62 protein-coding genes (1 of these 62 only partly in view) are annotated in these 54,575 nt (G+C 59.5%); 27 read left to right on the top strand and 35 right to left on the bottom strand.

The window, feature by feature from the left end:
• The first annotated feature begins 91 nt into the window (after window positions 1-91).
• The gene (locus RUM8411_RS11950) at window positions 92-1,039 is read left to right on the top strand and encodes a transcriptional regulator GcvA (protein WP_085822942.1); all 948 of its coding nucleotides are present in this window, start codon (window positions 92-94) and stop codon (window positions 1,037-1,039) included.
• Window positions 1,036-1,902: an aromatic amino acid exporter YddG gene (gene yddG / locus RUM8411_RS11955; protein WP_085822943.1), complete on the top strand. Its 867-nt coding sequence runs from the start codon at window positions 1,036-1,038 to the stop codon at window positions 1,900-1,902. The genes RUM8411_RS11950 and yddG overlap by 4 nt, the downstream gene beginning before the upstream one ends.
• Here the strand turns inward: yddG and RUM8411_RS11960 are convergent.
• From RUM8411_RS11960 to RUM8411_RS11970, 3 genes are all read right to left on the bottom strand, one after another.
• Window positions 1,899-2,063, bottom strand: coding sequence for a YdcH family protein (locus RUM8411_RS11960; protein ID WP_085823041.1), 165 nt, complete (start codon window positions 2,061-2,063; stop codon window positions 1,899-1,901). The two genes, yddG and RUM8411_RS11960, sit on opposite strands and share 4 nt — an antisense overlap.
• Before the next feature lie 121 nt (window positions 2,064-2,184).
• A complete protein-coding gene (locus RUM8411_RS11965; RefSeq protein WP_085822944.1) occupies window positions 2,185-2,958 on the bottom strand; it encodes a tRNA1(Val) (adenine(37)-N6)-methyltransferase in 774 nt (257 codons plus the stop codon).
• Window positions 2,955-3,170, bottom strand: coding sequence for a putative signal transducing protein (locus RUM8411_RS11970; RefSeq protein ID WP_085822945.1), 216 nt, complete (start codon window positions 3,168-3,170; stop codon window positions 2,955-2,957). The genes RUM8411_RS11965 and RUM8411_RS11970 overlap by 4 nt, the downstream gene beginning before the upstream one ends.
• A 56-nt stretch (window positions 3,171-3,226) precedes the next feature.
• On the opposite strand from RUM8411_RS11970, the gene RUM8411_RS11975 reads away from it, so the two are divergent.
• Window positions 3,227-4,225, top strand: a complete 999-nt coding sequence (locus RUM8411_RS11975; protein ID WP_085822946.1) for a polyprenyl synthetase family protein — start codon at window positions 3,227-3,229, stop codon at window positions 4,223-4,225.
• Here the strand turns inward: RUM8411_RS11975 and RUM8411_RS11980 are convergent.
• The 4 genes from RUM8411_RS11980 to soxR all read right to left on the bottom strand — a co-directional run bounded on the left by RUM8411_RS11980 (window position 4,218) and on the right by soxR (window position 9,078).
• Entirely contained in the window at window positions 4,218-5,033 is an 816-nt protein-coding gene (locus RUM8411_RS11980) for a 4-(cytidine 5'-diphospho)-2-C-methyl-D-erythritol kinase (protein WP_085822947.1), read from the bottom strand. The genes RUM8411_RS11975 and RUM8411_RS11980 overlap by 8 nt on opposite strands.
• Window positions 5,023-6,735: a tetratricopeptide repeat protein gene (locus RUM8411_RS11985; RefSeq protein WP_370738038.1), complete on the bottom strand. Its 1,713-nt coding sequence runs from the start codon at window positions 6,733-6,735 to the stop codon at window positions 5,023-5,025. The genes RUM8411_RS11980 and RUM8411_RS11985 overlap by 11 nt, the downstream gene beginning before the upstream one ends.
• Before the next feature lie 104 nt (window positions 6,736-6,839).
• Window positions 6,840-8,486, bottom strand: a complete 1,647-nt coding sequence (locus RUM8411_RS11990; RefSeq protein ID WP_085822949.1) for an electron transfer flavoprotein-ubiquinone oxidoreductase — start codon at window positions 8,484-8,486, stop codon at window positions 6,840-6,842.
• Window positions 8,487-8,622: 136 nt separating this feature from the next.
• Complete coding sequence (gene soxR / locus RUM8411_RS11995) at window positions 8,623-9,078, bottom strand: redox-sensitive transcriptional activator SoxR (RefSeq protein ID WP_085822950.1); 456 nt, start codon at window positions 9,076-9,078, stop codon at window positions 8,623-8,625.
• Between the two features lie 88 nt (window positions 9,079-9,166).
• Between soxR and RUM8411_RS12000 the strand changes: the two genes are divergently transcribed.
• From RUM8411_RS12000 to RUM8411_RS12010, 3 genes are all read left to right on the top strand, one after another.
• The gene (locus RUM8411_RS12000) at window positions 9,167-9,547 is read left to right on the top strand and encodes a VOC family protein (protein WP_085822951.1); all 381 of its coding nucleotides are present in this window, start codon (window positions 9,167-9,169) and stop codon (window positions 9,545-9,547) included.
• Between the two features lie 140 nt (window positions 9,548-9,687).
• The gene (greA, locus tag RUM8411_RS12005; RefSeq protein ID WP_085822952.1) at window positions 9,688-10,158 is read left to right on the top strand and encodes a transcription elongation factor GreA; all 471 of its coding nucleotides are present in this window, start codon (window positions 9,688-9,690) and stop codon (window positions 10,156-10,158) included.
• Between the two features lie 14 nt (window positions 10,159-10,172).
• The gene (locus RUM8411_RS12010) at window positions 10,173-11,165 is read left to right on the top strand and encodes a hypothetical protein (RefSeq protein WP_085822953.1); all 993 of its coding nucleotides are present in this window, start codon (window positions 10,173-10,175) and stop codon (window positions 11,163-11,165) included.
• Here the strand turns inward: RUM8411_RS12010 and RUM8411_RS12015 are convergent.
• From RUM8411_RS12015 to RUM8411_RS12035, 5 genes are all read right to left on the bottom strand, one after another.
• A complete protein-coding gene (locus RUM8411_RS12015) occupies window positions 11,162-12,427 on the bottom strand; it encodes a molybdenum cofactor synthesis domain-containing protein (protein ID WP_085822954.1) in 1,266 nt (421 codons plus the stop codon). The two genes, RUM8411_RS12010 and RUM8411_RS12015, sit on opposite strands and share 4 nt — an antisense overlap.
• Window positions 12,424-12,915 carry a molybdopterin-guanine dinucleotide biosynthesis protein B gene (gene mobB, locus RUM8411_RS12020; RefSeq protein WP_085822955.1) on the bottom strand — a complete coding sequence of 164 codons (492 nt, stop codon included), beginning with the start codon at window positions 12,913-12,915 and terminating at the stop codon, window positions 12,424-12,426. The genes RUM8411_RS12015 and mobB overlap by 4 nt, the downstream gene beginning before the upstream one ends.
• Window positions 12,912-13,556 (bottom strand): molybdenum cofactor guanylyltransferase MobA, encoded by a 645-nt coding sequence (gene mobA / locus RUM8411_RS12025; RefSeq protein ID WP_085823042.1) that lies wholly within the window; start codon window positions 13,554-13,556, stop codon window positions 12,912-12,914. Before mobA ends, mobB begins: the two co-directional genes overlap by 4 nt.
• A gap of 59 nt (window positions 13,557-13,615) precedes the next feature.
• Window positions 13,616-14,569 (bottom strand): AEC family transporter, encoded by a 954-nt coding sequence (locus RUM8411_RS12030; protein ID WP_085822956.1) that lies wholly within the window; start codon window positions 14,567-14,569, stop codon window positions 13,616-13,618.
• A gap of 103 nt (window positions 14,570-14,672) precedes the next feature.
• The gene (locus RUM8411_RS12035; RefSeq protein ID WP_085823043.1) at window positions 14,673-15,563 is read right to left on the bottom strand and encodes a formate dehydrogenase accessory sulfurtransferase FdhD; all 891 of its coding nucleotides are present in this window, start codon (window positions 15,561-15,563) and stop codon (window positions 14,673-14,675) included.
• Between the two features lie 49 nt (window positions 15,564-15,612).
• Between RUM8411_RS12035 and RUM8411_RS12040 the strand changes: the two genes are divergently transcribed.
• Window positions 15,613-16,323 carry an AzlC family ABC transporter permease gene (locus tag RUM8411_RS12040; protein WP_085822957.1) on the top strand — a complete coding sequence of 237 codons (711 nt, stop codon included), beginning with the start codon at window positions 15,613-15,615 and terminating at the stop codon, window positions 16,321-16,323.
• Complete coding sequence (locus tag RUM8411_RS12045) at window positions 16,320-16,652, top strand: AzlD domain-containing protein (RefSeq protein WP_085822958.1); 333 nt, start codon at window positions 16,320-16,322, stop codon at window positions 16,650-16,652. Before RUM8411_RS12040 ends, RUM8411_RS12045 begins: the two co-directional genes overlap by 4 nt.
• On the opposite strand, the gene RUM8411_RS12050 is transcribed toward RUM8411_RS12045, so the two are convergent.
• The 7 genes from RUM8411_RS12050 to RUM8411_RS12080 all read right to left on the bottom strand — a co-directional run bounded on the left by RUM8411_RS12050 (window position 16,641) and on the right by RUM8411_RS12080 (window position 23,151).
• On the bottom strand, window positions 16,641-17,273 hold the full coding sequence (locus RUM8411_RS12050) for a hypothetical protein (protein WP_085822959.1): 633 nt from the start codon (window positions 17,271-17,273) through the stop codon (window positions 16,641-16,643). The genes RUM8411_RS12045 and RUM8411_RS12050 overlap by 12 nt on opposite strands.
• 18 nt (window positions 17,274-17,291) lie before the next feature.
• A complete protein-coding gene (locus RUM8411_RS12055; RefSeq protein ID WP_085822960.1) occupies window positions 17,292-17,426 on the bottom strand; it encodes an aa3-type cytochrome c oxidase subunit IV in 135 nt (44 codons plus the stop codon).
• 68 nt (window positions 17,427-17,494) lie between these two features.
• Window positions 17,495-18,055, bottom strand: coding sequence for a hypothetical protein (locus RUM8411_RS12060; RefSeq protein WP_085822961.1), 561 nt, complete (start codon window positions 18,053-18,055; stop codon window positions 17,495-17,497).
• Window positions 18,042-19,880: a glycerophosphodiester phosphodiesterase gene (locus tag RUM8411_RS12065; RefSeq protein WP_085822962.1), complete on the bottom strand. Its 1,839-nt coding sequence runs from the start codon at window positions 19,878-19,880 to the stop codon at window positions 18,042-18,044. The genes RUM8411_RS12060 and RUM8411_RS12065 overlap by 14 nt, the downstream gene beginning before the upstream one ends.
• A gap of 64 nt (window positions 19,881-19,944) precedes the next feature.
• Entirely contained in the window at window positions 19,945-20,397 is a 453-nt protein-coding gene (locus RUM8411_RS12070) for a DUF6173 family protein (protein WP_085822963.1), read from the bottom strand.
• A gap of 4 nt (window positions 20,398-20,401) precedes the next feature.
• Window positions 20,402-21,448 (bottom strand): MBL fold metallo-hydrolase, encoded by a 1,047-nt coding sequence (locus tag RUM8411_RS12075; RefSeq protein WP_085822964.1) that lies wholly within the window; start codon window positions 21,446-21,448, stop codon window positions 20,402-20,404.
• The gene (locus RUM8411_RS12080) at window positions 21,448-23,151 is read right to left on the bottom strand and encodes an acyl-CoA dehydrogenase (protein ID WP_085822965.1); all 1,704 of its coding nucleotides are present in this window, start codon (window positions 23,149-23,151) and stop codon (window positions 21,448-21,450) included. Before RUM8411_RS12080 ends, RUM8411_RS12075 begins: the two co-directional genes overlap by 1 nt.
• A gap of 137 nt (window positions 23,152-23,288) precedes the next feature.
• Here RUM8411_RS12080 and RUM8411_RS12085 point away from each other — a divergent pair, with 137 nt between their 5' ends.
• On the top strand, window positions 23,289-24,239 hold the full coding sequence (locus tag RUM8411_RS12085; protein WP_085822966.1) for an L-threonylcarbamoyladenylate synthase: 951 nt from the start codon (window positions 23,289-23,291) through the stop codon (window positions 24,237-24,239).
• On the opposite strand, the gene RUM8411_RS12090 is transcribed toward RUM8411_RS12085, so the two are convergent.
• Window positions 24,240-24,794 (bottom strand): YqgE/AlgH family protein, encoded by a 555-nt coding sequence (locus RUM8411_RS12090; protein ID WP_085822967.1) that lies wholly within the window; start codon window positions 24,792-24,794, stop codon window positions 24,240-24,242.
• 145 nt (window positions 24,795-24,939) lie between these two features.
• On the opposite strand from RUM8411_RS12090, the gene RUM8411_RS12095 reads away from it, so the two are divergent.
• Complete coding sequence (locus RUM8411_RS12095) at window positions 24,940-25,752, top strand: protein-disulfide reductase DsbD domain-containing protein (RefSeq protein ID WP_085822968.1); 813 nt, start codon at window positions 24,940-24,942, stop codon at window positions 25,750-25,752.
• Between the two features lie 4 nt (window positions 25,753-25,756).
• On the top strand, window positions 25,757-26,176 hold the full coding sequence (locus tag RUM8411_RS12100; RefSeq protein WP_085822969.1) for an NUDIX hydrolase: 420 nt from the start codon (window positions 25,757-25,759) through the stop codon (window positions 26,174-26,176).
• Here the strand turns inward: RUM8411_RS12100 and RUM8411_RS12105 are convergent.
• The 6 genes from RUM8411_RS12105 to RUM8411_RS12130 all read right to left on the bottom strand — a co-directional run bounded on the left by RUM8411_RS12105 (window position 26,173) and on the right by RUM8411_RS12130 (window position 33,665).
• Window positions 26,173-29,571, bottom strand: coding sequence for an efflux RND transporter permease subunit (locus RUM8411_RS12105; RefSeq protein ID WP_085822970.1), 3,399 nt, complete (start codon window positions 29,569-29,571; stop codon window positions 26,173-26,175). The genes RUM8411_RS12100 and RUM8411_RS12105 overlap by 4 nt on opposite strands.
• A 5-nt stretch (window positions 29,572-29,576) precedes the next feature.
• Window positions 29,577-31,031 (bottom strand): efflux RND transporter periplasmic adaptor subunit, encoded by a 1,455-nt coding sequence (locus tag RUM8411_RS12110; protein WP_085822971.1) that lies wholly within the window; start codon window positions 31,029-31,031, stop codon window positions 29,577-29,579.
• A gap of 104 nt (window positions 31,032-31,135) precedes the next feature.
• Window positions 31,136-31,678, bottom strand: coding sequence for a molybdenum cofactor biosynthesis protein B (moaB, locus tag RUM8411_RS12115; protein ID WP_085822972.1), 543 nt, complete (start codon window positions 31,676-31,678; stop codon window positions 31,136-31,138).
• Between the two features lie 6 nt (window positions 31,679-31,684).
• Entirely contained in the window at window positions 31,685-32,305 is a 621-nt protein-coding gene (locus tag RUM8411_RS12120; RefSeq protein WP_085822973.1) for a LysE family translocator, read from the bottom strand.
• Window positions 32,302-32,901, bottom strand: a complete 600-nt coding sequence (locus tag RUM8411_RS12125) for a metallophosphoesterase family protein (protein ID WP_085823044.1) — start codon at window positions 32,899-32,901, stop codon at window positions 32,302-32,304. Before RUM8411_RS12125 ends, RUM8411_RS12120 begins: the two co-directional genes overlap by 4 nt.
• The gene (locus RUM8411_RS12130; protein ID WP_085823045.1) at window positions 32,901-33,665 is read right to left on the bottom strand and encodes a uracil-DNA glycosylase; all 765 of its coding nucleotides are present in this window, start codon (window positions 33,663-33,665) and stop codon (window positions 32,901-32,903) included. The genes RUM8411_RS12125 and RUM8411_RS12130 overlap by 1 nt, the downstream gene beginning before the upstream one ends.
• Window positions 33,666-33,750: 85 nt before the next feature.
• On the opposite strand from RUM8411_RS12130, the gene RUM8411_RS12135 reads away from it, so the two are divergent.
• From RUM8411_RS12135 to plsY, 6 genes are read left to right on the top strand one after another with little or no spacing between them, the layout of a single operon-like run.
• Window positions 33,751-34,380, top strand: a complete 630-nt coding sequence (locus RUM8411_RS12135; RefSeq protein WP_234995205.1) for a scavenger receptor class F, member 2 — start codon at window positions 33,751-33,753, stop codon at window positions 34,378-34,380.
• Between the two features lie 60 nt (window positions 34,381-34,440).
• Window positions 34,441-35,376: an aspartate carbamoyltransferase catalytic subunit gene (locus tag RUM8411_RS12140; RefSeq protein ID WP_085822975.1), complete on the top strand. Its 936-nt coding sequence runs from the start codon at window positions 34,441-34,443 to the stop codon at window positions 35,374-35,376.
• Complete coding sequence (locus RUM8411_RS12145) at window positions 35,373-35,891, top strand: hypothetical protein (protein WP_085822976.1); 519 nt, start codon at window positions 35,373-35,375, stop codon at window positions 35,889-35,891. The genes RUM8411_RS12140 and RUM8411_RS12145 overlap by 4 nt, the downstream gene beginning before the upstream one ends.
• Window positions 35,876-36,262, top strand: coding sequence for a hypothetical protein (locus tag RUM8411_RS12150; RefSeq protein WP_085822977.1), 387 nt, complete (start codon window positions 35,876-35,878; stop codon window positions 36,260-36,262). Before RUM8411_RS12145 ends, RUM8411_RS12150 begins: the two co-directional genes overlap by 16 nt.
• Window positions 36,259-37,539, top strand: coding sequence for a dihydroorotase (pyrC, locus tag RUM8411_RS12155; protein ID WP_085822978.1), 1,281 nt, complete (start codon window positions 36,259-36,261; stop codon window positions 37,537-37,539). The genes RUM8411_RS12150 and pyrC overlap by 4 nt, the downstream gene beginning before the upstream one ends.
• Window positions 37,539-38,144, top strand: coding sequence for a glycerol-3-phosphate 1-O-acyltransferase PlsY (plsY, locus tag RUM8411_RS12160; protein ID WP_085822979.1), 606 nt, complete (start codon window positions 37,539-37,541; stop codon window positions 38,142-38,144). Before pyrC ends, plsY begins: the two co-directional genes overlap by 1 nt.
• A gap of 50 nt (window positions 38,145-38,194) precedes the next feature.
• Here plsY and RUM8411_RS23195 read toward each other — a convergent pair whose 3' ends face one another.
• Window positions 38,195-38,434, bottom strand: a complete 240-nt coding sequence (locus RUM8411_RS23195) for a hypothetical protein (RefSeq protein WP_159453888.1) — start codon at window positions 38,432-38,434, stop codon at window positions 38,195-38,197.
• Window positions 38,435-38,604: 170 nt separating this feature from the next.
• Between RUM8411_RS23195 and RUM8411_RS12170 the strand changes: the two genes are divergently transcribed.
• Both RUM8411_RS12170 and RUM8411_RS12175 read left to right on the top strand, forming a co-directional pair.
• Window positions 38,605-39,081 (top strand): YHS domain-containing (seleno)protein, encoded by a 477-nt coding sequence (locus RUM8411_RS12170; RefSeq protein WP_085822980.1) that lies wholly within the window; start codon window positions 38,605-38,607, stop codon window positions 39,079-39,081.
• Between the two features lie 244 nt (window positions 39,082-39,325).
• Window positions 39,326-39,859, top strand: a complete 534-nt coding sequence (locus tag RUM8411_RS12175) for an outer membrane protein (protein WP_085823046.1) — start codon at window positions 39,326-39,328, stop codon at window positions 39,857-39,859.
• A 53-nt stretch (window positions 39,860-39,912) separates the two neighbouring features.
• Here the strand turns inward: RUM8411_RS12175 and RUM8411_RS12180 are convergent, their stop codons facing one another.
• Window positions 39,913-40,896, bottom strand: coding sequence for a quinone oxidoreductase family protein (locus RUM8411_RS12180; RefSeq protein WP_085822981.1), 984 nt, complete (start codon window positions 40,894-40,896; stop codon window positions 39,913-39,915).
• Between the two features lie 192 nt (window positions 40,897-41,088).
• On the opposite strand from RUM8411_RS12180, the gene RUM8411_RS12185 reads away from it, so the two are divergent.
• The gene (locus RUM8411_RS12185; RefSeq protein ID WP_085823047.1) at window positions 41,089-41,946 is read left to right on the top strand and encodes a DUF2189 domain-containing protein; all 858 of its coding nucleotides are present in this window, start codon (window positions 41,089-41,091) and stop codon (window positions 41,944-41,946) included.
• Between the two features lie 32 nt (window positions 41,947-41,978).
• Here RUM8411_RS12185 and RUM8411_RS12190 read toward each other — a convergent pair whose 3' ends face one another.
• Window positions 41,979-42,965 (bottom strand): NAD(P)H-quinone oxidoreductase, encoded by a 987-nt coding sequence (locus RUM8411_RS12190; RefSeq protein ID WP_085822982.1) that lies wholly within the window; start codon window positions 42,963-42,965, stop codon window positions 41,979-41,981.
• A gap of 62 nt (window positions 42,966-43,027) precedes the next feature.
• Window positions 43,028-43,720: a COQ9 family protein gene (locus RUM8411_RS12195; protein ID WP_085822983.1), complete on the bottom strand. Its 693-nt coding sequence runs from the start codon at window positions 43,718-43,720 to the stop codon at window positions 43,028-43,030.
• Between the two features lie 111 nt (window positions 43,721-43,831).
• Between RUM8411_RS12195 and rpsU the strand changes: the two genes are divergently transcribed.
• The 3 genes from rpsU to RUM8411_RS12210 all read left to right on the top strand — a co-directional run bounded on the left by rpsU (window position 43,832) and on the right by RUM8411_RS12210 (window position 46,878).
• Window positions 43,832-44,038, top strand: coding sequence for a 30S ribosomal protein S21 (gene rpsU, locus RUM8411_RS12200; protein ID WP_005614280.1), 207 nt, complete (start codon window positions 43,832-43,834; stop codon window positions 44,036-44,038).
• 299 nt (window positions 44,039-44,337) lie between these two features.
• The gene (locus RUM8411_RS12205; protein ID WP_085822984.1) at window positions 44,338-45,480 is read left to right on the top strand and encodes a CAP domain-containing protein; all 1,143 of its coding nucleotides are present in this window, start codon (window positions 44,338-44,340) and stop codon (window positions 45,478-45,480) included.
• A gap of 234 nt (window positions 45,481-45,714) precedes the next feature.
• Entirely contained in the window at window positions 45,715-46,878 is a 1,164-nt protein-coding gene (locus RUM8411_RS12210; protein WP_234995206.1) for a CAP domain-containing protein, read from the top strand.
• 53 nt (window positions 46,879-46,931) lie between these two features.
• Here the strand turns inward: RUM8411_RS12210 and ppk2 are convergent, their stop codons facing one another.
• Entirely contained in the window at window positions 46,932-47,855 is a 924-nt protein-coding gene (ppk2, locus tag RUM8411_RS12215) for a polyphosphate kinase 2 (protein ID WP_085822986.1), read from the bottom strand.
• Between the two features lie 288 nt (window positions 47,856-48,143).
• Here ppk2 and RUM8411_RS12220 point away from each other — a divergent pair, with 288 nt between their 5' ends.
• On the top strand, window positions 48,144-48,983 hold the full coding sequence (locus RUM8411_RS12220) for a CPBP family intramembrane glutamic endopeptidase (RefSeq protein ID WP_143534890.1): 840 nt from the start codon (window positions 48,144-48,146) through the stop codon (window positions 48,981-48,983).
• Window positions 48,984-48,986: 3 nt separating this feature from the next.
• On the opposite strand, the gene RUM8411_RS12225 is transcribed toward RUM8411_RS12220, so the two are convergent.
• Entirely contained in the window at window positions 48,987-49,445 is a 459-nt protein-coding gene (locus tag RUM8411_RS12225) for an Lrp/AsnC family transcriptional regulator (protein WP_085822988.1), read from the bottom strand.
• A gap of 136 nt (window positions 49,446-49,581) precedes the next feature.
• Between RUM8411_RS12225 and ald the strand changes: the two genes are divergently transcribed.
• Window positions 49,582-50,700, top strand: a complete 1,119-nt coding sequence (ald, locus tag RUM8411_RS12230; protein ID WP_085822989.1) for an alanine dehydrogenase — start codon at window positions 49,582-49,584, stop codon at window positions 50,698-50,700.
• 190 nt (window positions 50,701-50,890) lie between these two features.
• Here ald and RUM8411_RS12235 read toward each other — a convergent pair whose 3' ends face one another.
• Window positions 50,891-51,697, bottom strand: coding sequence for a mechanosensitive ion channel family protein (locus tag RUM8411_RS12235; protein WP_085823048.1), 807 nt, complete (start codon window positions 51,695-51,697; stop codon window positions 50,891-50,893).
• A 216-nt stretch (window positions 51,698-51,913) separates the two neighbouring features.
• Here RUM8411_RS12235 and RUM8411_RS12240 point away from each other — a divergent pair, with 216 nt between their 5' ends.
• Entirely contained in the window at window positions 51,914-52,612 is a 699-nt protein-coding gene (locus RUM8411_RS12240; protein ID WP_085822990.1) for a glutathione S-transferase N-terminal domain-containing protein, read from the top strand.
• Window positions 52,613-52,658: 46 nt separating this feature from the next.
• Here RUM8411_RS12240 and RUM8411_RS12245 read toward each other — a convergent pair whose 3' ends face one another.
• Window positions 52,659-53,108: a YtoQ family protein gene (locus tag RUM8411_RS12245; protein ID WP_085822991.1), complete on the bottom strand. Its 450-nt coding sequence runs from the start codon at window positions 53,106-53,108 to the stop codon at window positions 52,659-52,661.
• Window positions 53,109-53,196: 88 nt separating this feature from the next.
• Window positions 53,197-53,829 (bottom strand): class I SAM-dependent methyltransferase, encoded by a 633-nt coding sequence (locus tag RUM8411_RS12250; RefSeq protein WP_085822992.1) that lies wholly within the window; start codon window positions 53,827-53,829, stop codon window positions 53,197-53,199.
• Window positions 53,830-53,912: 83 nt separating this feature from the next.
• On the opposite strand from RUM8411_RS12250, the gene RUM8411_RS12255 reads away from it, so the two are divergent.
• Window positions 53,913-54,575, top strand: the 5' portion of a protein-coding gene (locus RUM8411_RS12255) for a LysR family transcriptional regulator (protein WP_085822993.1). 222 nt of this gene lie beyond the right edge of the window; 663 of the gene's 885 nt are visible here — the first part of the coding sequence; its start codon is at window positions 53,913-53,915; its stop codon lies off the right edge, out of view.

Consider the following 54,575-nt stretch of genomic DNA (forward strand, 5'->3'; position numbering starts at 1 on the left):
CTTTGTTTGACTTGAACCCAATATGCGCCCTATCACTGAGGCTATCAAACGAGCTTTTTGTAACAATCAGTTAAGAAATTCTTGAGTATAGATGAGCGATTACCTTCCTCCTCTGACCGCGCTCCGGGCGTTTGATGCTGCCGCGCGGCACATGTCCTTCGCCAAGGCGGCGGATGAGTTGCATGTCACGCCGGCCGCCCTGTCCTTTCAGATCAAGTCGCTTGAGCAACATCTGGGCCGCCCCCTATTTCACCGCCTGAACCGTGCAGTGGATCTGACAGAAGCCGGGCGCATATTGGCCCCCGGCGCGGCCGAGGGGTTTGCCGCTTTGCAGGCCGCATGGCAGGCGGCGCGACGGCAAGGCAATGATACCAGCCTGACTGTAACCGCAGGCCCGGCACTGACGGCCAAATGGCTGGCCCCACGCCTGTACGACTTCGCGCGGGCGCATCCTGAAATTGACCTCAAATTCTCGGCTACATTGCGCAACATGGATCTGGAGCGTGATGACGTCGATGTTGCGATCCGGTTCGGCTATGGCGGGGATGAGGGGCTGTATTCCCTGCCTGTACGCAAGGAATGGCTGACCCCGGTCATGACGCCAGAGTTGGCGGAGCAATTTCCGACCCCTGACAGCCTAAGGGAAGCCCCCCTGATCTTTGACGATTCGATTGCGTTCCTGCAGCCGCCCAGCGACTGGCCCGCATGGTTCCGGGCCGTAGGTATGGATTTCACGCCGTCCCACGGCGCGCATTTTTCGAACGCGGATCACGCCATTGACGCAGCTGTGGCAGGTGTTGGCGCAGTTTTGGGTCGGCGGGCGATGATCATCAAAGACTTGGCTGAGGGTCGCCTGGTCGCGCCTTTCAAAGTTGCTATCGAGACCCGTGGGCGGTTTCGGTTCCTCTGCCTGCCCGGTGCCGAGAAAAGACCTCAGATTGCGGCGTTCCGCGACTGGTTCATGGCCGAGATCGAAAAGACTGCACATCTGTCGGACGAGTTCGAGATCATCCCTGTAGAAGACCTTTCCGCCCCATGACCCGCCCACGCGCGACAGCTGTTGGGTTTGTGGCCATCCTGTTGTGGGCTTTGCTGGCCCTGTTCACCGTAGGATCGACGCCAACACCGCCCTTGTTGCTGAACGCATTGTGTTTCTCGATCGGGGGCGTATTGGGGCTGATCTGGACATGGGCCAGCGGTGGGTTGGGGCAGCTGCGGTCCGTGCCCTGGACGACCTACGTGTTTGGCACCGTAGGCCTGTTCGGCTATCACGCGCTGTATTTCTCGGCTCTGAGGATGGCGCCCGCGGCCGAGGCCGGGTTGATCGCATATCTCTGGCCGTTGCTGATTGTGCTGTTTTCTGGCCTGCTGCCGGGTGAACATTTGCGGCTTGGGCATCTGCTTGGCGCAAGCCTTGGCTTTGCCGGGGCTGCCGTGATCATTGCAGGGGGCGGCAGCACAGGGTTTCAGGCCGATCACTTGCCAGGATACGGGTTGGCATTGCTCTGCGCGCTGACATGGTCGGGATATTCGGTTTTGTCCCGCCGTCTGACGGATACGCCAACCAGCTCGGTCGCCGTGTTCTGCATTGCCACGGCCATCGCGTCAGCCGCCCTGCATCTGGTGATCGAAGACACTGTTTGGCCGGACGGTGCATTTGGCTGGGCGTCGATCCTGGCGCTGGGGCTAGGGCCGGTTGGATTGGCGTTTTATGTCTGGGATATCGGGGTCAAGCAGGGCGACATTCAGGTGCTTGGCACGGCGTCTTATGCAGCACCTCTGTTGTCGACTTTTGCTTTGGTGTTGGCCGGGATCGCCGCCCCGTCCTGGGGTCTGGCGATCGCGGCCTTGTTGATCACAGGCGGCGCAGCCCTTGCCGCGCGGGCCAGTTTGCGTCGCTAGGCTGACAGGCGCTCAATCTCTTCCTTTAGCCTGAGTTTCTGTTTTTTGAGCTGAGCAATATGGAGATCATCGATACCTGGCGAGCGTTGGGCTTGTTCTACTTCGTGACCGAGAGTTTCGTGCTTTTTCCTAAGTTCGGTCAGATGTGCGCTTACGCTCATGGCGATACTCCTTTGTTGGTGTCTGAGTTTCACGTAAGAAGTTGACCACATCGTTTCCAGCCTGTCACGCTGCAGACGCACAGAATCTGTAATAAATCCGACAAATTCGGCTGGTTAATGCCTATTGGTTGAAGAACCCAGTCAGCGCAGCCCCGTCGCGCAATACCGCAGAGACCTGCTTCGTATAGCTTTCGCCGTCTTTTTCATGACGGTCTCCGGCGTGCAAAATCAATGGTGCAAGCAGCCGAAATGCAGCCCTGCCGCCCTTTCTAGCGCGTAAGATCACCAGTTCCGCCGGACGACCGGTACGGGCGGCCAGTGGCAACACCTCGGCTGAGCCCAAACGCCCGGCACAGGCCGCCAGCATATCGGGCAGACGATCGGCCTTCTGGATCATGTGCAAGTATCCCCGCGGCGCAAGGCGTTTGGCTGCGACATCAATCCATGCCTCCAGCGGCGTGTCCTCACCCAACGCAACACTGCGTCCTGTGTCCGACGCCGGACTGTGGGCCCCGGTCAGGTAATAGGGCGGGTTGGCGATCACATGGTCGAATTGCTGCTGTTTCAACTCGGATGGCAGAGCGCACAAGTCTGCTTCAACCACCTGCAACTGCGCATCATTTGCCGCAGCGTTCCGGCGTGCCAGATCAGCATAGGCAGGCTGTAACTCAACACCGACGCCCTGCAGGTCTGGCACCCGGGCCATCAGGCACAGGATGGCAGCACCTGCACCACAGCCCAGTTCCAGCACGGTGTGACTACATGTCGCCGGGACGCTGGCCGCCAGCAATACCGGATCCACCCCGGCGCGGTATCCCGCCCGGGGTTGCAACAGGCGCCGGCGGCCCCCAAGGAAGTCGTTGCAGGTCAGATCGCTATCCGCAAACAGGCTCATCGACCCAACGGGATTTCATTGTCACGCATCACCCGCTCTGCGCGAGTCAGGTCGGTGGTTCGCACCATCAGGCGCCGAGGAAAGATTCCGATGCCCCCTTCGAGGATGCTCATATTTACGTCCATCTGAAAGCAGTCTATATCCTCGCCCTCAAGAAGGGCGGATGCAAAGGCCAGGATCGTCGGATCGGTGCTGCGCAAAAGTTCTTTCATGGGGATGGATGTAAGGGCAAGGTGCGCCGGAAGTCGAGCCTTGTATCAGGAGTATGATGGATACCGACACGATCTCAAAACCGCATGAGCGGCTAGCGGACCTTTTGGCTGGCGAAATGGGCGCGGTCAATGAGTTGATCCGCACCCGCATGGCGTCGGAACACGCGCCCCGCATCCCCGAGGTGACCGCGCATCTGGTTGAGGCAGGCGGCAAGCGCCTGCGCCCGATGCTAACGCTGGCAGCCGCACGGATGTTTGACTATCCGGGCGATCACCATCTGCGTCTGGCCGCCACGGTAGAGTTCATCCACACCGCAACCTTGCTGCATGACGATGTGGTGGACGAGAGCGACAAGCGGCGCGGGCGACCCACCGCAAACCTGCTGTGGGACAACAAATCCAGCGTATTGGTCGGCGATTACCTGTTTTCCCGCAGCTTCCAACTGATGGTTGAAACCGGGTCTTTGCGGGTTCTGGACATTCTGGCCAATGCCTCGGCCACGATAGCCGAAGGTGAGGTGCTGCAAATGACCGCAGCCACCGATTTGAGCACCAATGAGGCGATTTACCTGCAGGTGGTGCGCGGCAAAACCGCTGCGCTGTTCTCGGCCGCAACCGAAGTGGGTGGCGTGATCGCCGGTGCGTCAGAGGATCAGGTCAAGGCGCTGTTTGACTATGGCGATGCACTGGGCGTTGCGTTCCAGATTGCCGACGACTTGCTGGATTATCAGGGAGACAGCGCGGCAACTGGTAAGAATGTCGGTGACGACTTCCGTGAGCGCAAGCTGACCCTGCCGGTGATCAAGGCGGTGGCGCAGGCCACCCCCGAGGAACACGCGTTCTGGGAGCGCGCGATTGGTCGGGGGCGTCAGGAAGACGGCGATCTGGACCACGCGCTGAACCTGATGGCCAAATACGGCACGCTGGCTGCCACCCGGTCGGATGCGTTGGGCTGGGCAGTCAGAGCCAAAGCTTCGCTGGACGTCCTGCCCGATCATGAAATTCGCACTTTGCTGCGCGATCTGGCCGACTACGTGGTCTCGCGCCTCAATTAAGCTGCGTTGCGCGGCACCACCAATCAGGATGGGCCGCGCCGATTTCATACGCCGCGAAATGGGCGTCTTTCATCGTTGGATACAGCGCAAAACAAGTCGAGCCTGAGCCTGACATGCGCGCCATCAGGGCGCGAGTGGTCAACTTGAGTGCATCCAGAACAACCCCAATCTCACCCGCGGTGCTGGTTGCCGGGATCTCAAGATCATTGCGCTGATCGCGCAGCCAATCGGCGCAGTCCTGCGGTGTTTCGAATTTGGGAATTTCCGCTGGCATGGGCGGATAGTCTCGCAGGGTCAACGCCTTAAAGACCGCGCCTGTCGGAACCGGAATGCCCGGATTGATGAGCACAGCAGGCAAGTGCGGCAGAGATACCGGGGTTAACCTGTCCCCGATGCCTTGCATGCGTGTCGCTTGGGCCGCCGTACAAACTGGCACATCCGCGCCCAGCGACAGCGCGTCCGGGATGGCCATGCCCTGACCTGACAATACCCGCAAAGTTGCCGCCGCGTCGGACGAGCCCCCGCCGATGCCGCCGCCATGTGGCAGCACTTTGGTCAGGTCGATTTGCCCGGTCCACCCGGCAGCCTCGGCTGCTTTCCACACCAGATTTCGGTTGTCCGTGGGCACGCCCGTCGCATGTTCGCCGGTCACTGACAACATCAGTTCCGGACCCGGCGTGAATTCCAACCGGTCGCCGACATCAGCAAAGACCACCAACGAATCCAGCAGGTGATAGCCATCGTTGCGCTGGCCGGTGACGTGCAAGGTCAGGTTGATTTTGGCAGGCGCGAAGGCCTCAACCTTCATTGGCGACCTTCAGGGGATCGGCGCCTTCTTCGACCAAAACCACATCCAGTCCGACCTCGATTTTGCGGCGAATACGCTCGGGGTCAGCTTCGCCATCAGTGTCCTCGGGATCGATAAAAGACAGGGCACGTTTCCACTGGAACTCGGCCTCGCGCGCGCGACCCACGGCCCAGTAGACATCGCCCAGATGATCATTCACCACAGGGTCGACTGGCATCAGTTCAACCGCGCGCTCCATATGGGCGACGGCCTCATCGTAGCGACCCAGACGGAACAGAACCCAGCCCAGACTGTCGACGATGTAACCACTGTCCGGGCGTGCGGCGACCGCACGTTCGATCATGTCCAGCGCCTCGTCCAGCTTTTCCTGCCGCTCGACCAGCGAATACCCCAGGTAGTTAAGTACTTGCGGTTGATCCGGGTTCAGTTCCAGCGCCCGGCGGAAGTCGGTTTCGGCCAGATCCCAGTTTTTAAGCCGCTCATGCGAGATGCCGCGCGCATAGTGCAAAAACCAGTTCGCACCCGCGCTGCGTTCGTTCAATTCGATGGCAATGTCATATGACAGGACGGCAGCCGCGTAATCCTCTTGCTGGCGCTCCAGATCGGCCAGCGCAACATGGACGCTGGGCAGATCGGGATTTTGTGCGGCCAGCGTTTGCAACACTTCGGCGGCAGCGTCCTTTTTGCCCGACCGGCTGAGAACATCAGCCCGGCCCAGCTCGGCCGCGTGGTAATCGCTGCTGTTTGCCGGAACCTGACGATAGGCCTCAACCGCCAGATCATACTGCTCCAGCGCCTCCAGAAGCTCGGCGCTGAGCAGAATGGCGTCCACATGATCAGGGCGCAGAAACGCCGCGAGGCGGGTGTACAGCAGCACATAGTTCTGAGCAGCCTCGCTGCTGAGCGCCGCTCCTACGGAAAAGAATACCTCGGCCATGCCGTCCTGCGCCGAGGTAACATGGGTAAAGGGCAATGTTTCACCATCGGCCAGCCGTGCCTCATAGCCTTCGATCGAAGGGTCGCTGCCGGCGGTAAATACATCATTCAGGAATTGCAGCGCGTCGTCGTTGCGATCCAGTTGAGACAGGACCTCGGCGCGGGCCAGTGCGGCGCGGCGCAGGAATCGTCCAACGGCACCGTTATCGGCGGCAAAGATCGCCTCGGCCCCTTCAAAATCACCAACCGACGCCAGGGCCAACGCCTTGTGATACAGCGCAAACTCTCGCAGGCCTTCCTGCGTGGATACCTGATCGAACTGCTCCATCGCGTTGGTCATGGCGCCCTTACCCACATGAGCCCAGCCCAGCATCAGACCATCGACCAGTGGCCCCACGCCTTGCGTTTCAGGGTCACGGGCCAGCAGTTCGTCCAATTTGTCTTCTGCAACCAGATTGGCAACGATAACCATTTTCGCGGCCTGTAGCGGCAGTCCAAGGTCTTCGATCACCTGGGCAACCGGATAGGCGCGCGGCACCTCGCCCAATGACAGGCGGGCCACAACAACACTTTCCAGCAGCGCTGCATTTTCGGGATCAGAACGCAGGGCCTGCGCATAGTATCTTTCGGCGGCTTCATAGTCGCTTTGATATATCGCCTGACGTCCGGCCAGATAGGCGCCTGCGCCTGTGTCCGCATAAACCGGAAGCGAGAATGACGAAGTGAAAAGCACAGCCAACGCTGCGCGACGAACCAGAGAAGCCACAAAAATCCTGCCCTGCCATTGTTGACTGCGCAACAAGCTAGGGCTTTGGGCAGGAAGAGGCAATGGCAGAGCCTTCACGACCCCGCCAGTACCCATGTTTTCGCCTACATATTGGGATAGTTCGGGCCATCGCCGCCCTGCGGCGTTGTCCAGGTGATATTCTGGCTTGGATCCTTGATGTCGCAGGTCTTGCAGTGGACGCAATTCTGGAAATTGATCACGAATCGCGGGCCGTCTTCGTCCTCGACTATCTCATAGACACCGGCAGGGCAATAACGCTGCGCCGGCTCGTCGAACTTGGGCATGTTGACCTTGACGGGTATCTCGGGGTCGGCCAGATGCAGATGGCACGGCTGGCTTTCCTCGTGATTGGTCATCGCAAAGGACACGTTGGTCAGCCGGTCAAATGACAGCGTTCCATCAGGCTTGGGATAGTCAATTGGCTTGTGCTTGCTGGCCTCTTCGGTGGAGTCCGCATCGTTCTTGCCATGGCCCAGCGTGCCGAACAGTGAAAAGCCCAGCGTGTTGGTCCACATGTCCAGACCGCCCAGCGCCAGAGAAGGCATCAGGCCCCATTTCGACCACATCGGCTTGACGTTTCGCACCTTTTTCAGGTCTTTGCCGATAGCACCGTCGCGGACATCGGTTTCGTATGCGGTCAGCTCATCGCGCGAACGCTCGGCCTTGATGGCGTCAAAGGCAGCTTCGGCCGCGGCTTTACCCGACAGCATCGCGTTGTGGTTGCCCTTGATGCGCGGCACGTTGACCATGCCCGCCGAACAGCCCAGCAGCGCCACGCCGGGGGCCACCAGTTTTGGCATCGACTGATAGCCGCCCTCAGTGATCGCCCGAGCACCATAAGCTACGCGCTTGCCGCCTTTCAGCAGCTCGGCCACCATCGGGTGGTGCTTGAAGCGCTGGAATTCCATGTACGGGTACAGGTGCGGGTTCTTGTAGTTAAGGTGAACCACAAAGCCGACATAGACCTGATTGTTTTCAAGGTGATAGATGAACGATCCGCCGCCCGCGTTGCTGCCCAGAGGCCAACCCATCGTGTGGGTGACAGTGCCTTCCTTGTGCTTGGCCGGGTCGATCTCCCAGATCTCTTTCATGCCAACGCCGTATTTCTGCACTTCTTTCCCGGCAGACAGGTCGTATTTGGCGATAACCTCTTTGGACAGCGACCCGCGGACGCCTTCAGACAGGAAGACGTATTTGCCGTGCAGCTCCATGCCCGGCTCGGTGTTTGGACCATAGGACCCGTCCGCCTCCAGACCAAAGACACCAGCGACCACGCCTTTGACCTCGCCATTGTCGCCGTAAACCAGCTCGGAACAGGCCATGCCAGGGAAGATTTCGACGCCCAGTTCCTCAGCCTGCTCGGCCATCCAGCGGCAGACATTGCCCATCGAGACGATGTAGTTGCCGTGGTTGTTCATCAGCGGCGGCATCGGGAAGTTGGGAACGCGGATTTTACCCGCCTCGCCCAGCATATAGAAATTGTCTTCGTTAACCGGAGTGTTCAGCGGCGCGCCTTTTTCCTTCCAGTCGGGGATCAATGCATCCAGGCCGCAGGGGTCCAATACCGCACCCGACAGGATGTGTGCGCCAACTTCGGACCCTTTTTCCAGAACAACGACATTCAGGTCGGCATCCAGCTGTTTCAGACGGATGGCCGCGGACAGGCCCGCGGGGCCTGCACCCACGATCACCACGTCATATTCCATCGCTTCGCGTTCAATCTCGGCCATCGCGGGCTCCTTAGCTAACTTTCCGAATTGGCGCTTTCGACGTACGGTCGGCGCAATATTGTTTCACGGGTGATTACATGGTCCGAAAGACATTGGTCAATCGAAACACGGCGTAACTATGCCGCTATGCGGCAATTCACGCCTCTGGAGTGTCCCCCATCAGGTATCTGGGGCCGCTTCCCTTGGACTTTGCCCGGTCATCCGGGTTGTAGAGGGCGCATTTGGGCAAACTGAGGCACCCACACCCGATGCAGCCGTCGAGATTGTCGCGCAACCGCGTCAACGTGTCGATTCGCTGATCCAGATGGTCGCGCAGTCCAACGCTGATCTTTTGCCAATCCTGCGGTGTGGGCGTGCGGTTGCCGGGCAGGCCGGACAGCACCTTCCCGATCTCGGGCAGGGTCAGACCAAATTGCTGGGCGATCATGACAAAACTCAACCGCCGGATATCAGCCCGTTGATACCGCCGTTGCCCGCCCGCATTACGCCAGGGCGCAATCAATCCCTGCGCCTCGTAATACCGGATGGCCGAAACCGCCAACCCGGTTCGCTGCGCCAAAGCACCAATTGCCAGCCCCTCGGATACCGCCATCTTTTCCTCGCAAGTTTTTTCTTGACCTAAAGTTAGGTTTAGAAATTACGGTGAGTCGAAACAAGCCTCAAATTGGAAAGGAAATACTATGATGGCAACGTTGGAACACGCCAACTTCACTGTAAGCGATCCCAAGGTCTCGGCAGCGTGGATGCAACGGGTGTTCGGTTGGAAAACCCGCTGGGAAGGCCCGTCGATTGCGGGCGGGTACACGGTGCATGTGGGCAGCGCGCATACCTACCTAGCGCTTTACGCCCCTGGTAATCCGCAACCGTCCGGCGAAAACAGCTATGACATCGTTGGCGGGTTGAACCATGTGGGTGTTCTGGTCGACGATATTGATGAGACCGAGAAGAAAGTAGTCAAAGCCGGGTTTACGCCCAAGTCCCACGCGGATTACGAACCGGGTAAACGGTTCTACTTTGACGATGACAATGGCATCGAGTTTGAAGTGATTAGTTACGACTAGGCCGTAATCCGCGCGTTGTACGGCTGAGACCTCTTGCAATTCACGCCTCATTTGGGTCAGGTATTTGCCAACCCATCAAATCGCCCCGACGCTTGTTCCATGCGGCGGGGCGCATCAATTTATGCGTGGACGACAAGACTATGGAAAAGATCCCCATGACGCCTTCGGGCAATGCCGCGCTGGCGGCAGAGCTGAAAAACCTGAAATCCGTCGAGCGGCCTGCGATCATCGAGGCCATCGCCTCGGCGCGGGAACTGGGCGACCTGAAGGAAAACGCCGAGTATCATTCGGCCCGTGAAAAGCAGGGCTTTATCGAAGGTCGCATCAAGGAACTGGAAGGTATCCTGTCGCTGGCCGATGTGATCGATCCCGCCAAACTGTCCGGTGCGATCAAGTTTGGTGCCAAGGTCACGCTGGTCGACGAAGACACCGACGAGGAGAAGACCTGGCAGATCGTGGGTGAATATGAGGCCAATATCGAAAACGGCCTGCTGAACATCAAATCCCCCATCGCCCGCGCCCTGATCGGCAAGGACGAAGGGGACAGTGTCGAAGTGCGCACCCCCGGTGGCGTGCGCTCTTACGAAGTCCTGAGTATTGAGTACGCCTGACCGGAGCGTTTGTAATGTCCGAGCCTACACCTGAGCAGGAGACCGAGCGTCCAACCTCGCTGGGGATATACGACAAGCCTATGCGGTCTTCGGTGACCGAGATCGAGATCGTCGCGATTGCGCTCAGCCTGATCTGGTTGGTTGTGTCGGTGGTGTTTCTTGTCCTGCCCGACAACGCGCAGGGCGGTGGGTTTGTGGTGACCATGCTGGCGGTGTTCATGCCGGTGGCGATGATCTGGGTTGCCGCCACAGCCATGCGTGCCAGCCGCATCATGCGCGAGGAAAGCACCCGTCTGCAGACCGCGATTGACGCGATCCGTCAGGCCTATGTCCTTCAACAGCAGCGCGCGGCCATTTCCAATGAACCGGGGGTCAGCAAAAAGCTGGATGAAATTGCGCAAGCCGCAAAGAAAACCGAAAGCGCGCTGGCCACATTTTCGACCAAACGCACCGAACCTGCACGGAACGCCGCTCCAAGTGCCACCGGCGACCAGACAACGCTGGCGCTGGGTACCCAGGCCGGCGATATTGCGCCGCCCCTTGGCACCGATATCTTCATACGCGCGCTGAACTTTCCCGAAACGCAGGACGATACCGAAGGGTTCGACGCCTTGCGACTGGCGCTGAAGGACCGCAAGACCGCGCAGCTGGTGCAGGCGTCGCAGGATGTTCTGACCCTGCTAAGCCAGGAAGGCATCTATATGGATGACCTGCGCCCCGACATGGCCCGGCCAGAGATTTGGCGCCAATTTGCACAAGGCGCGCGCGGGCGGTCCGTTGCGGCACTGGGCGGGATCCGCGACAGGTCTTCGCTGGCGCTGACAGCGGGACGGTTGAAACAAGACCCGATCTTCCGCGACGCCGCACATCATTTCCTGCGCCGCTTCGATCACATGATCGTCACGTTCGAGCCCGAGGCCAGCGATGCCGATCTGACAGCCCTGGGCGACACCCGTACCGCGCGGGCCTTCATGCTGCTGGGTCGAGTGGCCGGGACGTTCGACTAAAGTCCGAAACTGCCATAAGGAATGAACCGGACCCTGTCCCCCGGCTTGATATGGCGCGCGCCGTCTTCGATTTCGACCAGGCCTTCGGCCCAGCTGAGACCGCTGATCCGGCCCGACCCTTCCGAGGCGAACACCTCGGCCTGGCCATCGCGGACGCGGGCGCGCAGGTATTCGCGACGCCCCGGTTTCTTACGTTTCTCAAAAGCGGCTGGCAGGTCGAAGCCCTGCGGGTTCCGCCAACCTTCACCAGCCATCAGGCCCAATGCAGGGCGGGCGAAGATCAGGGTACAGACCAGCGCCGCCACAGGGTTGCCTGGCAGCCCAAAAACAGGCGTGCCATTCCACATGCCCAGCGCCAGGGGGCGTCCAGGTTTCAGCGCAATCCGCCATTCCTGCATCGCGCCCGCCTGCCTGAGTAGCGCTGAGACATGGTCCTCATCCCCTGCCGACGCGCCGCCACTCGTCAGGATCACATCCGCCTGTCCGGCAGCGGCATTCAGACAGTCGCGTAGGACGTCCCGGTCATCTGCAACGCGCCCCATATCCACCGGTGCAAACCCCATCCGGGCCATCATCGATAGCAACATCGGGCGGTTGGCATCGTAAATCTGACCCGGGCCAGCAGCTTGCCCCGGCTCAACCAGCTCATCCCCAGTGGACAGAACCGCCACCCGCAAAGTCTTGCGCACAGGTATGTCGGCAAGCCCGGTCGCAGACAGCAACGCCAGATCAGCAGGCGTCAACTTGCGCCCGGCTGGTAACACCAGATCGCCTGCGACCACATCTTCGCCAGCCTGACGGGTGTTAGCACCCTGTTTCAGGGGCCCGTGAAAGGCGATATGGCCGTCCTGCACGGTCACGTCCTCTTCCAGAATGACCGTGTCGACGCCATCGGGTAGCGCAGCCCCGGTCAAAACCCGCAGGGCATGACCCGGTGCAACTTGCCCATCAAAGGGGATACCCGCCGCCGCCCGTCCCTGTTGCAGGGGCATGATCTGCGGACCGCCCGACACAGCCCCGGCAAAGCCATAGCCATCCACCGCCGTATTCGGCAGCGGCGGGTTCGAGCGGTTGGCATGAATGTCACTGGCCAGAACCCGCCCCGTGGCCTGTGCCAAAGGCACGGTTTCAACCGCCGTCACCACCGACAACCTGTCCCGCAAAAGGGCCAGAGCATCGTCGACCGGTGTCCAGTTCACCCCGGCCGGGAGGGCGAAACAATCGTTGCGCAGTGGCGGCGGTTTGATGTCCGGTTTGCTCATAATCCCACCTCACTCAGGATGAAATCCGCGATTGCGCCTGTGTCGTTCAGATCAAAGACCGGGTGGTCTATCTGCAGCGGGGTATCGCTGGCCACGGCGCGGATTGTGTCATTGTCCGGGGCGATCAGAGCGTTCCCGGCCTCTGCCCGAAATGCCTCGACCTTTGGGTGAGCCTCGCGTTTGAACCCCTCGATCAGCACCAGATCAACGGGAGACAGACGGGCCAGCAACGCCGTAAGGGATGGCTCAGCCGCCCCGCGCAGCTCTTGCATCACAGCGATGCGTTGAGCCGAGGCCAACAGCACCTCGGAGGCGCCTGCCGCGCGGTGGCGGAAACTGTCGGTTCCAGGCTGGTCGACGTCCACGCTGTGATGGGCGTGTTTCACGGTCGAAACGGAAAAGCCACGCCCTGTGATTTCAGTCACCAGCCGCTCCACCAATCCGGTTTTTCCGGCGTTTTTCCAACCGGTGACGCCGTAGACCCTCATGCCTGCTCCAATAGCTTTTGCGCCCGCGCCAGATCGTCAGGGGTGTTGACGTTGAAGAACGGATCGAAGGGATCGGCCGGGAACAGCGCCTCGCGCCCGTCATGTCTGTCGGTCCAAAGCACAACCTTGCGCAGCCCGTCATTCAATGCCGCCCGCAAATCATCGCGCAGCGCCACCGGCCAGAGGCCAAAGGTCGGGTGCCGGTTGACCCGCTTACCGCCGCCGGATTTCAGCGCCTCTTCCCCGGTGCGCGGCGTGGTGGCCAGAACCAGCGGATGAGTCTGCCCCCTTGCAGTATCGACCAGTCGCGCCACCAAATCGCGGGGGAAAAACGGCGTGTCCGCAGCGGCGGTGACGATGCTATCAGCCCCCAGCGTGGCCGCCCAATCGAGCCCTGCCAGCACACCCGCCAAAGGACCGGCAAAGCCTTCGATCGTGTCGGGTAAGATAGGCAGGTCCAGATCGGCGAACCGTTCCGGGGCACCATTGGCGTTCAACGCAAGCCCGCTCACCTGAGGCGACAGCCGGTCGATCACATGGGTCAACAAGCTTTGCCCGCCAAGCTGCAACAGCCCTTTGTCGCCTCCACCCATCCGGGTGGCGAGACCGCCTGCAAGGATGACACCGAGAGGATTATTCATTCCTGCACCAATTTGCATTCACCTAATTGATCATTAGTTCGCAACTTTGTAGATCGAACTCAGTTCAATTGGAACGCAGTTGGGTACAGATGGTGCAGGACAAACAGCCACAGGATCAACGTTCCCACTGATAGGAATGACGTCGCTGATACAATGTGCGCCGCAAGCTTTGGCTCTTGATTGTAGTGTTTAGCAAGTAGAAACACGTTTTTTGCGGTTGGCACAGCAGAAGAAATAGTTGCGGCGATAGTCCAAAGCGGGTCCAGCCCGATTAGATGCGCCGCCAGCAACACAAGCCCGGGCGCGAGAACAAGTTTTACTAAGGTCAAAAACAGGATCAGCGGGCCTGTCTGGACAATCGTTCGCACACTGGTAGTGAATCCGATCGCAAAGAGTGCGACAGCAGCCAGAGCCTGACTAAGTAACTCTAGGTAGTCCGAAACCGAGTCCGAAAAGCCGATCCCGGTAAAGGAATACGTAACACCTAACAAGGTTGCCGCAATAATCGGGTTCTTCAAAACATTCAGCAGCATCTTGTATATTGGTGTAGTTTTGCCTGCTTTTTGCCCAGCTGAACTTTCGAGAACCGTAGTCATGACCAAAAGCAAGATAGCAACTACAAGGTTGGCCAGCACAGCTGGTAAAGCGCCCTTGGACCCAAATATCGCGTGAAGTATCGGCAAGGCGACCAGGGCCGTATTCGATGCAACACCCGCGAACGCCGCAACTGTTGCAGAGCCCACGTCAAAGTTCACCACGGCCTTTAGGCAAAAAAACATAACGGCGAACAAAACCAACAGAGTTCCGCCATAAGAAATGTAAAAACCGTAGTTAAGCAGGTTTTCAAATTTCTCCTGACCTATCAGATAGAACATAATAGCCGGAATCAGGACATAAACCGCAAACTGCACTAGCGCGTCTGATGTGTCTTCCGTCAGGAGTTTCGTCCACGAAAACACATACCCTGTAAGTATTACCGCAAATACTGGTGCGATTAGGTTGATCAGCTCCATAGCGTTTTCTGACGTACGTCATCCCCAGATTATTTGCCTCATTCTAGGACACATGCTTCGGAATTCGCAGGGTTTTCTCAGAATGACCTGGCTACCACCCAATTTAGGACTGAGTGCTTTTTCTTTTGTGTTTTTTGTCTTCGCTTGCCACACTCGCCGGGTCCACGTCGCGCAGCAGGCGGTCCTCTCCCGCAAGGCACACAAACCGCTGGCCACGCATGCGGCCAATCAGGGTCAGGCCAACCTCGCGGGCGATCTCGACGCCCCAGGCAGTGAAGCCGGATCGGGATGCCAACACCGGGATGCCCATCATCGCCGTCTTGATCACCATCTCGGATGTCAGGCGGCCGGTGGTATATAGGATTTTGTCCTCCGCTCCCGCGCGTTCGGACAGCATCCAACCGGCGATCTTGTCGACGGCGTTGTGGCGGCCCACGTCCTCCATATAGACCAGAGGGCGGTTTTCGCGGCACAGCACCGTGCCGTGGATCGCGCCAGCCTCAAGGTACAACGACGGGGTGCGGTTGATTTTGGCAGCCAGCTCATACAGCCAAGAGGTACGCACCGTGACCTGTGGCAGGCGCACGTCCTCAAGCCCCTCCATCATGTCACCGAACACGGTGCCCACGGCGCAGCCACTGGTGCGGGTCTTTTTCTTGAGCTTGTCCTCATAGGATGTCTCGCGATCGGTACGGACCACAACAGTTTCCAGATCATCGTCGTAATCGACGCGGGTGATCTCGTCGTCGTCCAACAGCATGCCCTGATTGCGCAGAAAGCCCAACGCCAGATATTCCGGGTAATCACCGATGGTCATCGCAGTTACGATTTCCTGCGCGTTAAGGAAAATCGTCAGAGGCCGTTCTTCGACCACCGAGATATGGCTGACCGCGCCGTTCTGGTCCACGCCATCGACCGCACGGGTCAGCCGTGCCGCACCGGGGTCGGGGGCGATGAGGTAGTCCGTGACATCCAGTTCCGTGGCCAATTGCAACCCTTTCCCAAGATCGCTACTGCTGCTGGCAACACCATAGGAATTTGCCATGGCAGACACCACATCCAAGTCATACTTCTGGAAGGGTTTTCGCGACGGATCCCCTTTCATCTTTGTGGCGATCCCTTTTGGCACCTTGTTCGGCGTTTTCGCGACCGAGGCCGGACTGGACATCGTCCAGACCATCGCCTTTTCCGCAACTGTCTTTGCGGGGGCCGCACAATTCACCGCGCTACAGCTGCTGCAGGACAACACGCCCACTGCGATTGTGCTGGCTTCGGCACTGGCGGTGAACCTGCGGGTGGCAATGTATTCAGCCTCACTGACACCGTTTCTGGGCGCCGCGCCGATGTGGCAAAGAGCCTTTGCCGCCTATCTGACGGTGGATCAGTCTTATGCCTGTTCGATCATGCAGTTCGAAAAAGAACCCAAGATGACCGTGCCGCAGCGCATGGCCTATTTCTTTGGTTCAGTCACACCGATCACGCCCCTGTGGATATTGGCGACCTACCTGGGGGCGGTGCTGGGTGCGCAAATTCCTGAAAGCTGGGCACTGGATTTTGCCCTGCCGATTACATTCCTGGCGATGATCGGCCCGATGATGCGCACAATGGCGCATGTGGTTGCGGCACTTGTCGCCATCATCGTTGCCCTTCTGACCGTTGCTGTGCCGTTTAATCTGGGCCTGCTGATCGCCGGTGCCGCCGGCATGATCGCCGGCGCTCAGGCCGAGCTGATGATGGAGCGGAGAAAGACATGAGCAAGATCGACCCGACCACCATGTGGATCGTTATTATCGGGCTGGCCATCGGCAGCTTTGCCCTGCGCTTTGTCTTTATCGGCTTTGTCGGGGATCGTCCGATGCCGCCCTGGCTGCTGCGGCATCTGCGTTATACGGCCGTGGCGATCGTCCCGGCCCTGATTGCGCCGCTGGTGGTCTGGCCAACTGCAACTGACGGTCAGCCGGACCTGCCACGCATGGCCGCGGCCGCTGTTGCACTGGCAGTCGGGGTCATCACCAAGAACGTGATTGCGGCCATTTTCACGGGCGCTGCAACACTGTACGGGCTGCTATACCTATTGGGATAAGGTCGCGTCCTGCTGATTCAGGCGGGCGTTGCTGGCGGCCAGACCTTTTTGCAGGTCGGCATCATCGTTTTCGCGGTACTCAGTGGTGACAACGCCTGGTAGCTGGCCGAACTGCTCGGACAGTTTAACCGGGTAGAAGGTCACATCAATTTGCTCGAACCCCGGCACCTGTTGCAACAGCTTGGCTGTCGAGTTGGCACAATACGCCCCCGGAACCGGCCCCATCTGCTTGGCCAGCTGCAGGGCGATTTCGGCCTGTTGCGGGCTGACTTCGATTGTCTGGATACGCGCATAATGTGTCTCGCGCGCATGGCTGCTGCGATAGGCGCGCTCGACATTGGGGGTGATGCCATACAGCACATCATCCTTGATCGGCACCACATCTGCCCGGAACGACCCAGCAGGGTCAAAGATCACTCTTTCACTGCCGCCAATCATCAGCGAGGTATGCGCCCCCGAGCCGGTCCGGGTGCTGATCATGGTATACAGCGTCAGCGTAGATGGTCCCGGATCGCGATAGGACCGGGTCACGATTTCAGACTGATCCGCCTGTGGTCGCTGCGAACCTGTGCAGCCTGCGACAGTTGCTGCCAGCAGGCAGGCAATCAAAATCCTGATCACGGCAGACCCCGTTCTGGATTAAGCGGCGAAAACCGCCAGGAACAGGCAAAAAAAGGCGATTGCAACCACACACCAGGTGGTGGCCTTTACGAAACCGTTGAAGGTTTTTGTTTGGACGTCAATGTCCATGTCGCCGTGCTTATGTTCAGCCATGACTGTCAGAATCCTAATTCCCGTGTTTGAGATGTTGGATAATCGAAAACAAACGGCCTGTCACCACGTCATTCGCGCGCAGGGGCCAGCGGCTGCAACATCGAGCAGTTCGGATAGCCAAACCCCCAGCGCCAGGGCAGACCGGAACAGGGGGCACCTCCAAGACGCACCGCCGCAAACATAGCCTCAGCCGTGATGGAATGCGCCGAACGGATCTGATCGGGCGTCATGTCATACCGGTCGGCGTATTCTTCGGCATGCGTTTCGCCGTGCTGCATGACACAAGCGCGCAAGGTATCATCCGCAGACAGGCGCGCGTCATAGCTGGCCTCGGCCTGCGCTGCACCGCCGGCGTTGTGATAGGCGCGGTCATGGATAACGCAGCAGCCCTCCCACGGGGGATGGGCATCATAGAGCGCTCGGAATTTTGGGAAGGTCCTGGCTACAAAACGCCAGCTGGAAGACAGACCACCTGAACACCCGTCCGTTTCGAAAGGGATCAACCCGGCATCCCCCTGCTGTGCGAACAGGGCGCGATGGGCGGGCAACTCGATCCCGCGCAGAAAGTCCTGTGCGGTGGCCGGGGTGGCCAGCAGTGCCAGAGCGAGGATCAGCTCAGGGGCTTTCATCGCGCATCGCCTGTGTGTCGATCGACATGCCAAAGGTGGTCGCCAGCCACAGCAACAATCGTTCCGCCGGGCCCATTTCGGCGCGCACCCGCAGCACTTCGTTGGCCTTTGCCGGGCGGTCGGTGATCAACCCGTCCACCCCCATCGACGCCATCGCCGACATTTGCAGCGGATCATTCACCGTCCAGACATAGATATCCTTGCCCGCTGCCTGAACCGAACGCACCAGCCCCGGCGTCGCCATTGCCGCGTTGACGGCGATAAAGTCGCCTTCCAGCCCGGACAGGTCACCCACCGCCGTTGCGGCAAGAACCCCGGCGCGCCAATCGGGACGCAGCGTTTTCATCTTTTGCACCGCCGGGTATTTCAGCGACATGGTGGCGATGTCGTCCTGCATGCCGAACTCTTCAACCAGCGCGATCACGCGGTTCTCCAGATCTACGTCATGGCCATAGTATTTCAACTCGATGATGACCTTGGCCTTGCCCTTGGCCGCCGCCAACACGTCGCGCAGTGTCGGGGTGCGTTCGTCACCATATTCAGGACCGTACCAGCTGCCGATATCAATCCCGGCTACGTCTTCCATGGTGGCGTCCCAGACCTTGAGGTTCACACCCGCCAATTTCATGAAGTCGCTGTCATGGGCGACAATCACCACGTCATCAGCCGTTTCCTGTACGTCGATTTCGACCCAGTCGGCTCCGTCTTCGATGGCCTTAAGCACTGACGCCATGGTGTTTTCCGGACGCAGCGCAGCGGCCCCTCGGTGACCTATGACCTCGGCCCGGTCCGGCGCCTGTACCCGCTCCAGCAAGGTTTGCCCGAACCACAAACCAACCAGCACAGCCACGGCAGCAGCGCTTACGACGGCGAAAACCGGTATGCGGAGACTACGCGGTTCGGGATGCGGTGGCTCTTCGGTCCTGATCTCAAAGAAACCATCCAGCACCACCGCTAGCGCGCCCAGCGCCGTGGCGGCCAGTACCAACCCGGCCAGAGACCACACTGCCGCAACCAACAGGCTGTAGGTCAATGCCAGACGCAAGTGACTGGCACCCTGAAGCGGCACCATCGCAAACAATAGCCCCGCAACCCACGCGATCAGGGCGGCGATGACAAAACGCACCCCCAGCCAGAGCGCCAGTTCGATCTTGAGGCGTCCGCGTTTGCCCTCCATCCGGCTGGTGCTGATACCAAACGCATGCGCCGGGTGAACCGTTTCGAACAACACCAGATGCAGAGACAGCGCCCAGGCTGACAACCGTCGGATAAGCACCCAGGCCATGGCCAGGCCTATCGCTCCGATCAGCACAACGGCGATCCAGAAAGATGGCGGATGGAAGGTCAGGTAATAGTTGATGTCATATTCGGTCAGGCACCACCACGCGATCAGCGCTGCGACCGCCGCAAACGGCAGGATCAGCAGCAGAACCCGCAACACAAAGCGCACCGCAAAGCCAAACAGCGCAGGCAAGCGCGACAGGATCAGGCCAATCGCCGAACTGCCCGCGCGCCACGGATCGGGTTCCCCCATCCGCAATGATCCGGCCATGACCGAAAAGACAAACACCTCGGCCAGCAGAAACAAGCTGAGCACGGCAATGGCTGCGACAAAACCTGCGGGCGACAGAATAAAGGCTGCGATGGCCTGATCCGTCAGTGCGGTCTGATCCGACAGCTTGACCGCCAAATTGACTGTGACAGCAACGCCTGGAGCAATCAGGGCCACCAGCAGCAGACGTACTGCGATGTAGATCGGCACAAAGACACGACGGCGCGCCCATGCGCGCCTGTAGGCTGTTGTAACGGCTGAAAAACTGCTCACACGGCATCCCCTTGAATGATCCAATCATTCAAGGCTGCGCAGGCGTGAATTGCAAGTCAGGCGATCAGCTTTCTTCCAGATCTGCCGCCAACCGGAATCCGATACGGTTGGCGGGTTTATCCTCGACCGTTTTTGGCAGCGCGCGCAACATTACGTTCAACTGACTGACATGCTGCACCAGCTGCGTCCGCGCACCGGTCGCGTCCGAGCCATAAAAAGTGATGATATCTGGGTCGAAGTACCCCATCCCCTCGATCCGCATTACGCCAGCATCGCCTCCAGTGAACCCCATGGCAACTTCCTGATCGCCATCCAGCGTCTTTTCGAAGTTCTGGATGTAAAGGATCAACCGCTCATACGCCCATTGTGCCGGGCTTTTTGTTGCAACGGGCTTTTGCAATGGTTCGGGCAATTCTTTGGCGCCAGATTTTGCATTCGGGTTGGAATGCACTTCATAGCACCGGGGTAGTGCTGCAGATTCTGCAGCCTCGGCCGATGTTTCGATCTGATCCTGCATGGCATTACCCTTTGCGCTGAAACTCCCAAGCCCCGTCCGCGCGGCGCGTTCGGGTCACAGTTCCAATGTGGTAAAGATGGTTCAGATGTGCAACCGCCTCGACCAGAGCCAGCCCGTATTCACCGTCGCCGATCTGACGTTTGAACAGCGGCACAAAGCATTCGGCCGCAGTTTTGGGTTGGTCCAGATAGTCCTGCAGACGCGCCAGCGCGCCGTGGTGATTGTCGATCAGTTGCTTCATCCGCAGTGGCAGGCCAGTAAAGGGCAGCTTGTGCCCGCCCAGCGCCAGTTGATCGGGTCGGGCCAGGGTTTGCAGCCGCTCACAGGCCTCAAGCCATTCAGCGACCGGATCGGCCAGCGGTTCGGTGACATAAACACCCAGGTTGGGACTGATCGAACTGAGGATCTGGTCCCCTGTGATCACCAGATTGTCGTCGCGACTCCAGAAAGTTGCATGCTCAGGGGCGTGGCCGTTGCCCATATGCACGTCCCAGTCGCGCCCGCCCATGCGGATAACACTGCCCTGCTTGATTCGGGTAAAGCCCAGCGGCATTGGATAGACCGTGTCGCAGAAATTGAAGGGCCGCTCGGTCATGCGCTTGGCCAGAAACGCCGCGTCCATCCCGGCGCTGCGGTAATAGTCCAGTGTCTCGGACGGCCAGGTTTCCTGCACGTCCAACTGCAGCATCCGCGCAAACAGCCAGGCCGTGCGCGAGGCCACAAGCTCCGCCCCATGTTCAGATTGGAACCAGCCCGCATTGCCGACGTGGTCGGGATGGTGATGGGTCACCACCACCCGGTTGACCGGTTTCCCAGCCAGAGGACCCGCCAACAACGTGTCCCAAATGCGCCGGGTTTTGTTCGAAGACAGCCCCGTATCGATCAGCGTCCACCCATCGCCGTCGTCCAGCGCATAGATGTTGACGTGATCCAGCGCCATGGGCAACGGCAAGCGCATCCACAGAACCCCTTCGGCGATCTCGACCGCTACACCCGATGCCGGAGGCTCGGGCCAAGGGTAGCGGATCGTCAAAGGGGTGTCTCCGTCCATTACGCCGCCAGTTCCTCGGCGCTAAGGGCATAGACATCGTCCGCCCCGTTCTGCGCCTGCACCAAGAGACCGGCATATTCCGGCAGCAGCGCGTTGATGTAAAACCGCGCCAGTTTGAACCGGGGGCCGTCGGTTTCCGCCAACGCCGCCTTCAGGTGGAAATGCGCGCCCAGAACGCGGGCAAAGGCATTCAGGTAAGGTACAGCGCCTGCGAAACGGACATTCATGTCGCCCTGCGCTACAATCCACTCGGTGGTTTCACGCAGGCTTTCGGTGGCTTCCCAGACTGGTCCGGCCAGATCCGGCAGGGTTGCACGAGCCTTTTCAGCGTGATCCTCGATCTCGTCCAGCAGACGCGCGGCGGCTTCGCCACCATCCATCATCTTGCGCGCCACCAGATCCATGGCCTGAATGCCGTTGGTGCCTTCGTAGATCGCGGTCACGCGGACATCGCGATAATACTGGGCCGCGCCGGTTTCTTCGATAAAGCCCATGCCACCGTGGACCTGAACACCGGTCTCGGACACGCGCATGCCGGTCTCGGTGCCGAACGCCTTGCCAATCGGGGTCAGCAGCGCGGCACGTGCCACCCATTCAGGGTCACCCGTGGCGGTCGCCATGTCGATGGCCGCCGCATTTGCCAGCATGATCGCACGGGCCGCGAAGGTGTCGGCGCGCATGCTCATCAGCATCCGGCGCACATCGGCATGGTCGATGATCGTGCCAGAAGGCGTCTTGCCCTGTTTCCGCTCAAGCGCATAGGCCAACGCGTGCTGATAGGCGCCTTCGGCCGCGCCGACGCCCTGACCGCCCACACCCAGACGGGCGTTGTTCATCATGGTGAACATCGCAGCCATGCCGCCATGTTCCTTGCCCACAAGCCAACCCTTGGCCCCGTCATACTGCATCACACAGGTCGGAGAACCATGCAGACCCATCTTATGTTCCAGCGAGACGACCTTGAGATCGTTGGCCACGCCGGGATTTCCATTTTCATCCGGCAGGTACTTGGGCACCAGAAACAGCGAAATCCCTTTGGTTCCCGGCACCGCTCCGGGCAGGCGCGCCAGTACCAGATGGCAGATGTTTTCGGCGAAATCGTTATCGCCCCACGAGATATAGATCTTTTGGCCGGACACCGCATAGGTGCCGTCGCCATTGGGTTCCGCCTTTGAGGTCAGCGCGCCCACATCCGATCCGGCCTGCGGTTCGGTAAGGTTCATGGTGCCCGACCACTCACCCGCCATCATCTTGGGCAGGTACAGCGCCTTCAACTCATCACTGGCATGGTGTTCTAGCGCCTCGATCTGGCCCTGCGTCATCAGCGGAGCCAGTTGCAGCGACAGGCAGGCGGCCGACATCATCTCGTTCACCGCGGTGGTCAGGGTCATCGGCAGACCCATGCCGCCATATTCCGGATTGCCGCTCATCCCGATCCAGCCCCCTTCGGCAATCGCTTTCCAGCCGTCGCCATACCCGGGTGAGGTGCGCAGTACGCCGTTTTCCAGACGCGCGGGCTCCAGATCACCGGGGCGCTGCAAAGGGGCCATCACCTCTTCGCACATTTTGCCGGCCTCATTCAGGATCGCGCTGACGACGTCTTCGCTGGCGTCTGCGAATTTCTCGGTCGCCGCGATCTGATCAAAGCCGACCACGTGACGGAACAAAAGTTCATAGTCGGAAATTGGCGCACGGTAAGGCATGGGTTCCCCTAGGGTTGTCTGTTTGGTTTTTCGCCGGTGGGGTTGGAAAATACAATACCCACCTCTATGCATGCTTGATTACTCAATTAACTAGTCAGCCCAATGGTACAAGCAATCAAAACGCGGCGTCACCTCAGATGATCTTAAATGGCACCTTGGATTTGGCCGCTGATCCGGGCGGAATCGCGAAGGCCGCGGATTTCCTGCGGCAGGGCCTGCTGGTCGCCTTCGCCACCGAAACCGTCTATGGCCTGGGCGGCGATGCCCGCAACAGCGATGCGGTAGCCGGGATTTACCACGCCAAGGGTCGGCCCAGCTTTAACCCGCTGATCGCTCATGTCGCCTCGGTCGAAGCAGCACAACGGTTCGTCGAATGGTCCGACCGGGCCGAGGCGCTGGCCGCAGCCTTTTGGCCCGGACCTTTGACCCTGGTGCTGCCATTGCGGGCCAATCATAGCATCTCACCACTTGTTACGGCAGGGCTGGATACGCTGGCCGTTCGGGTGCCCGCCCATGGGACGGCGCGTGCCCTGCTGACGGCGTTTGACGGGCCGGTGGCGGCCCCCTCGGCCAATCCATCAGGTCAGATCAGCCCGACAACCGCAGCGCACGTTCGTGCCGGTCTGGACGGGCGTATAGCCGCCATCCTGGATGACGGTCCCTGCGGTGTGGGGTTGGAATCCACCATCGTCGGACTGGCGGGCGAGCCCGCGCTGCTGCGCCCCGGTGGTGTGGCGCTGGAACAGATCGAGACGGTTCTGGACGCACAGCTGCACCTCCACCAGGCCAGCGACATGCTGACCGCGCCGGGGCAGCTGCAATCCCACTACGCCCCGGACGCACCAGTGCGATTGAACGCGGGAACCCCGCAGGGCGATGAGGTTTTGTTGGGCTTCGGCCAAGTCAGCTGCGACCTGAACCTTTCAGAGGACGGAAACCTGACCGAGGCTGCGGCGAACCTGTTTTCCGCTTTACACAGGGTCAACAGCATGGGCCGTCCAATTGCCGTGTCACCGATTCCGGATCATGGGTTGGGCGCTGCGATAAATGACCGCCTGCGCCGTGCAGCCGCGCCGCGTGACAGCTGATCAGGCGCGCCCGGCGCTGGCCGACAGGGTCAGCGGATCGACACCCAGCGTTGCCAGCGCAGCCGCCCACTTTTCGTCATCAGGCACGTCATACACCAGTTTCTGAGTGGCCTCGGTCGTCAACCAACCGTTCATGGCGATCTCGTCCTCAAGCTGATCGGGACCCCAGCCGGAATAACCCAGCGCCAGCGTCGAATTCAATGGCCCCCGCCCCGAGGCCAAATCCTCGAGCACGTCCAGCGTTGCGGTCATACTGAAATCGTTTGAGATTTGCATCGAATGCAGGTTGGCCTCGTAATCGGCGCTGTGCAGAACAAAGCCGCGCGACATCTCGACCGGGCCACCAAAATGGACCAGACGTTCGCCGACAACAGGAATGCGGCAAGCAATGTTCAACTGACCCAGCAGGGTTTTGATCCGCAAATCAGACGGTTTGTTGATGATCAGACCCATCGCCCCGTCATCCCCGTGGCTGCACATGAAAACCACCGAATGATCAAAGCGCGGATCCCCCATACCGGGCATCGCAATCAACAGTTTTCCGGTAAGGTCCATGAGCCGTCATCTCTTGCAAAGCACAGTGCAACAATGACCCTTGGGTACAGCAATTGGCAAGGGATCAGCGCATATTTCCGCAGATTTCATTCGGGTGACCGGAACGTGACTTGGAATCGCGGGTCAGACCGCGCATTTATAGGGGATGAAGCATTATGTCTCCTCTGTCTTAGTCGCCCTGACCGCCAGCCTGCCGCTGGCCGCCCCTGCCTCTGCGCAAGGCGTGGACGGGGTAGTTCAGTTGGATATCCTTGACGGCGGCCGGACAGCCAATGGCACGTATTTGGGCGCACTACGACTGACCCTGAAAGACGGCTGGAAGACCTATTGGCGCGCACCCGGCGATACGGGTATCCCACCGGAGTTCGACTGGAAAGGCTCGGACAATGTGGGCGACGTCGCGATCACTTGGCCTGCGCCGAGTGTTTTTGTACAAAACGGTCTGCAATCCATCGGCTACACGGATCAACTGGTTCTGCCGGTGGAAATCACGCCCCGCAACCCGGCCAAGCCGGTGCGGTTACGCGGCGATATGGATCTGGGGGTCTGCAAGGATGTCTGCATTCCGGAACGGCTGAAATTTGACCACACGCTGGACGCCGAGGCCGGACGCAACCCGGCTATTGCTGCGGCCCTGGCGCAGCGGCCTTTTTCTGCGAAAGAGGCCCGCGTCAGCTCCGCCAGTTGCCATCTGACCCCGACCTCGGACGGTATGCAGATCGAAGCCCGCGTGACCATGCCCTCGGCCGGAGGGAATGAAATTGCGATCATCGAACCGGGCAACCCGGCGCTGTGGGCCTCGCAGCCCGAAACCCGGCGACAGGGCGGCGCTCTGGTGGCCACTGCCGAGGTGATCAATGCCACAGGCGGCCCCTTTGCGCTGGATCGGTCCGAGATCCGGATCACGGTGTTGGGTGCCAATCACGCAGTGGATATCCGAGGGTGCAGCGCTGGCTGACCCAATGGCACAAACCCCGAAAATCGGCGCTTTGGCCGTTGTCCTCCATGAGGATCGTGTGCTGCTGGTGCAGCGCAGCAAGCAACCCGATGCCGGGTTGTGGGGGTTTCCCGGCGGGCATTTGGAATGGGGCGAAACCGTTCTGCAGGCCGCCCAGAGAGAGCTGTGGGAAGAAACCTCGATCCTGGCCGAGCCGCAGGTTTATCTGGACAATCTCGACCTGCTACGGCGTGACGATCAGGGCATTGTGCTGTCGCATTACCTGTTAGTGGGCGTTGCGTGTCAGTACCGATCAGGTGAGCCGCTAGCTGGGGACGATGCGCTGGATGCCCGCTGGTTCCCGATCAAGCAGATACGCCAGGGCGAGTTGGACATGAGCGACCGGGTTGTCGATCTTTTGGAAACAGCCTTGCGCCGCGGTTAAGCCGCGCGACCCCTGAGGCGCGCGTACAGCAGGCTGGACGCCGCGATGCTAAGCACAAGGATCAGCGCAGCGCCTGCGATGAATGCCCCAAGGCCCATTTGCAGCGCCGACAAGCCTTCTTCGCCGGCGTACAGACCCGACAGCCAACCCAGCGGCGCGCCCGATATCACCGGCCATACCATTGTCAGGCCGAACCAGAGTGCCATCGCCAGAACGGTTGCCATCAACGCACCTTGCACCACCCGATCCGGGGCGCGCAGCGCCCGGCGCATCGCGGTCATGGGGCGGGCCAGGTCGTTCAGTATTGCCAGTAGCGCAGGCACCAGCAACAACACCAGCAGCATCCCGAACCCAAGCCCATAAACCAGTGTGATCACTGTGGGTTTCAGAAACTGTGCCTGTTGCGAGCCCTCATACAGCAGCGGGGTCAACCCCAGAACCGTTGTCAGAGTTGTCAGCATCACAGGGCGCAACCGGTCTGCGGTGCCCTCGACAATTGACGGGACCAGACCGCGCTCTTGTTGGTAAGCATCAATCGTGGTCACCAGCACAATCGAATCGTTTATGATGATCCCCGTCATCCCCAGCAGACCCACCACGGTAAACATGCTGAGCGGCACGCCCCAGATGTAATGACCCCAAATCGCGCCGACCAACCCAAACGGAATGATCGCCATCACCACCAGAGGTCGCGACCAGCTGGCGAAGACCCAGGCCAGAACCAGATAGATTCCGGTCAGACAGAGGATCAGACCAGTTCGGGCCTCGTGCAGAAACTCGTTCTCCTGCTCGCTCAGGCCGGACATCCGCCATTCAACCTGTCGCTCGGCGGCTATGTTGGGCAGGATCTCTTCGCTCAGTGCACGATCGATTTCCGTGGCTCGGACAGGGTCATCCTCAGAGATGTCACCATTTACCGATATCACCCGCAATCCGTTTTCGCGCTGGACGGTCGAAAAACCGGACTTACGTTCGACCGAGACGATATCGGCCAGCGGCACGTAAACGCCATCAGGGGAGCGCATCAGGGTGCGCTCCAGGAAATCAGCCGTCAACTCACCCTCGGGCAGTTCTACACGTATTTCGGCGCTACGGGGGCCATCAGGGAAAGTCGCAGCCTCGATCCCGTTCAATCTGTCGCGCAACACGCGGCCCAGTGTTTCGATTCGGAACCCCAGCGCCTGACCTCGCGCCGTCAGATCCAGTATGTATTCTTCCTTGTCATAGGCCAGACTGTCCTCCATCGCCGAAACTTCAGGGTACTTCGAAAGTTCGGCCTGCAAGTCCTCGGACGCAGATTTGAGCGTGTTCACATCCGCGCCATAGAACTCCACATCAATCGCGTCACCGCCGGGGCCTGACCGCCAGCCCCTAAAGCTGACCAGCTCGACCTTGGGAAGGCGCGGGACAAATTCCTGCAACTCACCAACAAATTCAAAGCTGGAATAGGGGCGCAGATCGGCGTCGATCAGCTCAATCGAGATTCCACCAAGCAGGTCCGCATCCTTGCCGTCCGCCGCAGCCAGACCAAAGCCTGCACTGCCACCAATTTCAGCCAACACGTATTCAATGGGATTGCGACCGTGGCGCTCTTCGTAGATTTGGCCCAGTTCCTCTGTCGCGCGCTGTAACTCGTGCATCATCGCAAGTGTTTCGGCGCGTGTGGCACCTTCGACCATGATAAAGTTACCCGTGACCGATCCGCGTTCAGGCGCGTTGAAGAACCGCCAGTTCACATCGCCTTTGATGAAAAGCGCGATCTGGCTGGCGAGGATCACAACCATTGCCGCCACAACCACATATCGGGCCCAGATTACCCAGGAGATTAGCGGCCGGAACAGATGGTCCCGCACCCTACGAAAACCGCGATTCACCACGCGGTTGGGCATGTCGTACCAATGCTCTTTGGCTGAGTGCGCGATGGCATGGGCCATGTGATTGGGCAGAATCAGAAAACATTCGATCAATGAGGCGATCAACACTGCAATCACGGTAAAGGGGATATCGCGGATCAATTCCCCGAACCGGCCACCAATGGCAGTCAGGCCAAAAAATGCGATCACGGTGGTCAGGGTGGCGGCAAAAACCGGCATCGCCATGCGGCGCGCTGCGCGCTCGGCAGCCACCACCGGGGCCTCACCCAGTCGCCTTGCGCGGAAATCGGCATGCTCACCGACCACGATGGCATCGTCCACGACGATGCCCAGCGTGATGATCAGCCCGAACAGCGACACCATATTGATCGACAGCCCGCCGATGTACATGAAGGCAATCGCCGCTGACATCGCCACCGGGATACCGGCGGCGACCCAAAAAGCGATGCGAGCATTTAAGAACAGAAAGAGCAGGCAAACCACAAGGCCCAGCCCCACAAGCCCATTGTCCACCAAAATGTCCAATCGGTCAGTAATTGCTTGCGCACGGGTGCGGATCAGTTCAACCGTCACGCCTTCGGGCAGGCTGGCCTGCATCTCAGTGACAACATCCTCAACAGTGCGCTGAATTTCGATTGCGTCGCCAAGGTTCGAGCGGTCAACTCGGATCGACATGGCCGGGTTTTCACCAACGAAATAGCTGCGATTGCGGTCCGCTCCTTCAACCCGGATCCGTGCCACATCGCCAACTAAAAGCTTGGAACCATCGGCAAAGTTGCGTAGCGCGATGCCTTCAATCTGTTCCGGAGAGCGCTTTTCCGTGCCGGTGCGAATTCGCGCATTGGCCCCGGTCACGTCACCCGCCGGGTTCGCGGTCACCTCGGCGGCGACGGCCTGGGCAATCTCGGACAAGGTGATATCATTGGCGATCAGCTGCGCGGTGGGCACCTCGACTACTACGCGCGGTGCAGCGAGACCCCGGATGGTCGTGCGGGTCACGCCAGCCGCAAACAGACGGTTGATTAGCTCATCAGTGAATTTGGCCAACTGGTCAGGCGCTACCGGGCCGGTGACCACTACATCCGTGACCCGATCCCTCCAAGCTCTGCGTTGGATCGTCGGCGTCTCTGAATCGTCAGGCAAACTGTCCACACCATCAATCGCTGTCCTGACTTCTTCAACTGCTCGGGACATGTCCCAGTTCGGCTCAAATTCCAGACTTATCCGCGCCGAGCCCTCTCTCGATGTTGTATAAGTGTATGCAACACCCTCGACCGCCAACAAAGACGGCTCAAGCAACTGAACGATACCTTTGTCAACATCCTCAGGACCAGCGCTGTCCCACTCGACGTTTACAGTCACCTCTTCAAGGATCACGTCCGGGAAAAATTGGGCCCGCATGTTCGGAATGGCCGCAGCTCCCAGAACCAGCATCACCAGCAACAGCAGATTGGCGACCGTCCGGTGCCGGGTGAAATAACTGAGGATCCCACCCGCCGCGCCGGGGATATCGCGCATCATGGCGCCTAACCCCCTGCCCGGTTTTCAATACTGCGGACCAGCGATGCAGGCACCTTGGCTTCGCTCAATTGACCCAGAGCCCGGGCTTTGGCGTCTTCGGTCATCCGTGCACTGGCCTCAACCTGGGCGACCAGTTGGGCGCGCTGCTCATCCGACAGCTCGACCATGTTCGCCTCGGCCCCGGCGTTGGCCTCGGTACGGATGGGGCGCACACGGACGCCAGCCCCCAGCAGCGGCGTGCGGCCGATCACAACCTCACGCCCGGCCAATCCCGCACCGCGCAACAGAACCTCGTCATCCTGACGGCGGATCAGTTGCACAGGCAGCGCCTCAAGCCGGTCGTCCATGCCCAGAACCAGCACATTGCCGACGGCATCCAGAGCGGATGACGGCAGTCGCACCACATTGTCCAGCGCCTGTTCCTGCACCGACACAGTGACAAAATCGCCGGGTTTGAACCCGGGCGCGTCGTCAAGCCGGGCATAGATCAGCCGCCCCGTCTGCCCCTCACCCGCCGAGCCACTGTCGCGGCTTATACGGCCAGACGCCGACAGGTCTGTGCCCGTCACCTCAAGAGAGACTGTCACCGATGCGTTGATCAGATCGCCTTCGTCATCCAACAGGCGCACGTATTGCGCCGTGGACACACGAAACGCCACCTCCAGCGCATTGGGGTCGACAAGTTCAGCCAGTTTTTCATTGGCCGAAACCAAACGCCCTTCGACCAGCGTTACATCCGTCAAGGTTCCATCAAAGCGGGCGCGAACCGTCATATCATCCAAATCACGCTCGGCGCCCTCAAGAGCGATACGAGTGCGGGCCAATAAAGTCGTCGCCTGATCAACACGCGACTCGGCCTGTGCCAGTGCAATGCGGCGGGCCAGAACCGATTGCTGTGCCGCGGCTTCAGCCAGCTCGGCCTCTTCTACCGAGGCCGCGGCCCCGACCCCGCGTGTTTGCAAATCTTTCTGACGTTGCAACGCCCGACCCCGCAATTCCGCTTGCGCCTCGGCCGAGTTCAGCTCGTCTTGCGCCAACAACAAAGACCGCTCGGCGTCGCGTTCCTCGAACTGTGCGTCCAGCAAGTCGGATTTGGCGCGATCCAGCGCGGATTGCGCATCTGCCGGATCAAGCTCGACCAGAATTTCGTCTGCAGTGACCGAGCCGCCATCCTCGAAATCTTCCGCCAGCGCCACCACACGTCCGCCCAGCGCGGCGCGCAGTTCCAGCCTACGGCGACTTTGAACCTCGCCAAACGCTTCCAGATAGGGCGTGATTGATTCCAGCTCTGCGGTCCGAACGCTGACGGCGAATACTCGTTCGCGCGCCTCTGGCTGGGCTTCATCACGGGTCAGCACATCCTGAACCGCGCTGGCAATCATCTGAAAGGCAACAAACAGCAAAGCCAGCGTCACGGACGCCAGAAAAACACCGACAAGGCTTTGCCGTAAAAATCGCATTTTCACTCACCCGGGTTGCGTCAGGCTGCCAAGTTGAAATGTAGCCGCGCGGAAAAATATGCCAAGCCACAAAGCGGTTATGACCTGTTGAACGTATGAACAGTCTACTTCCGTCGCAGATTTTCGTCCAATCTGGGCATTATTTCCACGAAATTGCAGGGACGGTGTCGGTAATCGAACTGTTTTTCCAAAATCCCGTCCCAGGCGTCCTTGCAGGCACCCGGGCTGCCGGGCAGTGCAAACAGATACGTTCCCCCAGCCACACCACCTGTTGCGCGGGACTGCACAGCCGAGGTGCCGATCTTTTCCATCGACAGGAAAGTGAAAACGGTGCCGAACGCCTCAATCTCTTTTTCATAGACGTCCCGATGCGCCTCGACGGTCACATCGCGGCCGGTCAGGCCGGTGCCACCGGTTGAGATCACGACATCAATTGCCGGGTCCGCAATCCATAGGCGCAATTGGGCTGCGATATCCGTCCGCTCATCCGGGATAATCTGGCGATCTGACACCAAATGGCCCGCGCGTTCGATCCGATCGACCAATGTCTGCCCCGAGCGGTCATCGTCCAGCGAACGCGTGTCCGAGACGGTCAGAACGGCGATCCGGACGGGAATGAACTCTTTGTTTTCGTCAATGCGCGACATGTGGCCTCAGGCCCTTTCCATGATGGCAAGCCGGATGGCAAGGGCAGCAAATATCCCCCCGGTCACCCAACCCATAATATGTGAGGCACGCGGGTTCTGGATCAGAACCCGGCTTGCGCCACCGGCAAACACCCCAACCAGCCCGTTCACCACAAACCCACCCAGCGCGATGATTATGCCGAAGGTCAGGAATTGCAGCAGAATCGATCCGGTATCCGGGTTCACAAACTGCGGAATGAAGGCCAGCACAAACAGAATGACCTTGGGATTGGTCAGGTTCACCACCAGCCCGTCACGAAAAGCAAATCGCGTGGGTTTGACTGGTGCTTCGTCGGACATCGCGCCATTCCGGATTGCGCCCCATGCGAGATACAGCAGATAGGCCACTCCCATCCAGCGGATGACGTCAAACAGCCACGGCAGGCTGGACACAGCCGCACCAAGGCCCAGACCGGCTACTGAGACATGTATCAGCGATCCTGTGGACACACCGGCGCTGGCGGCCAGCGCAGGTTGCGCTCCGGACCGCAGGCCCTGACCGAAACAGAACAACATATCCGCACCGGGTGTAAAAATCAGGGCAAGAGCCGCTGGAATGAAGGCCAGCAGCGTGACCGTTTCGATCATACACTCACCTCGAACCAGTTTACCTTGGGCCCCAGATTGGCGACTTGTGCGCGTCCGATGGTGCCTCGATAGCCCCAGCTGTCATGGATATGGCCGCAAAAGACGTGTTGTGGCTGCAACCTTTCAACCGCGTCGCGCACCGCGACGGACCCGACCGCATCGCCCAGTGAGGTGACATCGCCATGCCCTTTGGGCGGAGAATGCGCGATCAGGATATCAACCGCATCACAACGCTCCAGCAATTCGGCGGCCTCGGCCTCGGACAGGTCGCAAGACCAGTCACCGAACGGCGTATTGGGCACGCCATAGCCCAGCCCGAACAGGCGCAGCCCGTCCAGGGTCATGCCCGCACCGTGCAGAACATGGACCCCTTCGGGCGCGGCGTCGGTCAGTTCCCCGGCACTTTCGGCGTTTCCGGGTACCAACACCAAAGGCGCGGTGACGCCTGACAGCATCTCCATCGCGTCATCCAGCCCTTGCCGCAAGTTGCAGTAATCGCCAGCCCCGATGACCAGATCTGCCTCGGCACTGGCGGCAACTATTTCGGCCGCGCGGTTGCGCGCCATATGCAAGTCCGAGAAGGCCAGAATGCGCATCATTGCCCCCCCAGCCGGGCCTTCAGGTCCAGCAAATCCGCCCAGGCCTGCCGCTTCATCTGCGGTTGGCGCAGCAGGTAGGCGGGGTGGAACATCGGGATCACCGGCAGTTCCAGTGCCAGATCCCACTGCCCACGCAGCCGGGTAATGCCGCGTTTGCCCAGCACTGCCTGACAGCTGATATTGCCCATGACGACCAGTACCTCGGGCTTGGCCAGCGCCACATGCCGTTCCAGAAACGGTTTCATCATGCCGATCTCTTCGGGTTTGGGGTCACGGTTCTGCGGTGGCCGCCAGGGCAGAACATTGGTGATATAGACGGAATCAGAGCGGCTGAGGTCAATCGCGGCCAGCATCCTATCCAGCAATTGCCCGGCGCGCCCGACAAAGGGCTTGCCTTCGCGGTCTTCCTCGCGGCCCGGTGCCTCGCCGATGATCATCACCCGCGCACCCGGGGTGCCGTCGGAAAAGACCAGTTGCCGTGCGCCGCGCTTCAGTTCGCAATGGTTGAACCCGTCCATCGCCGCGCGCAGCTGATCCAGCGACCCGGCAGCCAGAGCCGCCGATTTCGCCACCGTAACCGGGTCGACTTTTGCGGGCTTGGCAGGGGCCACCTGCGCAGCAGTGGGTTTTTTGGCCTTGGGCGTGGTATCCGGCAGCGCATAGCGATCCACCGGCACATCACCGATCGCTTCTGTTGCGCCAAGTTCAATCTGCCAGTCCAGCAGGGCCCGCGCGGTATGATAGTCCAAAGCCGATTCCATACCCCACAATCTAACCAGCTTTTGATCGAGGGAAAGCGAATAGGCCTTGATCGGGCGGTCCGCCGCACCGACCATGGGTCCGTTCATGATGATGTTATTGCGATTCCTTTTGATTGGCGTGTTGTTGACTACGGTCGGCAGCCCTGCATTTTCACAGCTTTTCGACCGCAACAGCCAGTGCCGCGGCGGGCAGTTTCAATGTGGCAGCCGCTGCTGTTCGGCCGGTCAGAGATGCAGCTTTGACGGCTATTGCATCCGCGCGGGCGGCACCTATTGCGGCGGTGGCCGGTCCTGTGGTGCGTTTGAGCGCTGCGTGGCAGGCGGTACGCGCTGCGCGCCTGCGGGGGCCAACAAATGCAATTCGCGCCTCGATTGTTCTGGCAACACGTTCTGCAATGCGCGCGGTGAATGCGAGAGGATCAGGCCTGAATTTGACCCAAACACCGCCATCCAGGGCCTGCCCACCTTATGCGACGACGGCCAGTCCTGCGCATCCGGATCGTCCTGTTTGCCGGGCGGCGGATGCTCGCGCCCCGGCTGGTTCATGTGCGAGGAAACCGACTCGCAATGCCGTCCCGGGTTCAAGTGTTCCGAACATCAGGGCTGTGTTCCGATCAAGGCCATCGATTGCGGCTATGGCAAATGGTGCAAACCCGGTGAACAATGCTTGCCCGACGGCGGATGCGAGAAACTGTCCGAAGGCTCTGATCCTTAGGTTGCCTCGGCGCGCCCGGCTTCTTATAAGCAGGCCGATTGTCAGACAGGAGCCCGCCCCATGCGTTTCGCCCATCGTCACCTTCTTGGCATTGAGCATCTGTCGCAATCCGATATCACCGCCATCCTTGACCTGGCTGAGAAATATGTCGACCTGAACCGGCAGTCCGCCAAACATTCGGACGTGCTGTCGGGGCTGACCCAGATCAACATGTTCTTTGAAAACTCGACCCGCACGCAGGCCAGCTTTGAGATCGCTGGCAAGCGTCTGGGCGCGGATGTGATGAATATGGCGATGCAGGCGAGCTCGATCAAAAAAGGCGAGACGCTGATCGACACAGCGATGACCCTGAACGCGATGCACCCCGATCTGCTGGTGGTGCGCCATCCGCATTCCGGCGCGGTGGACTTGTTGGCACAGAAAGTCAATTGTGCGGTGCTGAACGCGGGCGACGGGCGGCATGAACATCCAACGCAGGCCCTGCTGGACGCGCTGACCATTCGCCGCGCCAAGGGACGTTTGCACCGGCTCAACATTGCTATTTGCGGCGATGTTGCCCATTCCCGCGTAGCGCGGTCGAACCTGATCCTGCTGGGCAAGATGGAAAACCGCATCCGCCTGATCGGTCCACCGACACTGGTCCCCAGCCAGTTTGTCGATTTTGGTGCCGAGATTTATGACGATATGAACGAAGGCCTGAAGGACGTCGATGTCGTGATGATGCTGCGTCTTCAGAAAGAGCGGATGGATGGAGGTTTTATCCCTTCGGAACGCGAGTATTACCACCGCTACGGACTGGACGCCGCCAAGCTGGCGCTGGCCAAGCCCGATGCCATCGTGATGCATCCCGGCCCGATGAACCGCGGGGTCGAGATTGACGGCACGCTGGCCGACGATATCAACCGCTCTGTCATCCAGGAACAGGTTGAGATGGGCGTCGCCGTTCGCATGGCCGCGATGGAGCTGCTGGCCCGAAATCAGCGAGACGCCGCATGAGCAACCTGACAGTCGCCCCTCATGAACGCGGCGTGCTGCGCCTGTTTTCGCTGGACATGCGCACCGAAGAAGCGAAGTTCCTGCGCGAACCCGGTGCTGCGGATCAGATTTTGGGCGTCAGCGGGCTGGACCCGGCGCAGATCGACGTTTTCCCGGTGTCGGACCTCGAAGAGCTGGGGCTTTTTGGCTATCTGAACGATGGGTGCGGCGTCTCTGCGGATCAGCTGAACCGCACTATGCTTGAGGCCATCGAAGGCTGGGTCATGGTCCTGCGCAGCGCGGCCTTTGACGGGCAGGGTGCGGATCTGAAGCCGGACCCCCGCGTGCATCTGGTCGGTCTTTACACCGAAGAGACCACCAACTGGACCGGCGGCAAGATCGAAACCGAAAGCGCCAAGCCGTTTTCTGCCCCGCAGACCCTGCCCGAAGGTCCCAAACCGCGTCGCATCGGCTCGGCCGTTCTGGCGCTTGTTATCCTGCTTGTTGTCGGAGGGGTCCTATGGCTGATCCTGTGACCTTCACCCCCGACAGGGGCGCCTATCTGCGCACCAACGCGTGGCTGGCCGCCGTGGCCATGGCCGGTGCGATGGTTGTGCTGTGGCTGGTCGGCAACCCTTTTGTCTGGACCGGTGCCCCAGCAGGTCTGGCAGCTGTCGGGCTGCGCGCCTGGTATCTGGCCTCGGAAGATCTGGCCGCCACATGGGATTTGTCCGATCAGGCCCTGATCGGCCCTGGTCCGCGCAACGTGGTGCTGGCCCAGATCGCGACGGTCAATATCATGGGCAGCTTTGTCCAGATCGTCACCAAGGGCGGCGACAAGCATCTGATCAAATACCAGGCGGATCCGGCCGCCACCAAAGCCGCGATTGAAAGGGCCATGGCATGAGCAACCTGATCTTCACCAACGCCCACCTGATTGACCCTGAGACCGGCACCGACAGCATTGGCTGGCTGCAAGTATCCAATGGCCGGATCGCGGCGCGCGGTGACGGCGACGCTCGGGCACAAGGTGCAACGATCATCGACTGCGGCGGAAAATACCTGGCCCCCGGGATCGTCGATATCGGCGTCAAAGTGTGCGAGCCGGGCGAGCGACATAAGGAAAGCTACAAGTCCGCAGGTCTTGCAGCCGCTGCGGGTGGAGTCACCACCATCGTCACACGACCCGATACCAGCCCGGCCACAGACACGCCCGAAAGCCTGGAATTTGTCACCCGCCGCGCGCAGGCAGATGCACCGGTGAATGTGGTGCCGATGGCCGCCCTGACCAAGGGCCGCGAGGGTCGTGAGATGACGGAAATCGGCTTTCTGCAAGACGCCGGAGCGGTCGCGTTTACAGATTGCGACCACGTCATTGCCAACACCAAGGTGTTTTCCCGCGCGCTGACCTATGCGCGCTCTTGTGGTGCTCTGGTGATCGCGCACCCGCAGGACCCCGGCCTTAGCGGCGGTGCGGCAGCGACCAGCGGCAAGTTCGCCGCGCTGCGCGGGTTGCCCGCCGTCTCACCCATGGCGGAACGGATGGGGCTGGACCGCGACATCGCCCTGCTGGAGATGACCGGTGCTGCCTATCACGCCGATCAGGTCACCACCGCCCGCGCCTTGCCCGCGCTGGAACGAGCCAAGGCCAATGGGCTGGACATCACCGCCGGAACCTCGATCCACCATCTGACGCTGAACGAGCTGGACGTTGCCGACTATCGCACCTTCTTCAAGGTCAAGCCACCGCTGCGGTCCGAGGATGACCGTCAGGCCGTGATCGAGGCGGTACGGACCGGCCTGATCGACACGATCAGCTCGATGCACACGCCGCAGGATGAAGAAAGCAAACGTCTGCCGTTCGAAGAGGCGGCCTCGGGCGCTGTCGCGCTTGAGACGTTGCTGCCAGCAGCGCTGCGCCTGTATCACGCCGGCCAGTTGGACTTGCCCACCCTGTTCTGCGCCATGGCATTGAATCCGGCAAAACGGCTGGGTCTGGACAGTGGTCGTCTGTCTGTTGGCGCACCGGCTGATCTGGTATTTTTCGACCCGGATGTGCCCTTTGTGCTTGACCGGTTTTCACTAAAATCGAAATCGCAGAACACACCGTTTGACGGGCAGCGGATGCAAGGTAAGGTCACCGCAACCTACGTGGCTGGACAAGAAGTATACCGGAGACCCTGATGCCGCCCTTTGACAGTTTCATGACCCAGCTGATCCTCTGGGCCGCGATTGGGTATCTGATGGGGTCCATCCCCTTTGGCATGATCATTGCCAAGGTGATGGGGCTGGGCAATCTGCGCCAGATCGGGTCCGGAAACATCGGCGCAACCAACGTTCTGCGCACTGGCAACAAGGCCGCTGCTGCGCTGACGCTTCTGTTCGATGCGGCCAAAGGTGCGGCCGCCGTGCTTCTGGCCCGCGCTATTGCGGGCGAGGATGCCGCTCAGATCGCTGCGCTGGCGGCTTTTCTGGGCCATTGCTTTCCGGTCTGGCTGGGGTTCAAAGGCGGCAAAGGCGTCGCCACCTTTCTGGGCCTGTGGCTGGCGCTGGACTGGCGCGTCGGTGTCGCCTGTTGCCTGACATGGCTGGTTGCAGCGCTGATCTGGCGCATCTCATCGCTGGGCGCGCTGGTTGCCGCCGCGATGTCAACCATTTGGGTAATGGTTTTGACCGACGCGAGAGCCTTTATTCTAGGCGTGGTCCTGACCTTGCTGGTCTATTGGCGTCACCACGAGAACGTCGCCCGTATTCGCACAGGCACTGAACCCAGAATCGGCAAGTCTTGACCGCATCCGACGCCTTTCTAACCGCCTTCTTCGCGATCCCTGCGGGCACGTCAACCGGGCAGAGCAATGGCAAACGATAAACGGTCAGTCGCACAGAGCTGGCCGGGGGGAAATCCCTCAAACTGGTCGCCGATGAACAAGGCGGTGGCGATTACATCAGCCTGAACCTTTACCTGACCCGCAACAATGGCGCCCTCCTGCGCCCCTGCGAGATGTCGGTGCAAAAGGTCACCGATTTCGTAATCGGGTGGCGCAGTGATCCGTGATGGCTGCTCTGCATTTTTGAACATCGACCCTTTATCTGCGCACACTCACAATTGATTGTTTTGAACGTGAAGACGCCACTGCCCACCTCGGTTGCGTGGCGGCCAATTGACGGTCGCTCAACTCAAAATCTCCGGGGTTGCCTTGGTGCAATTATAGCATCGCTCGGCCGCCCGTTTCACGAAAGGTGAACAACATGAACAAGTTCAAATCTCTCATTGGCGGCGTCGCGCTGTCCGTTGCAATCGCAAGCTCGGCCCTGGCTGCAGGCGTTGAACTGAACGCAAGCTCGACCGGTTTGGCCATGCAAGGTTACGACCCGGTTGCCTACTTTACCGAAGGTGAACCGACCAAAGGTGATTACCGCATCACCACATTGCACGACGATGCAATGTACCGTTTTTCCAATGAAGAAAACAAAGCCGCGTTTGAAGCCAACCCCGAAGCATACCTGCCTGCATATGGCGGCTACTGCGCATTCGGCGCCGCGATGGGCTTCAAATTTGACGGTGACCCGACATATTGGAAGATCGTTGACAACAAGCTGTACCTGAACCTGTCGCAAGACATCCAGGAACGCTGGGAAGGCGACATCCCAGGCTTTATCGAACAGGCCAGCACCAACTGGGAAACTATTGCTGAAAAGACCCCGGCAGAGCTGCAAGCGCAATAAATCGCCTACAGAAATTCTTGGATCGGCGGCAGAGCACTCTGCCGCCGATTGTCGTTTGAAACGACCCATTTGCAAACCTACATCTTTAGCAAGACACGTGTCCGCAGATAAGCGGAGCGTTTTTCCGGGGTCGGAATGTGCCGTTGCGCTGTGATCCAGTCATCCGACCGGGCCGTAGTAATCAGTACAGATGAACGGGCAGCGGGTGTTTGCCGCGCCCAATTTCAGACGAAAGGATAATATTATGACAGGTAAAATTGTTCTCGCCTCTGTTATCGCGACCTTTGCTGCGGGTTCGGCAATGGCGCAATCATCCGGCAACTGGACCGGGTTTTACGGCGGCCTGCAATTTGGCTACGCCGATATCGACACCAATATCTCAGGTGTAAATGGTGATGGCGCAATCGGAGGTATCATTCTGGGGTACGACTATGATCTTGGTGACTGGGTCGTGGGGGCCGGTTTTGACTATGACTGGACCGGAATTGAGCTGACCCCCGGCGTCGAAGTTGAAGACGTTTGGCGCATCAAGGCGCGCGCCGGATACAAGGTGACATCCCAAGGGTTGCTCTATGGTACCGGCGGGTTTGCTGAGGCCGGAACCGACAATCTGGGCAGCGACGATGGCTGGTTCATCGGGGCGGGCTATGAACAGATCGTGGCCCCGAATATTAGCGTCGGTGGTGAAATTCTGTACCACGAGTTCAACGATTTCGACTCTACCGGGATCGACGTGGATGCAACAACTGTTCAGCTTCGGGCGGCTTACCGTTTCTGAAGCTAGAATTCACGCAAAACGGACCCGGCGCGCAAGCACCGGGTTTACCTGTTTTACAGCTCCAGAATTGTGCTGCCCGTGGTCTTCCGCGCCTCAAGCGCGCGATGGGCGTCCGCCACCTGATCCAACGGAAAACGCTGATCAATGTGAATTTTGACCTCGCCGCCTTCGACCTTGCCAAACAGACGCCGCGCCATGGCCTGACACACTGTGTGATCGGCAATATGCGTGAACAGGGTCGGACGGGTGATCTTGAGCGACCCTTTCTTGGCCAGAATACCAATATCAATCAGTGGCACCGATCCCGACGCATTGCCAAACGAGATCATCATCCCTAAGGGCTTCAGGCTATCCAGCGACCCTTCGAACGTATCCGCCCCGATCGAGTCCATCACCACGTCCACGCCCTCGCCCTTGGTGATCTCGGCCACGCGTTGGGCAAAGTTCTCGGTCTGGTAATTGATACAATGGGCGGCTCCGTTGAACTGGGCCAGGCTGCATTTTTCATCCGTCCCCGCAGTGCCGATCAGTTTGATCCCTTCGGATTTGGCCCACTGACAGGCGATCAGCCCGACACCCCCGGCAGCAGCATGAAACAGCACAGTGTCTCCTCGTTTCAATGGCGTCGTGCGATTGAACAGGTATTCAACCGTCAACCCCTTGAGCATCATCGCTGCCGCGGCGTCAAAGGATATGCTGTCGGGCAGCGGGCAGACCTGTGCCGCAGGCATCACACGCGCTTCGCAATACGCTCCGGCGGGGGCTGCGGCATATGCCGCGCGCTGGCCTGGTTCCAGATGGGTCACACCCTCGCCTACGGCCTCAATCACGCCAGCAGCTTCCATCCCCAGCGCGTGCGGCATCTCCATCGGGTACAGGCCTGCGCGCTGATAAACATCAATGAAATTCAGCCCACAGGCCTGATGGCGAATGCGAACCTGTCCGGGGCCCGGATCGCTAATGGCGCGGTCTTCAATCCTCAGAACTTCGGGGCCGCCGTGTTCGTGAATAACGACGGTACGTGCCGTTTGCTGCATGCTCACCTCCTGTAACCTTCCGCCAAGCTATCACGCCTGAGATTCAGGGCAATCGACACGATTTCGAGTGGTGCAACCAAAACACGAAAAATGTGGTATACTAAGGGTTCAGACGTTGCCGGCTGGTCCGGCCAAGGGCAACCGATGCCGGATTTACCCCGCTGCGCTGATACGCAAAGGGAGGGGATGAAGATGGCCAAGACAATTGGAAATCCGATCAGTTGGGCCGCTCAGAATATCGGCGCGACCAGTGATCATATTGCAGAAAGCGTCACCCGTATCGGTAGCGCAGATACCCGGCACTTGCCGGTGGTACAGACTTTAACCCTGAGTGATCTGCGGTTCTGTTTGCGGGCAGGATATCAGGATTTTCTGGAAACGCGGGCGGATGCGATCTTTGTGGTGCTGATTTACCCCATCGCCGGGCTGCTGATGTTCGGGTTCGGGCTGAACCGCAATTTGGTGCCGCTGTTGGCACCATTGATTGCCGGGTTCGCCCTGATCGGGCCTGTGGCCGCGGTGGGCTTGTATGAAATCAGCCGCAAGCGCGAACAGGGGGGCGAAGTTCACTGGTTGGATGCATTGGGTGTGTTCCGATCACCTTCCTTTGGAGCCATCCTTGCGCTGGGGTTTTATCTGGTGATGCTGCTGCTGATCTGGCTGATGGTCGCGCAGAGCATTTATGTCCACACGCTGGGACCTGATCTACCGGCCTCTTTGGGTGCTTTTGTAACGCAAGTGTTTACCACGAGTACTGGATGGACGATGATCGTGGCCGGTAACGCGGTGGGCTTCCTGTTTGCACTTGTCGCTTTGGCGATCAGCGTCGTCAGCTTTCCGCTGCTGCTGGATCGCAAGGTCGGGCTGCCTGTGGCGGTTGTCACTTCGGCCCGGGTGCTGCGGCACAATCCCGGTGTCATCCTGACCTGGGGGTTCATCGTGGCGGCGATGCTGTTTGTCGGCGCGATCCCGATATTGCTGGGCCTGATCGTTGTGATGCCGGTCTTGGGCCACGCGACCTGGCATCTGTATCGCCGCGCCGTGGTCTGACGGGCCTGCGCGGGGCGGACCCCGCGCCACCGTTACTCCGCGACTTTCAGGACGATCTTGCCAATATGGCCAGAGCTTTCCATCCGCGCATGGGCCGCTGCGGCGTCACCCAGATCAAACTCGCTGTCCATGACCGGGGCAACCTTGCCAGCGGCCAGCAGCGGCCAGACCGCTTCGCGCAGGTCTTGCGCTATGTTTGCCTTGGCCAGATCGCTTTGCGGGCGCAGGGTACTGCCGGTCAGGGTCAGGCGCTTGACCATCATCAGGGCAAAGTTCAGCTCGACCACCGGCCCTTGCAGGAATGCGATCTGCACCAGCCGCCCGTCTTCGGCCAGAGCCTTGATGTTGCGCGGGATGTAATCGCCGCCCACCATGTCGAGGATCAGGTTTGCGCCGCCCTCGGCCCGCATGGCCGCCACGAAATCCTCATCGCGATAGTTGATCGCCTTCTCTGCCCCCAATTTCAAACAGGCCTCGCACTTTTCGGCCGACCCGGCGGTGGCAAACACCCGCGCGCCAAAGGCGTTGGCCAATTGAATCGCTGTGGTGCCAATACCGCTGGAGCCGCCATGCACCAGAAACCGTTCTCCGGCTTTCAGGCCACCGCGGGTGAAGACGTTGGACCAGACGGTAAAGAAGGTCTCGGGCAGGCACGCGGCCTCTTTCAGACCCATCCCTTCTGGCACGGGCAGACAATGTGCGGCGGGCGTGGCTACGTATTCCGCGTATCCGCCGCCCGGCAACAACGCGCAAACCTGATCGCCAACCGCCAAGCCTTCGACACCGTCGCCCAGGGCCACAACCTCGCCCGAAGCCTCAAGCCCCGGCAGGTCGCTGGCACCCGGAGGCGGATCATAGGCCCCTGCCCGCTGCAGCGCATCCGGGCGATTCACCCCAACATAGGCCACCCGCAGGATCACCTGACCTGCGTCTGGCTCGGGCACCGGGCGTTCGGTCAGTTGCAGAACATCCGGGCCGCCGGGTTTGGTGATCTCAACAGCGCGCATCATCTGGGTCATAGGCAAATCTCCTTTGCCCAATGCCTAGCAGGCAAAATCCCAAAGGCCCAGCCGCAACGGGGCTACTTGCGCGGGTTCAGTACTCCGGGCAAGTCTGCCCGCATTTTCATCGGCGCCTTTACCTGACCGGCCAGCCAGTTAGGAACCGCCAGAAACGGTTTGAACAGCGGGTTGTCATTGACCTGCGCCTTGATTTTTTCGAACTGCATAACGTTGTCGATGCGACGGTCGAGAAACTCCCACGTCTTCTGATGGTCGGGCGAATCGTCCCCCAGCCAGAACAACAGGGTGGAGGAATAGACCCCCGACAAAGTCGCCCGTTTGGTGTACCAGTTCACATCTTCCGAGGTATCCCCCAGCGTGTCCCAGATCAGCCCACAGGTCTGCCACAATGCCTTGGCCCCGTCGGCTGCATGGGTGGGCAGGGAAAACAGGGTCATTCCGCGGCGCACCAGTTCCTTGTCCGGTACGGCCTCAAGCCGGAACCGGACCGCTGCGGCAATGCGTTCACGGAATTTCAGATCGCTCAGGTCCGTTGAATTCAGGCGTTCGACCATGGCCGTGTCGCCATTCGCATGAAACGCCAGCGCCAGATCAACCGCACCACGCGGGCAGATCGCGCGCGCCAGAGCGTCATCGATTCCGCAATCCGTGACAGCGGCGCGAAAGCTGGTTTCCGACCAGCCGTCAAACGGCACATGGGTCAACATCGCGTCCAAAAGCTGTTGTTTTGCATCTTCATACGTGGTGGTCATGGCGGTTCTCCGGTTCCTGGACCCAGTACTAGACAAGATAGACCGGCTTTGCTATACGGCCAATTCCTGCAATTTCCTTGCAACTCTATCTAGAAAGGTGGTGACAACCACATGCAGGTTAGTGTTCGCGACAATAACGTCGATCAGGCGCTTCGTGCCCTGAAGAAAAAGCTGCAGCGCGAAGGCGTGTTCCGCGAAATGAAGCTTAAGCAACATTTCGAGAAACCGTCCGAGAAAAAAGCGCGCGAGAAAGCTGAAGCGATCCGCCGTGCCCGTAAACTGGCACGTAAGAAAGCACAGCGCGAAGGTTTGCTCTAACAGCGGCCCGCGACTCGTCCAGCTTTGGATGACACTATTTGACGACCCCCGCGGCATTGCCCGGGGGTTTGTCGTTTCAAGGCCCGGTTGCAATCCGCCGAAGTAGCTCTCTTGCTGGGCGGCAAGCTGCCAAATCCGGCTCAGCGGTGTTTTGCCCGGCATTTTGCAGCGCAGCGAATCCCGCATTCGCAGCACAGCCCTGCCGGAATGTGCTGAATTCCCCGGCCCCCCTGTTCGCCCATTCGATGGCCCCTGTAACTGGCCCGGTCTAATCAGACGACCAACCAAATGGAGGCATCATGTCTACTGCAAACACCGTCGAGCAAGAAATGCTGGCGCTCATCAACAATGAGCGCACATCCCGAGGGCTGACCCCGCTGCAACTTGAAACCCGCCTGAACGACTCGTCCGAGGATCACAGCACTTGGATGCTGGACCGGGACACGTTTAGTCACACCGGATCAGGTGGATCCAGCGCAGCCCAACGGATGGAAGATGCCGGGTTCGACTTTGACGGCAGCTGGCGCTCGGGCGAAAACATTGCCTGGCAATCAGAGCGCGGCGCCGAAGGCATCAGCGACGACGTGGACCAACTGCATCAAAGCCTGATGAACAGCCCGGGCCACCGCGCCAATATCCTGAACCCGGACTATGAATACATCGGGATCGGCATCGAAGAAGGCGATTTCAACGGCTGGGACGCAGTCATGGTGACCCAGAACTTTGCCACAACCGATGGCCAGGTCGTTCTGGACTCCGGCGATGCCCCCGTGCCACCGGTCGATATGGTGGAGGACCCTGAAACCGAAAACCCCGAAACCGACGTCACCGAGACCCCCGTGACCGAGTCAGACGAGAACACCGAGGAGCCGGAAACCGAGGTCACAGACAACGATACGCCAGCGGAAGAGACGCCTGAGGTCGACCTTCCCGACACGGATGTCACGGACGACCCCGAAGTGACCGAAACCGAAGACCCCGCCGCAGAAACCCCTGACGCCGAGGTCACGGACGCTGACGCGCCGGAAGAAGAAACGCCTGAGGTCGACGAGCCCGCCACCGGTGATCCTGAGGTGACAGATGTCGAAGACACCGATCCCCCTGAAACCGACATCACCGATCCCGAAGGCCCGGATACTGAGACGCCGGGGACAGATGTCACTGACGCCACCACTGGTGATTGTTTCGACGTCGAAGCGTTTCTGGCGGCAATCGAAGGGTTCGTGAACGACTTGCTGGTTCTGGTCGATGATTTCAGGCTGACCGACACCGAGATGGCCACAACAGACCCTATGGAAAGCGACGATTTCATGCTGGCCGGGGACTTCTGCGATGACACCAAAACCATCGAGGATATCACGCCGGGTGGCGGCGCGGCCCAGCTTGAGACTTCGTTCATACCGATCTTGGTGGAAGACGGGTGCATGATGGACTTTGTCTAAAGTCTCAGCCAGATACGCGACGCATCGGAACGGTGCGTCGCGACACCGGAAAAGAGCAGTTTGCGCAGTTTTCTGCACAAATAGGGCGAACCCGACGGTGGCAATTCGCCTAAAAGGCGGGGCGGTCCAGTTTGCGACTATATCCCGCCAAATTCTCGCCATTAATGTCCCGCCAAAATAACTCAATCTATTGGAGGCAGAATCATGTCAACGGCCAGCACCCTGGAAAGGCAGATGCTTGCATTGATCAATGCAGAGCGCGCGCAAGCAGGGCTTGCTCCTGTCCGGCTTGAACTTCGGCTGAACGACGCGGCAGAAGACCACAGCAAATGGATGCTGAACGTGGATCAGTTCAGCCATACTGGTGCCGGGGGTTCCCAACCCTGGGACCGCATGGGCAGTGCCGGTTTTAACTTTTCAGGCAGCTGGCGCGCGACCGAGAATATTGCATGGCAAAGCGTGCGCGGTGCTCCGGGTCTGTCTGACGATGTACAGGATCTGCACAACGGTCTGATGAACAGCTCCGGCCACCGGGCCAACATCCTTGATCCGAACGTGACCGTCGTTGGCATCGGTATCGAGGTTGGGAACTACAACGGCGTAAATGCCATCATGGTGACACAGAACTTTGCCCGGACGTCCGCGCCGGTGCAATTGGACAATGGCGGAACAGGCCAGGGTGGCACACCCGTACCTGATCCGGTGGACCCCGCACCAACAGGTCCTTTGTTTGTCGCGGCCGGAACCAACGGATCCGGGGCGAATGACTGGTTTGCCTTGAAAGCGGGGCAATCCGGAAGACTGGATGGCTTTGACGGGGACGATACGCTGTTCGGGCAAAGCGGTCACGATGTTCTGGTTGGTCGCCAGGGGAAAGACACTCTACGAGGGCTCGATGGAAACGACGTCCTGAATGGCGGCCGCGATGATGACGATCTGAACGGCGGCAATGGCAATGATGTGCTCCGCGGTGGAGGTCAAAACGACAAGCTCGTCGGAGCTACAGGACATGATCAGCTCTTTGGTGGCGCTGGAAACGACTTTTTGCATGGAGGATCTGGCAACGACCTGCTGATAGGCCATGGCGGCAATGATCGTCTGGTCGGAGGCGGCGGAAATGACCAATTGCTCGGCGGCGCAGGAGACGACGTGATGATCGGTGGAAGCGGCGCCGACAACTTTGTGTTCATGACGGGCAAGGACCGGGTAAAGGACTTTTCAGACGGAGATCGGGTTATTCTGACACCATCGCAGACCATCAACAGCTACGCTGACCTGATGAACAACCACATCCGGCAATCCGGCAGTGACGTCATCATCAATGACGGACAAGGAAACGAAATGATCCTGGAGAATACTTTGCTCTCCAGCCTCGATAACAACGACTTTGTTTTCTAAGCCACACTCTTGCTCGCGAACCCCAAAGCCCCCGATTCGGGGGCTTTTTTTAGTTAATAGATCTTGGGCACGTGCAATTCGTCCGGCAGGATACGGCGTTCGTATTCCGGATTGTATTTGCGATCCGGAAGATCGACCTTTTCCTGCGGCACGTCTGCATAGGGAACTTTGGTCAAAAGATGCTCGATACAATTGAGACGCTCGCGCTTCTTGTCATTGCCTTCAACAATATACCACGGCGCTTCGGGGATGTTGGTGCGGAACAGCATGTCTTCCTTGGCCTTAGTATAGGCTTCCCAGCGGATTCGGGATTCCAAATCCATCGGGGACAATTTCCACTGTTTCATCGGATCGTGGATGCGCATCAGGAACCGCAGCTGCTGTTCTTCATCGGTGATCGAGAACCAGTACTTCAGTAGGATGATCCCCGACCGAACCAGCATCCGTTCGAATTCGGGAACGTCCTGAAAGAACTGTCCCACCTGATCATCGCTGGCAAAGCCCATTACCCGTTCGACCCCGGCGCGGTTGTACCAGGACCGGTCGAACAGCACGATTTCACCGGCGGCGGGCAGGTGCGGCACATAGCGTTGGAAATACCACTGGCTCTGTTCGCGACGGCTGGGAGCTGGAAGGGCAACCACGCGCGCCACCCTCGGGTTCAGACGCTGTGTGATGCGTTTGATCACGCCGCCCTTGCCTGCGCTATCGCGGCCTTCGAACAGAATGCAGACCTTGGCCCCGGTATGCTGCACCCAATCCTGCACTTTGATCAATTCGGCCTGCAGGCGCAGCAGATTGCGGAAATAGACCTTGCGGTCCAGCATATCGGGATGCTGATCCTTATAGATCTTGCGAATTTCCATCGAGAGCATGGGTTCGCTGAATTCGATCTCAAAATCTTCGTCCAGCGTGTCTTCCAACTCGGCTTCCAACCAGTCTTTCGGGGCGTATTCGTTTTCGTAAGCCAAGGTCATTTCCTTATCGTCTGTCGGGTTCGGACCGTAATAGGCGCATGTAAACACCTGATGTCATCAGAGCAATTGATGAATAACCCTATTCAAGCCGGCGCTGCGCGCAACAGCTGGATCAAGGTAATGCATAAGGGTGTCCGGCCTTTCTCCTTATTTGGACCCGCTTAACGCTAGATACAACCGTCAGAGTTGACGCATTGCCAACAACTTGGTGAAATCTGACCTCTTGCAGCCTTGCAATGGGCCAGGGTGTGACGGCATCAAGGGCTTCGAAACAACCTTGAGATTTTCGTGGCCCATTTCCTTTCCCTTCTGCCGATGGTCTGGCCTTGGCTAATCCTGATGGCCGCGCAGGTCAGTGGGGTGTCCGGCAGGCAAGCTCTGGGCCTGACCTTGCTGACGGTCTTTGGCGGCGTGGCACTGGCGCTTGGCCTTGTCACACCGCTCGCCGCTATAATCGCCGCGATTGGCCCGCTGGGCGCGGGCATGCTACATCGTCTTTCCGGGAGAGTTGCACTGCTGGGGCATCTGGCGCTGGTCCTGTGGAGCCTTGCGCTGGGGGCGCATCTGGTGCCCGGCTTTCACAACTTGTTGGTTCTGGATCAGGTCCAAGCCGGGCTCGATAGCACCACATTCACGCTGCACCTGAACCTCGACAAGCCGCTGGTTCTGTTCGCCGTTCTGCTGGCCTGGCCCGGAATGACACGCAATGTGCTACCTACCCGAGTGATGCCGCTGGTCGCGGGCCTCACGATCCTGCCGGCTCTTTTTCTTCTTGGGCTCGCAACGGGTGCTGTCCGGCCCGAATTTGGCTTGCCGCATTGGTGGCTGATATTCGCTTTAGCCAACTTGTTTCTGACCTGCTTAACCGAAGAGGCGTTTTTTCGCGGCTACCTGCAATCGGCCATTGCCTCCCAACTCGGGGCGCCGATTGCCATTGCCGCTGCCAGCCTGCTGTTCGGTCTGGCCCATTTCGGCGGTGGCCCCGCGCTGGTTGTCTTTGCTGCAATCCTCGGGGGCGCGTGTGGTTTGGGGTATTACGCGACCGGACGGCTATGGGTGCCGGTTTTGATGCATTTCGGATTTAACGTCCTGCATCTGGTCCTGTTTACCTACCCTGCCCCGGCCTGAGCATCACACCGGCAAGGCTGTGGTCTTGAACACCGTGCGCAATGCAAATGAACTTTGCATCTGTGCCACCCTCGGCAATCGCGACAGGTATTGGCGGTGGATGCGGGCAAAATCTTCGGTATTTTCGGCGACGACTTTCAGAATATAATCGGCCGTTCCCGCCATCAGATGGCATTCCAACACGTCGGGGATGCGGGCCACGGCCTTTTCGAACGCATCCAGAACCTCTTCGGCCTGGCCCTGCAACGTGATCTCGACAAACACCGTCGTCGGTACGTTCATTTTCCGCGCGTCCAGCAGTGCCACATAGTTCTTGATATAACCATCCGCCTCAAGCCGCTGCACCCGCCGGTGACAGGCGGAAGGGGACAGGTTTACCTGCTCGGACAGCTCCGCATTCGACATGCGGCCATTTCGCTGAAGCGCGGCTAGAATCTTTTTATCGGTCGTATCTAGGCTCATTCACGCAAGACCTTTGCAGAGTATTCGAAGTTTACCGGAAAATATCCCGATTAAAAGCGTGAATGCGGGCAGAGTTTCACAGAAATTGCGTCTCAAATTGCACATAATTTAGGCAGTTTATGAATGGAGACCTAAAATGAAAATCGGTTGCCCCAAGGAAATCAAACCCCAGGAGTTCCGCGTTGGCATGACCCCCAACGCCGCGCAAGAGGCCGTTGCGCGAGGTCATGAGGTCCTCATCGAAACCGATGCCGGTATGGGATCGGGTTTTGACAACGATGCATACATGGCCGCCGGCGCCCGGATCGTCGACACCGCAGCCGAAGTCTTTGCCACCGCCGACATGATCGTGAAGGTCAAAGAACCCCAGGCCGTCGAGCGTAAGATGCTGCGCGAAGGCCAGCTGCTGTTCACCTATCTGCACTTGGCACCGGATCCGGATCAAACCCATGACCTGCTGTCCTCGGGCTGCACGGCCATCGCTTATGAAACCGTCACCGATGCGGCCGGAGGCCTGCCCCTGCTGGCACCGATGTCCGAGGTTGCAGGCCGTCTGGCACCGCAGGTCGGCTCGTGGACATTGCAAAAGGCCAATGGCGGCCGTGGTGTTCTGATGGGTGGCGTACCAGGCGTTGGCCCGGCGAAAGTTGTTGTGATCGGCGGCGGTGTCGTGGGCACGCATGCGGCCAAGATCGCCGCTGGCATGGGTGCTGATGTCACCGTGCTGGACCGTTCGCTGCCGCGCCTGCGGTATCTGGACGATGTCTTTGGCAACACGTTCAACAACCAGTACTCGACGGCAGGTGCAACGGCTGAACTGATCCAGACGGCCGACATGGTGATCGGCGCGGTGCTGATCCCAGGCGCTGCGGCCCCCAAACTGGTGACCCGCGCGCAATTGTCGACCATGAAACCGGGCGCGGTTCTGGTGGATGTGGCCATCGACCAAGGCGGCTGCTTTGAAACCTCGAAGGCCACCACCCATGCCGATCCGATCTATGAGGTGGACGGCATCATGCATTACTGTGTGGCCAACATGCCCGGCGCGGTTGCGCGCACTTCGACCATTGCGCTGGGGAATGCGACGATGCCGTTCCTGCTGTCACTGGCCGACAAAGGCTGGAAACAAGCCTGCCAGGACGACCCACATCTGCTGGCAGGTTTGAACGTTCATGCCGGTCAGCTGACCTATTACGCGGTTGGCAAAGCACTGGGGATCGACGTGGTATCCCCCAATGTGGTGATCAAGTCCTAAGCGCTCCCGCCCCTGAAAACGCCCTCTGACGAGGGCGTATTACAGTGTTGGGCCCAGCGCCGCACCTGCGGTGCGGCGTTGTTGGTTCTTGTTCCGACGTTACCGCAAATACAACGGCGCCGCGCGTCAGCGCGGCGCCGGACCCAACCGGAGGAGGGCATTTTAATGCCTGATCGACGGGCGGAAGCCCTCACGCCTCTTTATGGATTTCCACAGAATGCGGATAGGGGATCGAAACACCCTTGGCGTCAAAGGCCTCTTTCACCGCTTTGGTGGTCTCAAACTTCACATCCCAGTAATCCGCCGCTGCGCACCACAGGCGGGCCGTCAGATCGACCGAACTGTCACCCAGATTAGTCACCCGCACCCAAGGCTCAGGGTCTCCCAGTATGCGCGTATCGGCTTTGGCAACATCCAGAATGATCTTCATCGCCTCATCGGCGTTGTCACCGTAATCAATGCCAAAGACCAGATCGACACGTCGCGTGTCATGAGCCGAGTAGTTGGTGATGATCGACCCCCAGGACTGTCCGTTCGGCACAATAATCTGCACATTGTCCGGCGTTACCAGTTCTGTGGTGAACAGGTTCAGATCCTTCACAGTGCCCGACGTCCCGCCTATATCGACGAATTGACCCAGCTTATACGGGCGGAAGACCACCAGCATGACACCAGCGGCAAGATCGCTAAGCGTGCCCTGCAGCGCCAGACCGATGGCCAGCGACGCGGCACCCAGAATGGCGACGATACTTGTGGCCTCGATCCCGAAAATACCCAGCACGGCAACCAGCACCATTGCCAGGATCACCCATTTCACCAGGCTGGCAACAAAACTGCCCAGCGTCTGGTCAATATTCGGCGTTGCATTGATCCGGCGCCGGACTACACCGGCGATCGCTCCGGCAACAATCCAGCCAAGGATCAGTACGACCAACGCCTTGACCGCGTTCATAATCAGGGGGGCATAGGCACCCACCTGTGTTACGACCTCATCCACACGCATCTCCTTTTCGATTCATGACAATCCCGCGTCATCAACGCGGGATGCGCGAGAGTGTGAGCGATAACCGGCTTTTGGTCTAGGTGTGAGATGCACGGCTTTTCCCCGTTGTTCCCAAATACACAGCGCCTGACCGGGAATGCACATCTATTGGGGTGGTGGGATCGCCATGCCGCGCCTACCTTTCAGACTTAGCCTTCAAAGGAGCCTCTTATGCTGGATACCGCCACCCATCCCATCACCGCCCGCTGGCCCGCCACCCACCCGGACAGGATCCAGCTTTATTCCTTTCCGACCCCGAACGGTGTCAAAGCCTCGATCATGCTGGAAGAGACCGGCCTGCCCTATGAGGCGCATAAAATCACGCTGGCCGATGCGGATGTCAAAAGCCCTGCCTTCCTGTCGCTAAACCCCAACAACAAGATCCCCGCCATTATCGATCCGAACGGCCCTGACGCAGAGCCTCTGGCCCTGTTCGAAAGCGGCGCGATCCTTTTGTATCTAGCCGAGAAGACCGGGCAGTTTCTGGGCAAGACCAAGGCCGACAAGTACCGCGTCACCCAATGGCTGATGTTCCAGATGGGTGGTGTTGGGCCGATGTTCGGGCAGTTGGGCTATTTCTTCAAATTCGCAGGCAGCGAGATCGAAGACCCCCGCCCACGTGACCGATACATCGCCGAGGCTAAACGCCTGCTGAACGTCCTGAACCAGCAACTGGACGGTCAGGACTGGATTGCCGGGGAGTATTCAATCGCGGATATGGCAATCGCACCCTGGCTGCGCGGGCTGGACTATTACGGCGTGAAAGAAACTGTTGGCTGGGAAGACCACACCAACGTGATGGCCTATCTGGATCGCTTTCTGGATCGACCCGCCGTTCAAAAAGGCCTTGTGACCCCCGCACGAGACTGAGCCGTGTCAGGTGGATGCCCAACCCGGCATCCACCAATTCCTTGGCCTAGTCCGGCAGTTTACCGGTCAGCACATAGCGCAGCACGTCCACAACCTGCGCAGGCTGCTCGGCCACGGCCAGCGCGGCGGCGTCGACCTCTTTCAGCGCATGTTGATGATCGGGGCCGTGCAAAACGATCAGGGATTTGCCCAGCGCCGCCGCATAGCCTGCGTCAAAGGCTGCGTTCCACTGTTTGTATTTCTCACCAAACCGCACGACGACCACATCCGCATCCGCGATGCCCTTGCGGGTGCGGATGGCATTGACCATCGCACCCTTGTGGTCGTGCCAGTATTTGTTCGGCTCCGCGCCCAGTACGGCCACGCCGCAATCGTCGCTGGCCTCGTGGTTGGTGACAGGGCTGTTGAACGTGATGTCCAACCCCTGCGCACCGTCGATAATCTGTTCGCGCCAATCGGTGTGGATTTCTCCGGACAGATAGACATTCAGGCCCATGGTAAACTCCGCTGCTGTGTTACGACCTATTTAAGGCGCAATTGGCCACAGCCCAATGCGGAATGTGCAGAAAACACCGCCGTGCCTGTCAAATCTTTCGGGCAACCAGAAACCGCCGCCCGTTGCGGGCCGGAAAACTGTCGCGTTCGACGATCTCAAAACCGGCCTGTTCGATGGTGGCATCCAAGTCCGCTTCGGATAGAAAGCGCACAAATGGCGCTTTGCCGAAAAATTGCATGACCGGCAGCGCCAGCCGGATAGCCAGATACTGCATGCCTCCACCGTGCTGAGGCGGGCAGAATGTCTTTGAGATGAACAATCCGCGCGGTTTTAGAACCGAATGGACCTGGGCCAACGCGCTGTCGAGGTCCTCAACCAGGTGCAGCAGATTGAACGCCAGCGCCACATCATAGGACCATGCAGGAGGGCGGGTCGCGTCGGCTTCGACAAAGGCGACGTTTTCGATGTTCTGCTCGGCCGCGTTTTTGCGCCCCACCGCCAACATGCCAGGGGACAAATCGCTTGCGGTGATCGTATCGACGTAACCAGAAAGGCGCAGAGCGGTCATGCCGGTACCGCAGCCCAGTTCCAGCACATCGTCGGTTTTCTTCAGATAGGTGGCCGTCCGCGCAAGCGTATGTTCATACGCGGCCATATCCTTGATAGGGGAACGCGCGTATTTCGCGGCCACGCCGTCCCAGAATTTCACAGCGGTGGTCATTGGGGTCTCCTTTCGGCGCAAGTTACTCATGCGCAGATCGAATATAAATTGCCGAAATTCGTAGATGCCTTATACGTATTTGCATGACTGATTTGGGCGATTTCGACTGGAACCATATCCGTTCTTTCCTGGCGACAGCGGAAACCGGGTCGCTGTCAGCAGCTGCCCGCCAGCTGGGGCAAACGCAACCAACGCTCAGCCGTCAGATCGCAGCACTTGAGGCTGATCTGGGCGTGATGCTGTTCGAACGCGTTGGTCGCACGCTCGAGATCACGCAGGCGGGGATGGAACTGCTGGATCACACCCGCACAATGGGAGACGCCGCCAACCGCATCGCGCTGGCCGCCTCGGGGCAGGCAACGTCGGTCGAAGGGCGGGTCCGCATCACTGCCAGCGATGTGATGTCCGCCTATATCCTGCCAGATGTGTTGCATATGGTGCGTGCTCAGGCCCCCCGACTGCAGATAGATGTGATCGCCTCGAACGACATCCGTGATCTGATGCGACGCGAGGCGGATATCGCGATCCGCCATGTGCGCCCCGATCAACCCGACCTGATTGCCAAACTGGTCCAGGAGGCGTCGGGGCATTTCTATGCAACCACCGACTATCTGAACCGCGCGGGTCGCCCTAAGTCCAAGCGGGCCCTGTCGCAGCATGAATTTATCAGCTTTGGCGACACAGATCAGATGATCGCCTATCTGAAGCCGTTGGGCATTCATCTGAGCGACGAGAATTTTCGTCTG

This window comes from Ruegeria meonggei (assembly GCF_900172215.1).
Classification (GTDB): domain Bacteria; phylum Pseudomonadota; class Alphaproteobacteria; order Rhodobacterales; family Rhodobacteraceae; genus Ruegeria; species Ruegeria meonggei.

Bases quoted from the DNA above. Each gene is read 5' to 3' on its own strand.
- RUM8411_RS12000 (WP_085822951.1), top strand. From the start codon at position 9,167: ATGATGGCAACGTTGGAACACGCCAACTTCACTGTAAGCGATCCCAAG.
- RUM8411_RS12185 (WP_085823047.1), top strand. From the start codon at position 41,089: ATGGCCAAGACAATTGGAAATCCGATCAGTTGGGCCGCTCAGAATATC.
- ald (WP_085822989.1), top strand. From the start codon at position 49,582: ATGAAAATCGGTTGCCCCAAGGAAATCAAACCCCAGGAGTTCCGCGTT.
- RUM8411_RS12135 (WP_234995205.1), top strand. From the start codon at position 33,751: ATGATGATGTTATTGCGATTCCTTTTGATTGGCGTGTTGTTGACTACG.
- RUM8411_RS12095 (WP_085822968.1), top strand. From the start codon at position 24,940: ATGAAGCATTATGTCTCCTCTGTCTTAGTCGCCCTGACCGCCAGCCTG.
- RUM8411_RS12060 (WP_085822961.1), bottom strand. From the start codon at position 18,055: ATGAAAGCCCCTGAGCTGATCCTCGCTCTGGCACTGCTGGCCACCCCG.
- RUM8411_RS12010 (WP_085822953.1), top strand. From the start codon at position 10,173: ATGTCCGAGCCTACACCTGAGCAGGAGACCGAGCGTCCAACCTCGCTG.
- moaB (WP_085822972.1), bottom strand. From the start codon at position 31,678: ATGTCGCGCATTGACGAAAACAAAGAGTTCATTCCCGTCCGGATCGCC.
- RUM8411_RS23195 (WP_159453888.1), bottom strand. From the start codon at position 38,434: ATGTTCAAAAATGCAGAGCAGCCATCACGGATCACTGCGCCACCCGAT.
- RUM8411_RS12190 (WP_085822982.1), bottom strand. From the start codon at position 42,965: ATGACCCAGATGATGCGCGCTGTTGAGATCACCAAACCCGGCGGCCCG.
- RUM8411_RS11965 (WP_085822944.1), bottom strand. From the start codon at position 2,958: ATGAGCCTGTTTGCGGATAGCGATCTGACCTGCAACGACTTCCTTGGG.
- RUM8411_RS11990 (WP_085822949.1), bottom strand. From the start codon at position 8,486: ATGGCCGAGATTGAACGCGAAGCGATGGAATATGACGTGGTGATCGTG.
- RUM8411_RS12110 (WP_085822971.1), bottom strand. From the start codon at position 31,031: ATGCGATTTTTACGGCAAAGCCTTGTCGGTGTTTTTCTGGCGTCCGTG.
- RUM8411_RS12100 (WP_085822969.1), top strand. From the start codon at position 25,757: ATGGCACAAACCCCGAAAATCGGCGCTTTGGCCGTTGTCCTCCATGAG.
- greA (WP_085822952.1), top strand. From the start codon at position 9,688: ATGGAAAAGATCCCCATGACGCCTTCGGGCAATGCCGCGCTGGCGGCA.
- RUM8411_RS12125 (WP_085823044.1), bottom strand. From the start codon at position 32,901: ATGCGCATTCTGGCCTTCTCGGACTTGCATATGGCGCGCAACCGCGCG.
- RUM8411_RS11980 (WP_085822947.1), bottom strand. From the start codon at position 5,033: ATGAAGGTTGAGGCCTTCGCGCCTGCCAAAATCAACCTGACCTTGCAC.
- RUM8411_RS12225 (WP_085822988.1), bottom strand. From the start codon at position 49,445: ATGAGCCTAGATACGACCGATAAAAAGATTCTAGCCGCGCTTCAGCGA.
- RUM8411_RS12240 (WP_085822990.1), top strand. From the start codon at position 51,914: ATGCTGGATACCGCCACCCATCCCATCACCGCCCGCTGGCCCGCCACC.
- RUM8411_RS12105 (WP_085822970.1), bottom strand. From the start codon at position 29,571: ATGATGCGCGATATCCCCGGCGCGGCGGGTGGGATCCTCAGTTATTTC.
- ppk2 (WP_085822986.1), bottom strand. From the start codon at position 47,855: ATGACCTTGGCTTACGAAAACGAATACGCCCCGAAAGACTGGTTGGAA.
- RUM8411_RS12030 (WP_085822956.1), bottom strand. From the start codon at position 14,569: ATGGAGCTGATCAACCTAATCGCACCAGTATTTGCGGTAATACTTACA.
- RUM8411_RS12175 (WP_085823046.1), top strand. From the start codon at position 39,326: ATGACAGGTAAAATTGTTCTCGCCTCTGTTATCGCGACCTTTGCTGCG.
- RUM8411_RS11970 (WP_085822945.1), bottom strand. From the start codon at position 3,170: ATGAAAGAACTTTTGCGCAGCACCGATCCGACGATCCTGGCCTTTGCA.
- RUM8411_RS12040 (WP_085822957.1), top strand. From the start codon at position 15,613: ATGGCAGACACCACATCCAAGTCATACTTCTGGAAGGGTTTTCGCGAC.
- RUM8411_RS12080 (WP_085822965.1), bottom strand. From the start codon at position 23,151: ATGCCTTACCGTGCGCCAATTTCCGACTATGAACTTTTGTTCCGTCAC.
- RUM8411_RS12150 (WP_085822977.1), top strand. From the start codon at position 35,876: ATGGCTGATCCTGTGACCTTCACCCCCGACAGGGGCGCCTATCTGCGC.
- RUM8411_RS11960 (WP_085823041.1), bottom strand. From the start codon at position 2,063: ATGAGCGTAAGCGCACATCTGACCGAACTTAGGAAAAAGCACGAAACT.
- RUM8411_RS12250 (WP_085822992.1), bottom strand. From the start codon at position 53,829: ATGACCACCGCTGTGAAATTCTGGGACGGCGTGGCCGCGAAATACGCG.
- mobB (WP_085822955.1), bottom strand. From the start codon at position 12,915: ATGAGGGTCTACGGCGTCACCGGTTGGAAAAACGCCGGAAAAACCGGA.
- RUM8411_RS12090 (WP_085822967.1), bottom strand. From the start codon at position 24,794: ATGGACCTTACCGGAAAACTGTTGATTGCGATGCCCGGTATGGGGGAT.
- RUM8411_RS12205 (WP_085822984.1), top strand. From the start codon at position 44,338: ATGTCTACTGCAAACACCGTCGAGCAAGAAATGCTGGCGCTCATCAAC.
- RUM8411_RS12210 (WP_234995206.1), top strand. From the start codon at position 45,715: ATGCTTGCATTGATCAATGCAGAGCGCGCGCAAGCAGGGCTTGCTCCT.
- RUM8411_RS12015 (WP_085822954.1), bottom strand. From the start codon at position 12,427: ATGAGCAAACCGGACATCAAACCGCCGCCACTGCGCAACGATTGTTTC.
- yddG (WP_085822943.1), top strand. From the start codon at position 1,036: ATGACCCGCCCACGCGCGACAGCTGTTGGGTTTGTGGCCATCCTGTTG.
- RUM8411_RS12195 (WP_085822983.1), bottom strand. From the start codon at position 43,720: ATGACCACCACGTATGAAGATGCAAAACAACAGCTTTTGGACGCGATG.
- RUM8411_RS12085 (WP_085822966.1), top strand. From the start codon at position 23,289: ATGATCTTAAATGGCACCTTGGATTTGGCCGCTGATCCGGGCGGAATC.
- RUM8411_RS12120 (WP_085822973.1), bottom strand. From the start codon at position 32,305: ATGATCGAAACGGTCACGCTGCTGGCCTTCATTCCAGCGGCTCTTGCC.
- pyrC (WP_085822978.1), top strand. From the start codon at position 36,259: ATGAGCAACCTGATCTTCACCAACGCCCACCTGATTGACCCTGAGACC.
- RUM8411_RS12055 (WP_085822960.1), bottom strand. From the start codon at position 17,426: ATGGCTGAACATAAGCACGGCGACATGGACATTGACGTCCAAACAAAA.
- plsY (WP_085822979.1), top strand. From the start codon at position 37,539: ATGCCGCCCTTTGACAGTTTCATGACCCAGCTGATCCTCTGGGCCGCG.
- RUM8411_RS12180 (WP_085822981.1), bottom strand. From the start codon at position 40,896: ATGCAGCAAACGGCACGTACCGTCGTTATTCACGAACACGGCGGCCCC.
- RUM8411_RS12245 (WP_085822991.1), bottom strand. From the start codon at position 53,108: ATGGGCCTGAATGTCTATCTGTCCGGAGAAATCCACACCGATTGGCGC.
- mobA (WP_085823042.1), bottom strand. From the start codon at position 13,556: ATGAATAATCCTCTCGGTGTCATCCTTGCAGGCGGTCTCGCCACCCGG.
- RUM8411_RS12170 (WP_085822980.1), top strand. From the start codon at position 38,605: ATGAACAAGTTCAAATCTCTCATTGGCGGCGTCGCGCTGTCCGTTGCA.
- RUM8411_RS12140 (WP_085822975.1), top strand. From the start codon at position 34,441: ATGCGTTTCGCCCATCGTCACCTTCTTGGCATTGAGCATCTGTCGCAA.
- RUM8411_RS11950 (WP_085822942.1), top strand. From the start codon at position 92: ATGAGCGATTACCTTCCTCCTCTGACCGCGCTCCGGGCGTTTGATGCT.
- RUM8411_RS12130 (WP_085823045.1), bottom strand. From the start codon at position 33,665: ATGGAATCGGCTTTGGACTATCATACCGCGCGGGCCCTGCTGGACTGG.
- RUM8411_RS12075 (WP_085822964.1), bottom strand. From the start codon at position 21,448: ATGGACGGAGACACCCCTTTGACGATCCGCTACCCTTGGCCCGAGCCT.
- RUM8411_RS12045 (WP_085822958.1), top strand. From the start codon at position 16,320: ATGAGCAAGATCGACCCGACCACCATGTGGATCGTTATTATCGGGCTG.
- RUM8411_RS12145 (WP_085822976.1), top strand. From the start codon at position 35,373: ATGAGCAACCTGACAGTCGCCCCTCATGAACGCGGCGTGCTGCGCCTG.
- RUM8411_RS12070 (WP_085822963.1), bottom strand. From the start codon at position 20,397: ATGCAGGATCAGATCGAAACATCGGCCGAGGCTGCAGAATCTGCAGCA.
- rpsU (WP_005614280.1), top strand. From the start codon at position 43,832: ATGCAGGTTAGTGTTCGCGACAATAACGTCGATCAGGCGCTTCGTGCC.
- RUM8411_RS11975 (WP_085822946.1), top strand. From the start codon at position 3,227: ATGGATACCGACACGATCTCAAAACCGCATGAGCGGCTAGCGGACCTT.
- soxR (WP_085822950.1), bottom strand. From the start codon at position 9,078: ATGGCGGTATCCGAGGGGCTGGCAATTGGTGCTTTGGCGCAGCGAACC.